Here is a 57,671-nt window from a genome sequence, read left to right as displayed (position 1 = left end):
TGAGCTGATAGCTGTTTTTTTAGGAATAATTAATGTTGAACCTTCCTTACTTTATCAAAAGTTAATACTCCACCCCATGGTGATAGCTTCACTATCTATTTCATCCAGAAACGTATCGCCCCCAATTTTTGAAAACTGTTCCCACTCTATCCGTAGGCTCCATTTGCCCCTATAGCTATAGTTAACACCAGCACCATATGCCCAGTGGAATCCATTGCTGCTATCGTTTAATTCACCTCTGACTGGAGTTAATTGTTCTACTAAACTGCCATCTTCAAGCTGGTATAGGATAAAAACTTCACCCTTCTGAATCTCATTGGTTTCCGCGTACCAGATGCCGGTGCCAAGCTTCCCGAATAAGCTAAATGACTCTCCCAGGGGAAGATACGCCAGGGAAAATATATTGAAAAGCTGGCTGTTAAAATCAGAGAAATAGTTTAAATATTCACCATCCCCATATGAGATATGGGTATCCAGCTGGTACTTATTGAAATTTTGATAGCTGGCTTCAATTGCCAGGTAAGGTGTCCATCGAATTCCTGCAAATAGTTTCCAGGCGTTATTTTTATCATCACACAGACTAAGATCCACTTGATCTAAGCTGGCGCTAATTTGTTGAACTCGCTTTTCTGCTTCGCTACACAAGTTATTGGCATGCTGGTTACCGAAAGAAATACCAGCATATTTGTGTGAGTAGAAATCGGCGCAAGCAAGGGCTGGTAAGGAAAGTAGAAAAATAATGAATAGGGGGCTAAAGCGGTTCATGGCTTGACCTTGTTTAGCTTATATGGGGGACCGCTGAAGCTGATTTTAGAATGAAATTTGATTAAGGCAACCACCAAAATAATAACGTCTTTTAGATTGGTCGAAGGTAGGACCTACTCTATTAACTGGATTTGGCGCCTAAAGGTAGAGTTCCCAGTAATAGTGCGCGGGAACTCTATTTAATTTGTATAAAGTTATAGGTGTCAATTAACAAAATTCAAAAAAGCCGCCCTAAACCCAGTGATAGTGTTTCTGCATTGAAGTCTACTCCAGTGGGATCCAGTTTCTCCCACTCCAGTCTCCAAATCCAGTGATTCCTATAGACATAATTCATACCGACCCCAACTCCCCAGTGAGGGCCTTTGTGGTTTTGGGACTTGTCTTTATCGAACGTCTGAAGTTGTGCCGTGAATTGTCCATTGGATAATTGCTGGGGGATATAAAATTGAGCGGATTGTTGCTCTGATAATTTCCCTCTCCAAGCTCCAGTCCCGACTCTGGCAAACATATTTATATTGGAGTTAACAGGATAAAAACCCAATAAAAAGGCGGTCAATAAATGTGTTTCAACCTGGTATGCAGCCTTTGCATACTCTCCATTTTCATTATTGGTATAAAAGCTGCTTTGCGCAGCTGAAGGTTTTAGATAGCTGATTTCAAGGGCGAGGTATCTGTTCCAGCGCAAGCCGCCATAAAACTTAATCGTACTGCCGCTACTGTTACAATGAAAGCGTCCGTCTGTAGATCCTTGAGGAATCTGTGATTTTATCCGGGGGTTTGCAGATGAGCAAAATTGAGGATAAGAGGTTTCACCGAGGGTAGCCCCAATATATTTCCTGTTGGCAAAGTCAGCGCTGGTATTTGTAGCGAAAGTGAATATAAGGCTGGAAAACAAACTTGTTTTTACGGTGGTCTTAAAATTATTCATGATCTGTCCTGTGCTTTGTTTATTTTTATTTCAAGCACAGTAAAGCTAGATCAGGGCTTTTACTTCACAAGTCATTGGCGTGAGGGCCTTTAGGTATCAGGCCCTGTATTCAAAGTCAGAGTAAGCAGTTGGCTGTTAATTTCTAAATACCAAGCTTTGCCCGCATCTCTGAGAGTCTTTTCGAATTTTCTTCCTTGGAAAGTGGAGAGCCTGGGTTTTCTTCCAGCTTTAATTGCTCTGGAGCGGTTAGTTTTTCTCCCCCCAGGACTCGTTCACATATTTTTCGATAGTGCTCAGCAAAGACCGGGTAGGCGATAGACTCGGGGTTATTGGCAAGAAAAAACCAGTTGGATTCCCGCCCTGCGTGATAGATCGCTAAGTGGCTCCAGTTGTAATTGGTTTTGGGGCTGGGGGCATTGCAGGCTTCGCGATAGGCGGCGCGTGCTTCCGGTAAACCATTCTCCCCAGCGGCGCACAGCTGCAGCATTTTATGTACGGTGGGCAGGTACTCGCTGTGCAGGATCGCTCGCTTGGCACCCTGCATAATATCCTGGGGAGCGAAAGCAAGCAGGGCCTCCAGCCAGAGGCGTTTGGCGTGGTGAAGGGTTTCAGTGTCTGGAAACGCTGCGCTGAACTGATTGTGATAATTCAGTTTAAACAGCGCAAATACTTCATTGATTGCGCGCTTCTTTTCGTTCAGCAGTTCCTGGCCCTGTTCACTACCAGTTTGTGTCTGTGAGTATGTCGCCGATTGACCGGTCGCGGGTGCGCTGGTTGGTGTTGTTGTGGGAGTCTTGTGGATTGCCATAAGAGTTTCCTATTGCCAGTTTATTGCGCTCCGCCCACTGGTGGCGCGCGTGACGCACAAATACGGCGTCCCAGCTTTTACGTGCGGCATTTTGACCGCGCCAGTAAATAATAAATTCCGGAACCAGGGATAGAGCAAAGTCGCGATCTATCTCGCATTGGTTCATCAAATGACTCAGGCAGTCACCACTGGGCTGCCAGTTGCGGGAGATGGGTTTGGCCACCGGGTTTTTCTCGATACCCTGGCAGTAATAGGCCCACTCTTCCCGCGCATACTCGATAAACAGTTCACCCCAGCGGGCACTGTGGCCACCGCGCTCGGTCCATTTATAAATGAATTCCGGCAGCAATTCGGCAGCAAAGCGCGGATTGATGGCCAGGCGCTGTAACTGCTCCCAGGTGTGCTCGCTGGGCTGCCAGTCGCGGGACATAGCAGTGGGCTTGCGCTTTTCGATAAATGGCGTGTCCTGCTTTTCCCAGTCTTCCATAATCCAGTCATTGAACTCCAAATCCCAGGAAATGGACTGCTTGCCACTGGAGCGGTGGTAATCGAGAAAGCGCTGTAGGCCGCGACCGACAAAAGTGCTGGGGACTCCCTCGTCCGCCAGCTTGCGCAGGGTCTCATCGCTGGGTTGCCAGCCGTTGGGCAGTGGCTGTTTGCGCTGAGCAGTTGCTCGAAAAGCCTCCCATTTGCTTTTAACCTGACGCAAGAACAGGGAGCCAAAGGAGTGGCGGGGCTCGGCGCGCTCGCGCCAGTAAGTGACAAACTCCGGCAATTGCTCCCTTACAAAGTGCTCGGGAATACCCAGTTGGGCGATACGCGCCATGGTTTCACTATCCGGCTGCCAACTGGGGGCAATAGTGTTGGCATTGCGGTTGGATGGGGTAGGGGGTGTTGCCACCGGGCGCTTGTACTCACCGGGCAGGGCGAACTTCAGAATCTCACTACTGCCGAATGGTGCCGCCCCCAGCAGAAGGGCACCCTGGTTGCGCAAGCTGGTGGCTACCCGCTGGATATCCGCTGCCTGCCAGAAGGGCAGCAGCAGATATAGCTGCTCCCCCTCGGCGGTATACCAATCCCGACCTCCGTAGGGCTCCAGGGGAAGGAATGGAGCCAAGTCGCCAAGTGCAGTGAGCAGCACAGCTTCCTCCAGGCCGACAGTGGCAGCCAGAGAAGGAGAGATACTCAGGGGTCTTTCGGGAAGCAGGGGATGTGTCATGGCGCGATAATAACATTCCGTCGCATCGCATGCGCGATCATTGGCGAATCCTCAGCCTTTTCCTGCCCCTGGTGCCAGCCACTAAGCTGAAGGATGAATTGACTGCGAAATTTCGGTAGACGGTGCGATGCGAACTGTTGCCTTCCCCTAGCGGTAAGGTTGTAACTTTGTCGCTGTAATTGGTGTTGCGGGAGAGCAAGATGACGAAGGAGCAACAATCTGCGCCAACGGTGTTCCGTTTGAGTGGAGTCAATTGTGCCGGTTGTATCAACAAAATTGAGACTGCGGTTAAGACCGTAGCCGGGGTGACTGATGCCCGGGTAAACCTGTCCGATAAAACCCTGTCAGTATACGGCCCGGCAGAGGCTGAATCCTGTATCGAAGCCGTTCGAAGCGCGGGCTACGGCGCTGAACTCCTGCGAAGTAGTGAACGAGAGCAGCGCGCGGAACAGCGGGAGCAGACACAGCGGCACTATCGCCAGCAGTTGTGGCGCTCGGCATTTGCTCTGGGCGTGGGCGTGCCAATGATGGCCTGGGGGCTGATCACCGACAAGGTATCGGTGAATACCCCGGCGGAGCAGCTGGCCTGGGGTGTCATGGGGCTGATTACCCTGGCGGTGCTGGTCTTCTGTGGCGGCAACTTCTTCAGTGGTGCCTGGAAGGCACTGCGTCACCACAATGCCACTATGGATACGCTGGTGGCCCTGGGCACGGGAACGGCCTGGCTCTTTTCCATGATCGTGGTACTGGTTCCCCATCTCTTACCGGAAGCGGCACGACATGTGTACTTCGAGGCCAGTGCCATGATTATTGGCCTGATCAGCCTCGGTCAGGCACTGGAGATTCGGGCGCGCGGGCGCACCAGTGCAGCAGTGGAGAAGTTGTTGGAGCTCCAGGATACATCCGCGCGGGTATTGAGAGACGGCCGAGAGGTGGATCTCCCTATCGAGCAGGTGCAGCAGGGAGACCAGCTGCGCGTCCGCCCCGGCGAGAAAATTCCGGTGGATGGCACTGTGCTTGAAGGGCGCAGCCTGGTAGATGAATCCATGCTCACTGGGGAACCAGTGCCGGTGAAAAAGGCGGAGGGTGACAGCCTCGCCGCCGGCACCCTGAATAAAAATGGCAGCCTGTTGTTTCGCGCAGATAAAGTGGGTTCCGACACCCGTCTCGCGCAGATTATCGAGATGGTAAAGAATGCCCAGAGCTCCCGGGTACCTATCGCGCGTTTGGCGGACAAGATTTCCGGCATCTTTGTGCCAGTGGTGATGATTATTGCCCTGGTGGCCGCACTGGTTTGGTTCAACTTGGGCCCCGATCCTCGGGTTGCCCATATGTTAGTAGTACTGACTTCGGTGCTGATTATCGCCTGTCCCTGTGCCTTGGGTTTGGCGACTCCCATGTCGGTTATGGTGGGGGTCGGCAAAGGTGCCGAGTACGGTGTACTGGTGCGCAACGGCAAGGCCCTGCAACAATCCTGCACTCTGGATGTCCTGGTTGTGGATAAAACCGGGACTCTCACCGAGGGTTCTCCGCGTCTAACGGATATTGATAGTGATGGCGACAGCGATGAACTGCTGCGCTTGGTGGCGAGCCTGGAGCAGGGCTCAGAGCACCCCTTGGCCGAAGCCATAGTGACGGCAGCTCACGATAAAAACCTTGAATTGCAGTCTCCAGCCAACTTTGAAGCCATCACAGCTCACGGTGTGAGTGGTGATATTGGTGGCAGTCGCGTGCTGTTGGGGAATACCAAGTTAATGCAAAAGGAAGCCATTTCCCTGGATGTCTGGAGTGAGCGGGCAGCCAAATTGGCCGAGGTGGGGCGCACGGTGATGTACGCCGCCGTGGACGGCAAGTTGCGGGGGATTATTGCTGTAGCCGATCCGATTCGCGCTGATGCGCAAGCTGCAATCGAGCGACTGAGCAAACTGGGTTTACGCATTGAAATGCTTACCGGGGACAATCACGGCAGTGCCGAAGCGGTTGCCCGGCAGCTGGGTATCGATCGAGTTCACGCAGAGCTATTGCCGGAAGATAAAGAGGGGATCGTCGCTGAATTGCAAAAAAAAGGTGAGCGAGTGGGTATGGTGGGTGACGGGATTAACGATGCCCCGGCCCTGGCGCGGGCCGATGTAGGCTTTGCGATAGGTGCCGGTACCGACGTTGCTATTGAGAGCGCCGATGTCACCCTGATGCGTTCCTCCCTGCACGGGGTTGCCAATGCCGTGGAGTTGTCCCGGGCCACTTTGCACAATATCAAGCAAAACCTGTTTGGCGCATTTATTTATAACACTCTGGGTATTCCCATCGCCGCCGGTGTCCTCTACCCGATTACGGGTATGTTACTGAGCCCCATTGTTGCCGGTGGTGCTATGGCGCTTTCCTCCCTGACGGTGGTCAGTAATGCCAACCGCCTGCGCTTCTTTAAACCATCGGAGGCTCGCTAAATGGCTGAAGTTCTCGTAAATATCGTCGGTGTGCTGATGATTCTGGCTGTTATCTGGTGGTTTTGGTTGGGGCCAAAAAGAAGTGCCAGCAAGGCGACGCCGAGTTCGGATAATTTACAAATTCTGGTTAAGGATGGAGTTTACGAACCGGATCTTATCCGTCTGTCCGCCGGTCGCACAGCGACTTTGCATTTTCACCGGGAGGACCCAAGTCCCTGCTCCGAGTGGGTATTGTTTCCAGACTTGGAAGTCAGCGCTCAGCTTGCCCTGAATCAGGATACCTTGGTGGAAATACCAAAAGCCGAGCCGGGTGAATACCCGTTCAACTGCCAGATGCAAATGTATCGGGGCACATTGATACTGGAGTAACAGTAAATGTGCATCTCTATGGGGGTGTAATAATTCCCCGGGCCAAGACGACATAGATTTAACCAATACTCCAAGCCGCCTCTCACCCGTATGGAGAGAGGTGGCTCTGGTCAGGCTGGTGACTAAGCTCTAATTTGTTAAGAGGTCGTCAACAAATGTCATTTTTCCTTCGAAAACTCCCCTTTGCCCTGGTGGCCATCGCCTTTGCGTTCATTGCGGTGGCACTTTTTTCCGGCCAATGGGGTGGTATCAAACGCGTATTTGAGTTCTACGGTGTCACTAATGAGGAGGTGCTTTCCTCTATACGTTTAATGACCGCCATTATTTTTTCAGCCGCTGCTATTTTGGGGGTGCTCGCCCTTCGCTTTGAGCGGGTTGTTAAGCCCCTGGCAATCCTTCTGATTTTAATATCACTAGTGCCCCTATTGAGCCTTCTTGGCAGCGGCCATTGGATCGACTCCCTGGGCGGTTTTCCGGCAATTGGCTCGGGACAGGGGATTATTAAGTACTTTGCCTTGTTAACCCTGGGGGTCACCTGGTTGTATCGGGATTCGCTGAGCCCACTAAAGCTTATATGGCTCAATTATTTCCCTGTCGGTTTAGTGTTACTCTGGATTGGTGGGATGAAATTCACAGCCCTTGAGGCTGAGGGGATTGAAGGCCTGGTAAGCACTTCGCCGCTGATGTCGTGGCTATACAGTTTATTTAGCGTGCAAATGGCCTCAAATCTTATCGGTATATATGACTTGATTGCGTTGGCTATCCTCGCCTTGGGTATTTATATCCGGCAGCTATTTTGGCCGGGGCTATTGCTTTGTGCTGCGGTATTTATAACAACCCAGACCTTCCTCTACTCCTACCCGGGTAGCTGGGTAGCCCCCTGGCAACTTAGCTCCAGCGGCATTTTTATTATTAAAGATCTGTGGTTTATCGCAAATCTGATATTAATCCTGGGCTTTAGAAACTCCATGATTAAATCTTAAAACTGATGGGGTCAAAGAGTTGCTCTGAGGCCCCCAAAATGCCAGCTTTGATACATTGGGAATACTATTTGTAAGTTATCGAAAGGTGGCATTTTCTGTGGACTCAGGGATATCTGGCCGGTATGAATTCAGTGAAGTGAAAGCTTTAAAAAACTAATATTTTTAATTTTCATTGGAAAACCCTCTGCCAGATTAGTTACAGAAGAAGTATTGGCCGTTGTTTTCTAGGTTTTTCCTGTTTCTATTTTGTCGTGGGTGCACCGTGTTTTTTTGCCGGTAAGTGATAGGTGGAGTTAGTTAGGGTTTCATATTGAGTTTCGGGAGGGCTTAAGTGTGAAATTCATAGTTCTTCCATATTTTGTTTTTATATTTTTATAAGCGGTATATTCGGATTTATACTTGACTGCCCTTGCTGGAATAAAATACCACTAAATGTCGCTTTTATTGATGTTATGTTGCATTAATTACCCGAAATTATGGTCTTATTTTTTGTTTTAGGTTGTCATTTTTCTATTTTGTAAGAAATTATTTTGTCATTATTTATGTTTTTATTTTTGTGTTTGTATGGAACTTTTAATGGGATGGTATTTATTAAAAATTAGACTTATCTTTCGGTGACACGCTGAAAGTTGTTTGTTTAAATTATAAAAATAATAGGAACCGTGCCAATTAGTGGTGGTCCATAACTCTGTCGCTAGCGTTGCAGGATTTACATCCTCTAAAAGTAAAAATTTGTGTTCAGCTGGGGAAGGAAGTTGAGCGCAAAGTAATAAATGAGCAGAGATATGATTCTACGTAAGAAAAAATTAGCATCCGTATTTAAACAACCGATAGTCAATCGCACATTAATGGCATTGGTATTAGCCGGTGCCAGTTCTAATGCTTTTAGTCATGGTTATGTTGAGGCCGCTGACGGTGGTGTAGCTTCTGCGCGTGGTACCCTGTGTAAATACGCATTAGATACCGGTGAAATGAACTTGAATTGCGGTGCAGTTCAGTGGGAACCACAGAGTATAGAAGGTCCTGAAGGCTTTCCCGATAGCGGCCCTGCCGATGGGCAAATTGCCAGTGGAGGAAGCAGTGCCTGGTCTGAGCTTAATGAACAGACATCTGATCGCTGGGTAAAAAATTATATTAGCTCCGGTTGGCAAACCTTCAAATGGTACTTCACCGCCAACCATGTAACTCGTGATTGGAAATACTATATTACTAAAGAAGATTGGAATCCGAATTCAGTCTTGACTCGCGATCAATTTGATCTCGACCCATTCTGTGAGATAGATGGCAATTATGAACAGCCAGATGTAAATACAACTCACGAGTGTCAGGTGCCAGATCGCGAGGGCTATCATGTAATTCTGGCTGTTTGGGATGTGGGTGATACGGTTAACGCTTTCTACAATGTTATCGATGTAGAATTCGATGGCGATAATGTCACTAATACCGAATGGAGCGCTGCAGGTACCATCAATCCGACGCAGGACTTGAACGTTGGCGATAAAGTATATACCCGCGTATTTGATGGCTCAGGTGAAAACTCGTCTTACAGCACTGTTTTGGAAATTGCCTCCGAAGAGCAGGGCATCGCTGAAAACTGGTCACACGATTTGGCTGAGTTGATTAATGCAGAGCAGACCGATATCCGCGCCGGTGATTTCGATGGTGATAACAGCTTTGAGCCTCTGTACGGTATCAACCGCATTTATCTAAAAGATGGCAGTGGCCTGGAAAATGTCGAGATCGGTTACGATTTGAGCGAAGAAGAGCCCAACTATGAAGTAACGGTAAGTGGCCTTGAAAGTGAATACACAATTACAGGCGGTGCTATTTCTCTAGACTTGGCTCTCAGTGCTACGGGAGATGTCAGCGTTGAGGTTACAGTGGTAAATCATGGCGGTGATACTCTAGCAAGCTATAGCAATAACATTGATGATGGTGATACTGCCAGTACTAGCTTGACTCTCTCAGAGACTGTAGCAGGGCACCATATGGTTGTAGTGGTGGTAAAAGATCGCGATGGCAACATGGTTGATCAAAATACCCTGAACTTCTATCTGGTTGAAGATACCTCAGATGATGATTCCTCTAATGGGGATGACGATACTTCCAATGGGGATGATGACTCCTCGAACGGCGATGACGATAGCTCCAACGGCGATGACGATAGCTCCAACGGCGATGACGACACCTCCAATGGAGACGATGATACTTCGAACGGAGATGATGATAACTCCAATGACGATGACCAATCTTCAAGTGATCAGGATTATGATTATGTCTTCCCTAGGGGTCATAGAAACTATGCCGCGGGCACCAAAGTCCTGGGTCGTGACGGTAATGTCTACGAGTGTAAGGACTCTGCTTACTCCCACTACTGTAAGGAAGTAAAAAGAGGTGCAATACAGTTCGAGCCAGGTGTTGGTGGGAACTGGGAGATACTTTGGGAAAGACTTTAATTTATTCCCGATAAAATAAAAAAGGCCCCTTTTGGGGCCTTTTTTGTTGGTAAATTAGTAGGTGAAAAATGGCCTCTTAGGGCAGCGATTCAAGCCTGGTAATAACTTAAAAACATCGCAGCGGTGCGCTCGGCCAGTGCCTCTTGCTCGGCGGAGCTCGGTGGGCCAGAGAGTTGAAGTAACTGAGGCCAGTAGCAACCGCCCTTAATCAGGTTGTGAATCTGCCCATTGGCGACCTCTATGTCGAGAGACTTTAGTCGCCCATCAGCTACGGCAGATTTGATCCAGCGCTGCACCCCGGTTTCATGGGCCTTATATTTTTCCATTTCCTTCTGTAGTGCATCCGGCTGGTGGAAGAAGTAGTCGAAGGCCATGCGGTTAAGCTCAATATACTGCGGGTTGCAGATCGTTTTTATTTCCTGCTCTAACAGTGTGCGGAGTTGTGATTGCATATCACTATCCGGGTTGTAGTCACAACCGGAGGGCTGGGTGGCCTGCTGCCAGAGTTCACCGATCAAATACATCACCAAGGCTTCTTTACTGGAGAAGTGGTTGTACACGGTGCGTTTTGATACCTGTGCTCGGGCTGCCAGCTCGTCCATACTCGTGCCCTGCACTCCCAGCTCCTGAAAAGCCTGCTTGGCGGCATCAATAATAGCTTGGCGTTTCAGCTCACTTCTGGTTGGTTTCTTTTCAGTCATGGGTATCTCTGTGAAATCTGGGCCGGAGGGTTCCTTTACCGGCGAGTTACTTCTTACGCAAATTTTACACTATATAGTTTACTTTTATATAGTTAGTTTATACACTGCACTGTATAGTTTACATGGTAAGTGAAATGAAGAAGCGCTGGTGGATTCTGGCAGGAGTGATTGTTATGTCGGTAAGTCTCTTTGGTAGCTGTGCAAATCAACCCGAGAAGTTCCGCAACAGTGATACGGACTACAAAGTCAGTAGTGGCGGTATAGTTGAGATGATCGGCGCCTACATCAAGGCGGATCGTGCAGCCCCAGCACCGGTGAAGCCAATTCCATTGCGGCAGATTCCCGCTGCAGAGCTGGCTGCCCCAGTCGCTGAGAGTGCCGTATATCGCCTCGGGCACTCCACAGTACTGATTCGAATGGATGATCAGTATGTTTTGACAGATCCGGTATTTAGCAAGCGGGCATCCCCGGTTCAGTGGATGGGCCCGAAGCGCTTTCATCCATTGCCCATAGAGATTCGAGACTTGCCTTCGATTAAAGCGGTCGTTATCAGCCATGATCACTACGATCATTTAGACAAAAATAGTATTCGCGCACTCAAGGATAAAGTAGAGCAATTTATCGTTCCTACCGGGGTGGGAAGTCGTTTGCGTAACTGGGGAATTCCGGCCGAAAAAATTGAGGAGTTGGCCTGGTGGGAATCGTTTGCCTTGGGCAGTTTGCACTTTACCGCAACCCCGGCTCAACATTTTTCCGGGCGTGGACTAACGGATAAAGACTCAACATTGTGGGCCAGCTGGGTAATTGAAGGGCGCGAGGGCCGTATATTCTTTAGCGGTGACAGTGGCTATTTTAGTGGCTTCCGTGAAATTGGTGAGCGATTTGGTCCGTTCGACCTGACACTGATGGAAACGGGTGCTTACAACAAGCTTTGGAGTTCAGTTCATATGATGCCCGAAGAGAGTGTACAGGCACATCTCGAACTCGGAGGGCGAGCAATGTTACCTATCCACAATAGTACTTTTGATCTTGCTCTACACGATTGGTATGAACCCCTGGAGCGCGCTCAGACGGCAGCCAAAGATCAGGGTGTCACTTTGGTGACGCCTATCATTGGAGAGGCTGTTCGCCTGCAATCTCCCACCACAACAAAGGCCTGGTGGAAAGATGAGATGGTTACGGATTTACGCCTGGTGAGTGAGTAGAGAGGTTCTGTGAATTTGCTATTAGTAGCTGGGTGCTGCTGGATTTAGATATCGATATGTTTTCTGTGGGCGAGCTGGAAATTAAAGCCGGCTCGCTTTAGTGCATAGCGTTTTTTATTCGGTAATAGCAGCTGCCATCCGTCTCTCAGGCTCAACTTCATGTAGAAAGCGGGTAAAAGTATCTTTTGGCCTTTCCAGGCCTTTCGAAGATAACGTTCGCGATGCCATTCCTCGATGATTGCTGCCATGGGTCAATAAATGCACGAAAATTTCGTAGATTGATAGTTGCCCAGGATCCCCGTCCGTAAAATGAAAATTAATTACTCTCTCAAGATCGGATAAAGTTGCTGTTTGAGAGAAGTTGATTAGCCAGGAATCATTGTTATTCATTCTATCTCTTAGTTCTGGAATCGTAGGTGTCTCAATGGTGTTATCTGAAGAAAACAGCTCCTGTGTTTCGGTAATGCGGCTTATAAATAGGCTGTCGACCACCGCAGTATGATTGAGTATACGGATAAAGAAGCTCGCATCTTCCTTGGGTAGAAGATGAAGTTGCTTTTCGCCAGCTGATAATAGCTCTAAGTTGGCCCATTTTTTATATTGAAAAGCATTGGTGAAATCCATATATATTTATCTCCTTTTATTTTTAGTAAATACAATTTTTAATTGTATGCTAGTTGAGCTTGAGTTCTGCTAGTTGCCGATTTATCGCCGCCGTTTTACTTTTATCCTGATTGCGAGAAATTTCTAGTGCTTTCTTCAAAACATCAGAAGCCTCTGAAATTTCATCATTCTTTTGTAACGCCTGGGCCAAACTTTGGTGGGCATCAATAGAGTTTGGCCGATATCCCACCCATCGCCTTGCGACATTGATGGCTTCTTGGAAGCGACCATCCTTTAGTAACAAATTGGTGATATAGCTTAATTTGTTAACATTTCTCCAACGTGTAGCCCTAGGTAAAATAGGAAAGCCATATTTCTGTGAGAGTGATTGGTAGAAATGATCGATATTTTGTAAGGCGTCACCAGGCTGGGATATCAACTCTCGATAATTTGCGGACCATTCTTCGTGGGGATAATTAAGCTCAATAGCCGATAACGCGGCTTTTATAAAGGCACCGTAATGGTTTTCATTGTTAATAATTTCTATTTTTAGTTTGAGGTTCTCTTTTGCGTAAGGAGAAAGTTTGGTGTTAATTTGACTTAATATTTTTTCATAGCGCTTATCTTTATGCATGTCACTGTCAGCCATGGCGAAATAAAAAGCACTGATCTTGTTTGATGAAGTCTACATACTTTTGGTTATTTCATCAATAAAAATACTCTCTGAAGTGGGCCCCATACCAAATATATCGGCTGCAGATAAAAAGAAGTAAGACTGAAACAATCCAGGTTTGTTAGTTAGGGCGTAGAGAGGAAAGATACTGCTAGTTGAGACACCAACAATCATCCTGTTGTTGAGGGCGCGGTAATTACTTTCTAAATATGGGAATAGTTCTTCAGTTAGAAATTTACTATAGGTCTCAGGGTTTCCCTGGGCGCTAAATTTCTCCTCACCGGTATGCTTCCACATTCCATGTAGGTAGGTTTCCGGCTCATCACCGCCATCATTAAGACTGATTACAATACTTTCCGGCATGCGTTCTACGCCACTTAGATGCTTTACTACCCCGGTTTAGGCATGGAAAAATTCTTTGCCGTGAGTGCCATTAATAAAGATAACCGGGTATCTATGCTGCTCTGATGCTTGGTGGAACGTTTGCGGTAAATATATGTTGATTGGTATTTCACGACTCAAGATTCTGGATGAGAAAAGAATTTCATCGCCATAACTCAGGTGTTTGGTCGTGTTAACAGAAGAGTGGCTCTGTGGGCTTTCAGCTTTTGCTGATAGGCCCACACACAGTAGGGAAACTGCGACTAACAGTATTCGGGGGAAAACCATATCACCGGCATCCTTGCTGAATTTAAATATTTTTTAAAAGGCGATTAAGATCTATTAGATGCTATGACAGATTGAGGAGGCGGTAAAGTTAGTTACAGCTGATGCGAAGTGGTACAACTTGTATAGGTATAAAAATTTGGATTTTTTTTAAAACCAAGCTCTAAACCCCAGTACCCATACGGTTGAGTCCACATCCTCACCTTCTTCACGGGCGAAATCAGCGGCATTGCCCACTTCCCGTTCATAGTGGATGCCAATATAGGGTGAGAATTTCCTGGTGACTTTATACATGAGTCGAAAGCCAACCTCTGCTTCTGACAGGCCGGAGCCACTGCCTCGGGCCTCATCGTTCTGTCCAAAAAAATTCAGCTCGATACGTGGAACCAGGTTCCAGTCCTGTGCCAACTTTATTTCATATTCACCTTCCAGGCGGAATGCAGTACTGCCATGTTCCCCATAGAAAAATACCGCATCCATTTCGAATTTGTAGGGAGACTCTCCAGTGATACCCACAGCAGCCCAATTTCGGCTGGTAGTTTCCAAATGGAAATCGTGGCGAATTCCAATTAGGAAATTCCAGTTTGCTGAAATTGCCCGGCTATAGAGTGCCCAGAGCTCATTTTTTTCAGTTTCCCCACTGCTACGCTCATAGTCGACTTCGGCAACAAACTTATTTTGCTCTCCGCCATAACTGAAGTCTCCCTCGATTTCTCCGCCGTTATCACCTCGCAGTTCCACATAGTCGAGGCTGACTTCAGCCATGGGTTCTTCACCGTTACCCTCGCCAGAGGACTGGTAGCTATGGTGTTGATTCTTAGGTTCTGACTGCCCGTAGCTGGCCTGGGCAGCAAGTATCCATAGTGCTGCTGTTATCCCTGAAACATTCTTAAACAATGCGCACCTCCCGATACATACCGGGCCTCTGGTAAAGCATTTGACTGTGTAGAGCCCAGCGGCCATAGGTGTCGGCGCTGACCAAGTAACTGATGCTTGATCCGGGCTGCGTGATCACCGTGTGCTTGCGGGGTAAATACTCTCCGTCGCCGGTTTCCAGCTCACTCCAAAAACCGTGTAAGTGCATGGGCTGGGGAAGCGTAGTGTCATTGACCAGGGTAATGCGCAGGCGCTCCTGGTGCCGAAATAATAATGGGCTGGCATCGCGAAAATTTTCACCATTTATTGACCAGAGATAGCGCTCATAATTGCCGGTCAGGTGTAACTGTAATTCCCGCTGTGGCTCCCGTTCATCCTGGGTGGGTTCACTGCTGCGCAAGTCGCTGTAAGTCAGTACACGGCGGTTATAACGATGTTTATGGTTTCTGAGTCCTACACCGGGGTCGGAGATGCCGTTTGCTGGCGTCAGCGCGCGGTGATCCACCCTGAATCCGGATTCACTTGGCTGGTGAATAATAGGGCTATTACTACCGAGCCCCGCTGCAGCGAGGTTTCCGTAAAACCATCCCCCCTCAGTTGCATCGGGCAAATCGGAATGTTTTTCGGTATGAGCAGTCTGGGTTGTTTTAAAGTGTGTGTCTGTCTCTTCGGTTTTTCTCGCCAGTCCCAGATCTTGCAGGGTGAGCACTGGGCGGTGATCCATCGCGGGAATCTCTGCACTCACACGTATATCACTTGTCAGTGTGCCTCGCGCATAGCCACTGCGGTCCATGGACTGCGCAAATATACTGTAGGCTTGTTCACTCTCTGGCTCGACAATTACGTCATAGGTTTCGCCGCTGACAATACGAATTTCATCGACGCTAACGGGCTCGACATTTTGTCCATCGGCCGCCACTACCTTCATTTTCAGGCCGGGGATACGCAGGTCGAATAAGGTCATCGAAGCTGCGTTAATTAATCGCAGGCGAATTCTCTCACCAGGTTTAAATAATGCAGTCCAATTGGTATCGGGTGTATGCCCGTTAATCAGGTAGGTGTAAGTCTCGCCTGTGACCTGGGAGATATTGCGGTCGGAAAGCTGTTTCCAGTTCCATTGATGCCGGTCCCGCCAGGTTCGTGCGACACCTTTTGTTCGCACTTCACGCCATAAATCTGTAGCCGTGCGCTGTTGCCGGTTGTAGTAGTCCGGGTCTTTTTTTAAATGGGCATAAATAGTTTGGGGAGATTCATCGCTCCAATCGGATAGGACAACAACATAATCCCGCTCGTAAGAAAATGGTTCTGGAGATATCGGATCAATGACTATTGCCCCAATTAGCCCCCGCTGTTGTTGAAACCCGGATTGGCTGTGATACCAATAAGTACCACTTTGGCGCACAGGGAATCGGTAGCGAAATGTTTGCCCAGGTCGAATGCCGCTAAAGCTCAACCCCGGTTCGCCGTCCATATCGCTGGGTACCCTAACACCGTGCCAGTGTAGGGAGGATTTGTCGGGTAATTGGTTATGGACCTTCAGGGTGACAGTTTCCCCTTCCCGCCAGCGCAAAATGGGGCCCGGTAGACTGCCATTAATGGTCAGGGCTTGTCGTTCGCGCCCGGTAAGATTTACCTGGCGGTAACCGATGGATAAATCAAAGTGGTTACCGCGCAGGGTTGTTGTCGAAGCTGTTGGCGAGTTTGGGCGCGAACTGTGGGGTAACCCCAGCAGCAGGGCTCCCGCTCCGAGACCTGTGACGAAAGTACGCCTTGATACGGCGTCGGTGCGGAAGCTCTCTGCCATCGATGTCCCTTTTAAAACTGCTCCTGTGCCGTATTGATTTCGGCGTAAATTTCGCTGCTGCCATCTTTGTTAAGCAGCATTACCTGATAGGGCGTAAAACGGTCGCCCACTTCCATACCGGGGCTGCCCAGGGGCATACCTGGCACTGCGAGGCCAATGGCATTTTGCGGTGGATTCTGCAAGAAACGCTGTATCAGCTTTGCCGGTACATGCCCTTCAAAAACATAGCCCTGTTCTGACACTGTGGTGTGGCAGGATTGGTAGCGCGGAGAGATATGGTGCTGCTTTTTCACGCCGTTAAGGTCTTCGACATCCTTTGCTACGACGTCAAAGCCACTTTGTTGGGCATGCTCAACCCAAATTTTACAGCAGCCGCAGGTGGCAGATTTGTAAGTAGTCAGGCTCACAGATTCCTTTTGGGGGTCTGGAGATTCGGCACAGGCACTTAATGCCAGGGTTGTGAGTAGCGCAGCAATAGCGATCAAAATTGAACGGTTCATATGAACTCCGATGATGAGATTTAGGACGCACACAGGCGTGCGAGTATTTATAAAAAATATTTGGAGTAAAACCGGGGAGTGCGCGTATGCCTAGGCATACGGGGCCCGTTAAGTGCGGAATATGGGTGGGCGTAGTGCCATTTCCGGATCTGGAGAGGAATTAAATTCCCGGTAGGCAGTTACAAGTAGATTGCGGTTGTATACAAGGATTTTATATTGAGTGTTTACCGCAGAGCTGGTGCCTGGCCCTGCACAGCAGCTGCATTCAGCCGTGCAACTGGAGGGATGGCTGTCGCTGCAGTTCTCAAGGGTTGCCTCGTCGCAGTGGGTTTTTTCTTCTGCGGGGATAGATGCCGCTGGGGATTCGTGTGTTTCCGCACAGGATGACGCAACTGCCTGGCCGCCGAAGGCCAGTAGCAGTGTGAGCAAAAATAGGCGGAAGATCCCAGTGTGCATGGCGGTATTCAGAAAACAAGCCAGCCCGCAGTGTATGGGCTGGCCTCTGCCGGTGCAACTTTCCCGCTTGCGGGATGGCGGGTTAAGAGCGGCTCAGGGGTAGGCGGAAGTCCTGATGTCGCAACAGGTCCGGCCCACATTCGAGGCGCTCGAGCCAGCCCAGGAAGCGCTCTTTGACATCGCCTGAGGCAAAGTAACCGCCGTGCTGGGGCACAATCATTGCGGGGTTGAGCTCCCGAATCATCTTGGCCCAGAGACGACAGGTCCAGTTCCCGCCCATATAGCGGCGGTGGAACCCTTCCATCGACGGCAGATGTTCATCGAAATCTTTGACTTCGCCCTCTTCTCCACCGAGTGAGGCACCGATATCGCCGGAAAATAATATGCGGCTGACCGGATCATAAAAACTGAAGTTGCCACAGGAGTGCATAAAGTGCGCTGGCAGCGCCCAGATCTCACTGTCGCTGAAGGGGATAATTTCTCCCTTATCGTCCAGAGGCATGATGCGTTCCTGCCAGCGCTCAGCACCGGCACGCGAGGCGACAAAGCCGGAAACCAGGTGTGGCAAAAACCGCGACCACAGTTTCGACACCGCTACCTTACAGCGCGAATGCAGCATCCAGCGCGGCAGCGAGGCGATAATATCCGGATCCTGGTGCGAGGCCAGGATCAGGTCCAGTTCGCTCAGGTTCAAATGGCGGCTGAGCTCAATGGTGAGGTGTGTGTAAGTCAGATCGCCGCCGGGATCGATAAGCGCCCCTTTGGTGCCGCGGCGAATAACAAATTGATTGGCCTGTACCCCATCGCTGCCATTCTGCTCTTTAACCAAATCGCCGAACCGCGCAACCAGGTGGTGACCTTTTTCAAATAGGATGTCCACGCCGCGACTCCTCTTATTGGACTTGGCCGAGGTACTGAGTGAGCCTCTCCTTATTCATGGCGATGGTGGCATTCATGCCTTCGGCATGCTTCTTGGCTTCTTCCAAGTTGGTTGCCTTACCTACCTGAATTACCCCAACCATACCCAGCGGCAGGTGTGGGTCGCACTGGTATACGTAGACACCTTCCTGATTCAAAGTGACAGTCACCTTTTCTCCCATGCTGCCATTCCAGGTAGCGCCCTCGGCAGGGGACAAAACTGAGTGAGTGTTGTGGGCCGCATCAGTGGGCAGGAAGGTGACAGAATCCCCCGGCGCTACCGCGAGAAATGCCGGTTCAAAAGTCATCATGCCGTCCTTGCCCTGGTTCAGCATCTTAACTTCGTGATCCGCAGCCAGGGCGGAGGTCGAGGCCATGGCGAGCGCCAGAATCGCGCCGCGAAGAGTAATAGACGACATACTTACTTCCTGTTCGATGGTTAGTCAGTGTTGTTCAGCGCCTCCCCATTAGTGGGTAGAGGCAGCGGCGGATGTTATCTCGGAGGGGGCTGGGTGAATTGATCTAGATCAATCGCGTAGATAGACCAATTAGAAGGAGAAGATGCCAATAGAAGGGATCCGTGTAGGAGAGTCATTTTAGACCGCTGAGCACCACCCGCCTCGGCCGGATAAGGGGTAAACTGTGCGCCGATCAATTCTGTGACTTTTCGGGAGAGTGCTTTGGCCACAAAACGTAAAACTGCCTACGTGTGTAATGAATGCGGCGCTGACTACACCAAATGGGCAGGGCAGTGTAGTGCTTGTGGCACTTGGAATAGCCTATCGGAAGTACGCCTGGGACCGGATCACAAAGACAGTCGCGCAGCGAATTTTACCGATGCACAAAGTGGTTACGCCGGTTCCGCCGGTGCTGGCAAAGTACAAAAACTATCGGAAATCGACCTCAGTGAATTGCCGCGTATTCCCACTACGGCCTCGGAACTGGATCGAGTGCTGGGCGGCGGGCTGGTGCCTGGCTCCGTCGTATTGATCGGCGGCCATCCCGGTGCGGGTAAATCCACTGTTTTACTCCAGACCTTGTGCCATCTCGCCACTTCAATGCCGGCGCTATATATCACCGGCGAGGAATCTCTCCAGCAGGTTGCTATGCGCGCTAAGCGCTTGGGGCTGCCCACGGATTCTCTGCAATTGCTCAGTGAAACCGATGTGGAGCGTATTTGCCTGGCGGCCAAGGAAGTGAATCCTCGGGTTATGGTAGTGGACTCGATTCAGGTGATGCACATGAGCGATGTTCAATCGGCACCCGGCTCTGTGGCACAGGTGCGCGAGAGTGCGGCCTACCTGACCCGCTTTGCCAAGCAGACCGGCACGGCGCTCATTCTGGTGGGGCATGTCACCAAAGATGGCAGCCTCGCAGGCCCCAAGGTGCTGGAACATATTATCGACTGCTCCATTCTCCTCGAAGGCACCCACGACTCCCGCTTCCGCACATTGCGGGCGCATAAAAATCGCTTTGGGGCCGTCAATGAACTCGGCGTGTTTGCCATGACAGAGCAGGGCCTGAAAGAAGTATCCAATCCCTCAGCCATTTTCCTGCAAAGGGCTGAGGAGATCGCAGCCGGTTCTGTGGTGACCTCGGTGTGGGAGGGCACCCGGCCGCTGTTAGTAGAGTTGCAGGCCCTGGTGGACGATAGCAGTCTTGGCAACCCCCGCCGGGTAGCGGTGGGCCTTGACCAGAACCGCTTGAACATGCTGCTCGCTGTGTTGCATCGCCACGGTGGGGTCTTGGTGGGGGACCAGGATGTCTTTATCAATGTGGTCGGTGGGGTAAAGGTGATGGAAACCAGCGCCGACCTGACACTGTTATTGGCGGTAGTCTCCAGTTTCCGCAACCGTGTCCTGCCACGGGATCTGGTGGTATTCGGGGAAGTGGGGCTGTCAGGCGAGATTCGCCCGGTGCCCTCGGGCCAGGAGCGTTTGCGTGAGGCGGCCAAACACGGTTTCCGCAAAGCCATTGTGCCTGCAGCCAACCGTCTTAAGAACGATATCGAGGGAATGGAAATGCACTCGGTCAAAACCCTGGCGGAAGCGCTGGCGGTAATTGATATGAGCTGACACTCCAGTTGGGGACAGCTGTTTTGACAGGGGAATACCTTGCGTATTCCCCTGGAGATGTGAGTTTTCAGAGCCTCCTGCGCTAGGGGCGCCTAGTTGCTCCCTTGCGCTGGTTGTTACCGGGGCCCCGACGAAAATCCTCTGATGGAGTGCCCTTGTAACAGCGCGGGATAATGGGCCAATCCTCTGTTAGAAAATAGGCATAGGTGCCCTTGGGGAATTCCGGGGTGCGAACCATTCTGCCGTTGCACTCATCCAATGTGCCGGAGCCAGCCACATAGTGGTAATCATCCACAAAGGTACCATCGTAGTAGCCACCGGGTTCTTTACTGCCCTTGGGGCGTTTCCCGGGTTTCACCTGATAACTTGAAGTCATTGCCGCAATCCCGGATTTCGGTTCCCAACCATCGGCATAGGCGTACAGGGCATAAATGGGGAATCCATCGGCAGCCCAGCCAATCAGTGGCGAATGCCTTTCCTTAGATACTCCCAGGCGCTGTAATAAACCGGTGGGAATGCCGTGATAGTGATAGGCACCATTGGGCTGAACATGGGCGTAGTTACCGTCTACACCCAGCTGAATCGCACCGGATAAGGCTTCGTAGCGCCAGCGTCCGCGATTGCCCAGGTACCATTCCGCAGCGCTGGGGTCGAAAGGCACTCCGTTCAGTCCGATACCAAAATTCTGCAACGGAACCGGTGTAGATTGAGCAGCAATTTGGGGGATAGCCGGAACTCGGAAACGGTAGCGCTGCACCTCGATTTCATGGGGATTGCCGCGATTGGGGAAGGTACCAGTCTTATGCTCGGAAATACCGTTGGCCTCAATAACGCGCCAGGGTCCCTGGATACTGATACTTACTTCACTAAAGGTAATGGGCGCTTCGGTAGCGGGAACAGTGTGCTGCAGACCATCGGATTGCACCACTGTGTGTTTGCGAGCGGTGTGGCGTCCACCAGTGGCGCCCCCTCCTGTAGAGCGCGCAGTCGGTTTGCGCTCGGGAACACAAGCTAGGCCATGTGATTGGGGGTGGTTGCGGCAGCGACCACTGACTCGGCCATTGGGCAGTTCCATTGAGCAGCTGGCGCCACTGGACAGGTTTCGACAAGCCTCCAGGGCGCTATCGGGTACGTGAGCCAGCGAGAGAGGCGCAATACTGCAAAGCCCCACAAATAACCACTTCTTCATAATGACATCTCAAGATTTACAGTACCGCTGGCCGGTTGCGATTTATTGGGAGTTACTGTTCTTCATCTTCCATGGGGCGAGGGCCGCCTTTACCCTTGCCGCCGGCAGGTACACAGACCAGCTGCTCAATCTGCGGGGGCATACGGCAGGTGCCCTCCAATGTGCCTCTGGGTGTCTCGACAGTGCAGGCGTCTCCTTCAGCCAAGCTGCTGCAGGCATCAATCGCTTCCTGCGGAGGCTGGCGCGGCTGTGCAGATACATTTGTGGCCAGTAAGAGGGCTGCTACTGGGATAAATATTTTTTTCATCGTGTTCTCCTGTCGTAGGCACTTTGAGGGGAGTCCCTGGAGCCTCAACTTTGCTCATTGGGTTTTGACAGAGGTTATTGCTGTCGCCCGAAACTATAGACTCGGGAAATGGCGATTACCGCTCAGCGAAGGGCTGGCTTCTCGAATTGGCCTGGGACTGCCATCGAAAGTAGTCGAGGAATGAGTAAGTAATGTGGATAACTTGTAAAGAAGTGTGGGGCTGGAGAGCTCACTTTGCGACTAATGATCCAGAGATCTGACAGGCTCTAATTGATCAGTGGTGGAGGTGGGAATTAGGGGGATGAGTAAGTAGGAAAGGCTGGGTATTTAATCAGTCGTGACACAAGCTAAAATCTGGCTTGTGTCACGACTGATTCTGTATTTTTCTGAAGGGGCTTTAACTTTCAGTTTCCAGTGCAGCTTTCGCCGCAGCTTCACTCAACAACTTGCGGCGAACTTTCATTGGAGTGGTACCAAACCAGCGGTCGCAGGCCCGGTTAAATGAACTCTGCTCCCGATACCCCAGCATATTGGAAATCTGGGCCATAGGTGGCAACTTTCTACTGAGGTAATGTTCTGCGCGTTCGCGGCGAATACGGTCGAGAATATCCTCAAACACCAATTCCCGATCTCGCAACCTGCGCTGCAGTGTGCGCTTGTGCATGCCCAGCTGATTGGCGACTTCCTGCAGACTGCAGCGCTTTAGCGGCATCAGGCAATAGATCAGCTGTTCTACTTGGTGAATCAGGTTTGATTCACCTTGTTCCAGTACTTTGTCGATATAAGACTTTAATAGAGGCCTTAAAACCGGGTTGCACTTCTCGGTCGGTTGGGCCAACTGGCCGCTACTTAGAATCAAGGTGTCGCTATTTTGTGAAAACTGTACATCTGTACCAAAAAAGTTTTCATATTGGTCGTGGAGCGGCTGTTTGGACTTTAAATGAACCGCCTCCAGATTGAACTTTTCACCACATAATATTTGTAGTGCGACAACAGAAACCCCAAGGAGAAATTCCCGGAATAGCTCGAGAGGTAATGGAGAGTCCGAAGGTATATAACTTTCTAAATCATTTAAACAATGAAAAGTTATAAACGTTTGGAGCCCTTTTACTTCCAATTCAACTCGCAGGTTATAAGGAGGGGCGGCGAATTGCTTTACGGCAGCATTGAGGAATTCCCCGAGGGTCAACGACTGCAATACTGCTGCTCCAAGAGAACTGAGGGCGGCAGCCCCCTGGCTTTTTGCCAGTCTCAATCCGAAATCCGCGCAATTGAGTTGTCGTGCGGCCTTTTCAACAAGGTCAGTCACTTTACTCAACGGGAGATACCCCTCGAGTTTTTCAACCTGCTCGGGGTTAATACCGGCGCTATTAAGCAGTGTTTCCGGGCAGCCGTTTAGCTGGGATACTTGGTCATAAAAGCCGGTTAACAGCTTAGCTCTTATTTGTTGGGTCAATTTCTTCCAAATCCTTCCAAGAACCCAGCCTGATTTAATTATTAGGCGTGCCGGGTCGCAACTTCTATTTGAGCGAAAATATTCAACTGATAGGCGCGCCCGATAATTTTAGGAATCTACAAATAAATGCAAATTCCAGGATTACACATTCCTGGGCATTGTCTGACGGATTTGCAAAACCGTCATATTGGCGAATGCCTGTTTTATTTCGAATTCCTGATATGTATTGTGCGCTATGGATAACTGTTACTGCACTAACTACCACAAAGTGCACACGACTCATCCTGAGAAAATAATATATGAGATTAAAACAAGGCAGCCGAAACTGGTGTAATCCGCCTATCAGTCTCCGCTAAGTATTATTTCAAGGCCTATATTACTTGTTTTTTTTTGTGGATTCGAAGGGCTTTTGGCTTTTGCTCATAATCAAAATGTCACCTAATGAAAAAAAATACCAATTAAAGTTAATACATTGAAACTTTATTCCCTTATGACAGCAAAAAAATTTTTTTGTTTTATGGTGACTCCATATCTGGGAATAATAATTTTTTCTTAATTTATCCACTTTTTTACCCTTGCCTAAAGCTATCTTGAATGACTGGTGATTTCAGGAACGCTTTAACACTTTTTGGGTAGTTACCAGCGGATATAAATGACCATTTCAAAGGTATGGTCATTTTGGGGAGACAAAAAAGCCCGCATAAGCGGGCTCTAGGATTACTGATTAATCAGTGGATTAGCCACCATAGTAAGTAGCTGCACCGGGGCCGACGGGCAGTCCCAGGGCAAAAACCCAGATGAAGAACAGGGCTGTCCATCCGATAAAGAAGAAGATGGAATAGGGAATCATAGTGGCGATCAATGTACCCATGCCCAAGTCTTTCTTATAGCGCGCAGCAAAAGTAATGATCAGGCCAAAGTAACTCATCATCGGCGTGATAACGTTGGTCACAGAGTCACCGATACGGTAGGCCGCCTGGATTACTTCGGGGGCGTAGCCCAGCAGCATCAGCATGGGTACAAAGATGGGAGCTGTCACCGCCCACTGAGCAGAGGCACTGCCCAACATCAAGTTCACAAAGCCACACATCATGATGAAGAACAGGAACAGTAGTGGTCCAGTGAGGCCGATGCTTTGTAGCGCATCAGCACCTAAAACGGCAAAAATGGTGCCCAGGTTGGTGATCTTAAAGAAGGCGACAAACTGTGCAGCAAAGAACACCAGGACAATGTACATCCCCATACTGTTCATGCTCTTGGCCATGGCATCAATGACATCTCGGTCATTCTTCATGGTGCCGACAACCTTACCGTAAACAAATCCCGGGATAGCGAAGAACACCAGGATCAGTGAGACGATACCCTTAAGGAACGGAGAGCCCGCGACCAAGCCTGTCTCTGGATTTCGTAAAACACCCCACTCAGGCACCACCGTCAAAGCGAGTACTGCAGATACGCCCAAAACAGCCAAACCTGCGTACTTAAGGCCGCGCTTCTCGGCGTCGGTCAAGGTGCCAACTTTGTCTTGAGTCAGGTCGACAGACGCTTCACTGGGATCATACTTGCCCAGCTTGGGTTCTACGATCTTCATGGTCACCCAGCTACCAACTCCGGTGATCAGGAAGGTACTGACAATCATAAAGAACCAGTTTACTTCCGGGCCCACGGAGTAGGTCGGGTCGATCATATGGGCTGCTGATTCTGTGATCCCCGATAGCAGCGGGTCCACCGTTCCCAGCAGCAAGTTAGCACTGTAGCCGCCAGAGACACCGGCAAACGCGGCGGCCAGGCCAGCGATAGGGTGTCGACCGAGAGAGTGGAAAATCATTGCGGCTAATGGGATCAGTACCACGTAGCCCAATTCAGAGGCGGTATTAGAGATGATGCCGGCAAAAACCACTATGACAGTGACTGTGCGTTTGGAGGCCTGGAGTACCAGACCGCGAACAGCGGCACTTAACAGGCCGGAGTGCTCGGCAATCGCAACCCCCAATAGGGCCACCAAAACTGTCCCCAGCGGAGCAAATCCGGTGAAATTTTTAACCAGACTGGTAACGATCATCCTGAGTCCATCGCCACTCATAAGGTTGAAGACCTCAATGACGCCATCTGGCGCTCGGCCAGCAGCGCCAACCGGGCGGGGGTCGGGGACAGACAGGCCAAAGTAAGAAGCGATACCACTAATGACTATCACGCTAACGGCGAATAGTGCGAACAGTGTGATTGGGTGGGGGAGAAGGTTGCCGAGCCATTCCACTGCATCTAAGAAGCGGATAAAGGCTGTCTTGCGCCCTGGGGGACTGTCCTGCCGATCGCTCGGGGAGGTTGTTGTGGTCATTGTTGGTCCTCAGTCGTTACTGCAAGCGACCCTAATTGCCTCTGGGCCGCCTTGTAGCCGAAGGGTTGGCTGAAAAATGTGCTAAAGCCGAGATCATACACAAAACTACTTCAGCTAAGAATGCCCAGAGAGAAATGTTGCTCCTAGGCAGTGGGCCAAAGAGCTATCAGGCGACCCGGATAGGTAAAAGATCTATGATGAAAGATGTGCTGTTATGGCGCTTGTTACAGTGGGGCAAATCTTTCTGATTGCGGTCTCTGATGACTGGATATGCCATAATCCCAATACTATGTAGTCAATTCAGCGGTGAAAATAATGAAGATTGGAATTTTAAAAACCGATGATGTGCGCAGAGAGCTTGTCGGCGAATTTGGGGAGTACCCGGAGATGTTTGCCGACTTGTTGCGCGACCAGGACTCCAATTTGGAGTTTAACACCTACGAAGTCCAGCACGGCCAGTATCCCGATCATATAGATGAAGTAGATGCTTACCTGATTACCGGTAGCAAGACAGGCGTTTATGACGACAAACCCTGGATTGCGCCCTTAATGGATTTTGTACGCAAGTTACATGGTGAGAAGAAGCCGACCATTGGTATTTGCTTTGGTCACCAGTTAATTGCCCAGGCACTGGGAGGCCGGGCTCGTAAGTCAGATAAGGGCTGGGGGCTGGGGGTGCACACCTACGAAATGCAGGAGACGCCTAGTTGGATGTCTGAACCCGCGCCCAACTTTAGTCTCTTAGTAACGCATCAGGATCAGGTGGATCAGCTGCCGCTTGGTGGGCGAGTACTGGCTTCCAGTGAGTTCTGCCCAATGGCAATGGTGCAGGTGGATGATCATATGCTTAGCTTCCAGGCGCACCCGGAATTTACTAAGCCCTACTCAAATAGCTTAATGGAGCTTCGACGGCAGGCTTTTGGTGAAGCTGTGGTTGATAAAGGGCAGGAGTCGCTCAAGAACGATATCCATGAAAATGCAGTTGCCAGATGGATGTTGGAGTTTTTGAGGCATTAAGCTCTCATTGTGACATAGTATAATGAAACTCCAACTAGCTCTTTGCTATGATCAGCTTCATTGAAAGGCGACGTAGTATTTAATATATCTGATTTTTCTCATCTCAAAAGTATCTGAGTTTTATAAGCCCTTTCAAAAGGAGGGGCTTATGTTCATGTATGTGATAAATTTCATTATTTTTCACCTTTATTCTATACGTATACTAAGATATGTAAGCTACTTTTTTGGAAATAAGTACAGATTTTTCTGGAGTTATCTTGGTTGGGGAGGATAGTTTGCTTTGGTGATATGCTAACAATTGAAGCTATTATTTTAAGTAAAAAAACACAAATATTTTTATAGATCAAGGTGTGACTTTAAAGGGGGTGGCGGCCTAGGTATTTGCTAATACTATTTGGAAGTTAAATAAACAATGCCAGTTATCTAAGTGTGTTTGTATTATATTGGATACAAGCGTACGTTTCTTGATTTAACTTTGACTGGTTGGAAATGTGAAGGCTATAATCCCAATGCCAGTAATTACACAAGTTTACATTTCCTGTTGGTTGAAGGGTTAATTGATCCCATATATGGAGTCTTCTTCAATCTGAATGATTCTTATCCTGATCGGGGCTTCAATCTGAAAATATCTCCTTGCGGTTTCATCAATCTTAATTGCTAAATTTTGAAGCTTTTGGTGTGTGAGGTCTGGTTTTTTTAGGCAGGATATTTCTATGTAGCATTCATCAGGTATGATTTTATGAGGTGTGATAATGGTTATGTTTGGATCTTCTTGCGCTTTAAGTTCTTTAATAATTAATTCTTGGAAAAACGCCGGTGCTGAATCTGGGGCTAATTTAAGTGAGCTTAAAAAAATTTTACAGCTGATCATATGTAGTCCAATTTGATTGTAGATGGTTGCACTTATTTCCATTTAAATTATGATGAGGTGTTGTGACTTTCTGGTTTCAGTTCATATTGTGGTAAGTCTGGCAGTTTTCCTGTCTAGCTCTGTGATAAGCATGTTTTAGATTGTAGTTCAGAAGTGTGGCTCTGTATGCTGAATATAAGCCTGTTATATTGTTTTTAGTGCTTGTAGTATATTCTATATTTCCTTAAGTTTTAATTTAATTTTTGTTATGTGTGTTTTGCTTGCTCTAAGAGTGTTAAGGAGTGGGCCTAAGTTAATTTAAAGTATTTTTAGATGTTCGGTATCTCTGTATTGGTTGGTTGAATGTTTATGCGCTGGTAAGTAAATTGACGTGGGCCAGGGTGGTGCTGGATTCATTATCTTGTTTCTGATAGAGAGTATTCTGGGTGGGTAATTATCTCGAAATATATATGATAGTTTGTGATTTTTTTGAGGAGTAGAGCATGTATTTTAGGCTGTGATTTTGTGCTGGATTATGTGGGCTAATAAAGGCAAGTTTTACGGTTGGAGTCAGTGAAACAGTAGTATGGAAGGTAATCAAGGGGTGTAATCAGACCATGTTTTGAATGTTGCATTTATATTCGGCGGTGAGGGTGCAGTTCGTAGTTTAATCAGTCAGGATATGAAGCAGTGTGGGCTTTGTTGAGTTCGTAAATTAATAAGGCGATGGGTGTTGGCTGTGAGGCTTAAAAGGTGCTATTTAGTGCTGTGGATGCTAATAGCGGGCAAATTTCGAGAGGAGTCTTATTCTCATCAATAACTATATTTGGGGCGCTAGCATCAAGTGTATTTTAACTTTTCATGTTGGCAGTTACCTATTTCAGATTGCTAATTTCAAACTCTATTAGTGGTTGATATCAGCAAGTCGCGTATTGATGGGTGTGCATGGTTGGCTTGGGGGGTAAGCGATTATAGCATATTTTGGGTAAGGGTAATTCGCACACTGGCTGTGCCTATCAAACTATCTATAAAAGGAAGTAAATGAATTGGTTGTGAAGGATAAATAACTCGATATTTATCACTTATGGAGCTATTGAAGGGGCTATTAATTATTATTTATCCAGTGAAGAATAAGGCGATAATAGGAGCTAGAGTCCGAGTTTCTAGCTATGAGTTGTGTATTTATATGTGTGATGCCGAGTTAGTGAAGTTCCATCGAACTTAAGGGGTGGGCTTCAAAGGGATTTTTTCGAGCTTGACCAAAATAAATTGACTCTTAGGTATGAAAAATTTAACTTTGTTTGCCTTAGCTTTTTTAAGGAAACTATAAAAGTAGTAGCAAAGTCATACTTTTCAGCTGTTTTGCTACGATAAATGTTAAATGGGTTTTTCACATTGTCAACGCCTTTTTTTCACACTACTCGTTCTATTACTTCAGACTCTATTCGTGCCTTGGTTGCCGCTACTGCTCTAGGTGTCTTACTTCTGGTGGCATGGGCTATATGGTTCTTCACGGTAGAAATTACAACTTATAGCGTAACTGAAGATGCGAGATTAGAGCAGGAACAAAATACTGTTCACGTGAGTACCCAGCGGGTTGGACGTGTTGTTCACATTGAAGCAGAGTTGGGAGATACATTAGAGAAAGATGATGTATTAATTAGACTTGATACTTCCGTACTTAATTTGAGCTTGCAGGGGGACAGTAAAATATCTGGAAGCCTGCGAGATCAACTGGAATCAGTTCGAAGGGAAAGAGAACTACTAGATAAGAAGTTCGTTGAAGATGAAAAGGCCCTTAGTGACCAATTGAATTTATTAGAGCAGCAGTACCAGCTTCAATTAGATAATCAAGAAATTCAAGCAGATGTCACCGATCGCTATGAGCGATTGTTGCAAAAACAACAAAGTTCCGAATTGGATTATCTGGCTGCAAAACGAACGTACCAGCAAATAGCAATGGCAACTCTAAAAGTGCAAGCAGATATCCATGCTTTAGAGGATCGCCGGGCACAACTGATTAGTGAATATCAGCTTGAAGTGAGTGCTTTAAAGCAGCGGCATCAGGATATTGATGGGAAGATTGCTGAAGTTGATACCCGCATTCAGCAAAGTCACCTTGCTGTGAGTGAACAGAACCTGCGTGCGCCCATTACTGGCGTGTTGGCTTCGCTAGCAAAAATTCGTGAGGGTGAAGTTCTAGTTGCAGGACAGCAAGTTGCAACTATTCAGGCAGAAGGTGTTATTTCTATCCAGGCATTTTTCCCTCCTGCGCTAGCATTGGGGCATATTCAGCCTGGGCAGAGAGCCCAAGTAAAACTGGATGGATTTTCCTGGGCTCGCTATGGGCAGTTGGAGGCTCGGGTAGAGCGGGTTGCTAGTGCCGTTCAGCAGGACAAAGTTCTTGTGCAACTCTCTTTGCGAGGCGAGCCACCACCTAACCTTCCTTTATTGCATGACTTACCCGCCAGAGTAGAAATTGCCACGGGTAAGAAAACTCCTTATCAGCTACTTCTACAAAGAACTGGTGAGTTACTTTCAGGTAAAGCTCCCGGGAAAACTGTCGAAGAGGGAGCGTAACAGTGGAAAGCAAAAGACGCTGGTTAGTTCCAGAGGTAGTTCAGACCTCTAATATGGACTGTGGTCCGGCTTCCCTAAAGTGCTTGCTTGAGGGTTTTGGTGTAAATACACACTACGGCCATTTACGCGATGCCTGCCAGACTGATGTAGATGGTACCTCGATAAATACCCTGGAAAAGATTGCGGTAGAGCTTGGGCTAGAAGCTGCCCAGATGGTGGTTCCCGTGGACCATCTCTTGTTGAGCTCCACCGGCTACTTGCCAGGATTGGTTGTGGTACGGTTACCAAACGGTAACACTCATTTTGTCGTGGCCTGGAAAAATCATCGCGGTATTGTGCAAGTGATGGACCCCGCCAGTGGTAGGCGCTGGCCCAGCTCATGTCGTTTTTTGAATGAGTTGCATGTTCACACCGCACGGGTGCCCCCTCAGGGCTGGAGAAACTGGGCAGGTGGTGATGATTTTATTGCCCCGCTGAAAGAGCGTATTGCACAGTTAAAGGTTGGCAATACAGTGGCCACCACACTCTGTGAAAAAGCGCTAAAGGATGAGAGTTGGCTCTCGCTGGCATTTCTCGATGCATCCGTTCGAATGCTCACCTCATTGGTTACGTCCGGGGCGATAAAGCGCGGTGCTGAAGTCAGTGGTATGTTGCAGCGGCTGTTTGTTGAATTTACTACAGATACCAGCCAAGCATTTTGTTTAGTACCAGAGAATTACTGGTGCGCTCGACCGTCCCGTCCCCGTGGAAGTGAGCCTGCAGGGACAATTGAACTGTCGCCGGAGCAGTTGGAGTTTAGTGGCGCGGTCATCGTGAGCGTAAAAGGGGTTCGCGATGTCAATGAAGTTAAACCGAAATCGGAAGCGCTATCCAGGGCTTTACGGGAGTCACCGGTTCAACCTCTCAGGCAGCTCTGGGGGTTGATGCGCGAAGATGGATTGATTGCGCCACTCACTATATTTATTGCTATGCTCGGAGCGGTATTGGGGCTGATGTTCGAAGCCTTGCTTTTCCGTGGCCTGATTGATATCCACAGCGAGTTAGCGACAGAGATACAGCGAGCAGGCACGATTGCATTGCTGTTGGTCTTTATGATCACATTAATGCTATTGCAGTTTCCCGCAGCAAAAGTCCAAATGGTGGTCGGGCGCCGTTTGGAAAATCGTTTCCGCATACGGTTTTTAGCGGCCCTACCCAAAATACCTGATCATTTCTTTCAGAGCCGTCCCACCTCTGATACAGCCGAACGCTCACATCGTATTGCCGCCTTGAGAGGTTTGCCTGTTCTCGGAACGAGTCTCATTTTTAAAATTTTCTCCCTGTTCGCTACTGCACTCGGAATAATCTGGCTTGCTCCAGCTGCCGCTCCTTTGGTGCTCGTCATGTCGGTATTGCAAGTTGCCGTACCCCTGATGTTCCACCCAGTACTCACTGATTACAGTATGAGAGTACAGACTCATGCGGGAGCTTTGGCTCGCTTCTATATGGATGCGCTGCTGGGAGTTATTCCAATCCGTACGCACGGCGCCGGTGAGTCTGTACGGCGTGAGCATGAAAACCTGCTCACTGAATGGATAAGGGCTGGATACTCATCACTGAGTTTTCAGCTCAATAGCCAGGCGGTACAGCTGTTGATTAATTGTACCCTCAGTAGTGTATTGGTGATTTATTGTGTTAATGCACGAGGGGCAAGTCCCGATCTACTTTTATTGATTTATTGGGTATTGGCACTGCCGCCGCTGGGTGAAGAAATTGCGGGGCTGATGCGAAGTTATCCACGGCAACGAAATTTTTTACTGAGAGCCCTCGAACCGCTGCAAGCAGTCACTGAAAGAGACACAGATAAAAGTTCCGCTGATAGTGTGGAATTTTCCCCGGCAAAACCGGTGGGTATCAAGTTTGAGAATGTCACCGTTAATGCTAGCGGTCGCACTATTCTCGACAGGGTAAATCTGGAAATCAGCCCCGGTGAGCAAATTGCTGTGGTCGGAGCATCCGGCGCTGGCAAATCGAGCCTTGCCGGATTATTGCTGGGGTGGCACAAACCCGCCAGTGGCCGTGTAATGCTCAACGGCGGAGAATTGAAGGGAGATTTACTGCATCGTTTTCGCCTTCACTGTGCCTGGGTTGATCCCGCAATTCAGCTGTGGAATAGCAGCCTTCTGGAAAACTTGAATTACGGCAATAAGCAGGGAGTTCCCCTTTACCCCATTTTGCAGCAAGCGGATTTACTCAAGCTGGTAGCAGCGCTACCGGAGGGGCTGCAAAGCCCGCTAGGCGAAAGTGGTGCCCTGGTCAGTGGTGGTGAAGGGCAGCGCGTACGTCTGGGGCGCGCCCTTGGCCGCGAGGAAACTGCTTGTGTGATTCTGGATGAACCGTTCAGGGGGCTTGATCGCCAACAACGGCAGCGCCTGATGAACCGGGTGAGGGAGGTTTGGCAAGGGGTCACCCTGATCTGTATTACCCACGATATCAGTGAAACCCGGGACTTTCCTCGTGTTTTGGTCGTGGACGAGGGTTGCATTATTGAAGATGGTAAGCCTATTGAGCTTCAAACCCAGGGCGACACGCGCTATGCGCAGCTACTGGCAGCTGAAAGCAGTCTCTGGCAAGAGTGTTGGCAGAGTAGCAGTTGGCGTCACTTGCGCATGGCCAGCGGTCAATTGACAGAAGTACAAGGAGTTCCTGGGGCGACACCGGCCTCCCGGTTTACGGAGGTTGCCAGTGAGCAGTAAAGAATTAATGCCCTATTGCTGGCCAGTGTCGCAGCTGGAGGCCGCCTTACAAGCGTTGGCAAAATACAGCGGCTTGGAGCCTGAAGTAGCGGAGCACAAATCCCTTGGAAGCACCCTGGAGTTGAATGCCAGGTTGCAGGCAGGTGCTGAAGCTTTGGACTTGCAAGTGGAGCAAGTGAGTTGTAGCTACCCAGAGCTGGAAACCATGCTGTTGGGAGCCGCCCCGGCACTGTTGCGGGTTCGCTTTCCCGAGGGGGAATATTTTATCGCACTGTGTGCTGGCAGGGGGCATAAGTTACAGCTGCTCACACCGGCACTGCACCTGGAGAAAGTTTGCCTAGAGCTGGTTATTCAGCAGCTGGCTCGCGAGCTTGAAGGGCCCCAGCGCGAGCGTATCGAACAGTTGCTGGATAGTGCACACATTCAGGGGCGCCGCCGCAAGAAAGCAATGACTGCCCTGCTGCGGGAAAATCTTGCCGGCGTACGCCTGGATGATTTCTGGTTGTTGCGTCAATCCTCTCACCGGTCTTTCCGCCTACAGCTTCGCCAGCGCGGATTGTATTGGCGCTTTGCCGCCATGCTTGCCTGCCACAGTGCCCAGATGGCCATTTTTCTGTGTAGCTGGTGGGTGATAGGTAGGGCTGTGCTCGAGGGCCATATTGATACGGGCTGGCTATCTGCCTGGGTATTGTTATTGGTGACTCAGGTTCCCCTATCCCTGCTCACAGCCCGGCTGCGAGGTGTGGTCTCCGTTGAGACCGGCGCACTCCTGAAACAGCGATTGCTCGCCAGCGCGCTGCGCGTTATTCCCAGTCGTATTCGCCATATGGGGTCGGGTCAGGTATTGGGCAGGGTTTACGATGCGGAGAATATAGAAGCCAGTGCATTACAGGGTGCCTTTTTATTATTGCTCGGCGTTGTTGAACTGTTAATTGCAGCCTCAATTTTGCTGATGGGAGCTGGTGGCCTTATCTATGCAGCAATTTTGCCCCTATTTTTAGCAGTTGCATTTTTCCTGGGGCGGGCACAGTACTACGGCCGCAAAGAGTGGACAGCACAGCGACTGTCAATGACCCACCGTTTAATTGAGAAAATGATCGGCCACCGCACCCGGCTCGCTCAGCAGGCACCCGGCGAGTGGCACCGGGGCGAAGACAGTGAGTTAAATGACTACCTGGAAAGTTCCTCTCACATGGATAACACCATGGCGCGTTTGCAGGCTTTTTTGCCGCGCCTGTGGTTACTTTTAGGGATCGTGGGGCTGGCCCCAATATTTATTAGCGACAGTGCCAGTAGTACCCAACTCGCAATTGCCTTTGGAGGCATGTTGTTGGGGTATCGCGCAGTTTTAAAGTGTATGAATGGTTTTACCAGCGCCTTAAGTGCGGCAATTTCCTGGGAAAAAGTACGTGAACTGTTTTCCCTTGAAGATCGCCACTTAAGGGGCAGTGCAGGTTTGGCAGTGGCCGCGTCGGCCGGCCAGCAGGATTCCTCGCAGCCGCTGTGTTATTTACGCGATATCCGTTTCACCTACGAGGGAAAAGATCAAGCAGTGTTGGCGGGATGCAACCTCAGCATTTATCCCGGCGACCGGCTTTTACTGCAGGGCACTTCTGGTTCAGGGAAATCCACATTGGCGAATGTTCTCACCGGCATCCAGAAACCAGATGATGGCCTGTTGCTGCTCAATGGCTACGACCGCGCAAGTATCGGTGCTGAACCTTGGCGCAGGATGGTCGCATCAGCTCCCCAGTTTCATGAAAATCATGTGTTGGGAGATTCATTTCTTTTTAATTTATTAATGGGGGACCAGTGGCCACCTCGCCAGGAGAGCCTGCGCAAGGCTTATGCAATTTGTGATGAGTTGGGGTTGACCCCGCTATTGGAAAAAATGCCGGCAGGGATTTTACAAACGGTTGGCGAGATGGGCTGGAGGTTGTCCCACGGTGAGATGAGCCGTTTATTTATCGCCCGTGCGCTTTTACAAAATGCTGAGTTAGTGGTGCTGGATGAGAGTTTTGCGGCACTCGATCCGGAGAACCTGCAGATGGCGGTAGCCTGTGTGCAAAAAAATGCAAAAACCCTGATGGTGATTGCTCATCCCTAGCAGGTTTTGAATTTGGTACTTATTTTTAAATTAGGCTGGTTTCTTAAGTTGGATGGAGAATAGAGTCGAGGGGCTAAAAAATAGGCCTGGATAGTAGGGCATCACTAAGCTTTGGGTACATGTAACTCTTCTTATTAGAGGGGAGTATTTGATGCCATACTATCAATTAGTTGTGACCATTCACCCAATATTAACGAATATCGATGGTGTAATACATTGTAATCGAGTTAAGATTAGGGCTATCTGAGGCCTTAGTAAAGCTTTGGATACTTTTAAAGATGAAAAATGCGAAAGGAGATGGTTATGCAATTAGAAACAGATATTACTGCGGGCCCTGAAGGTGCATACGAGCTCCCCCCACAATAATAAATGTTCTAAAGGGCGTGTTTAGGCACTTGTGAAAAGTGCTTTATTATAAAATTTGGTGAAAAATATTTGATTTCCTGTGGGTTATATTAAAATTTTCTCCAGGCAATTTGAATATTGCTCTTAAAATTCAGGTGCTATGTTTGCCTTGAAGGTAGTGCTAGTCAGTTTAATTGGCTAGCATTGCCTTTTAGAAGTTGGTTCAATTTGGCTGGGATTTTGATAGATGCCGTTTTTTTGCCGGTTTGTGTAGTTGGCTTCATTGATGTGTTGATCAATGTCTGGTTTATTTAATGAAGTTCCATTGCTAATAGTGCTCATGTCACTTTAGTTTTGGATGAAAGCTAATTTTTTGGGGATGGTTGAAAAGCCTTTAAGAACTCTATCAAAATAAACCTTTAGCCTTTCATTATGTTTCAGATAAGTAAAAATGGTTGCTTATTACTTGAAGTTTAGTTTCTTGTACATTGGTGCCTATTTTCATTGCTTTAACCCCGCATTTGGCGCAAGTGATATACGTCGGTCCTAGATTAGCAGATCCCCCCCCCATTTAAGAAACTGATAATTTTTTCAGTAAAGGCTGGCATTGGGTGTTTTCTCTACAGCTTGATAGCGTACAGCTCTATACTAGAGGCGTATTGTTTATATTCCGGAGCGGGCGTTCTACTTTCGTAACTCAGTACTGCCTTGGTGATGTTTCAAGCAGCTTACTTCTTTGGGGTGTGCTATCCAATACCTCTAAGCTTAATTTTTTCCAACTTTATATCTCTTAATTTCTGATAATAAATACAATTGGTTAATTGGGATTTAGTTGGTAGTGTCGGTGCTTCTTCCGGCCAAAAGAGAGGCAGAGATAAATTACTACTAACTGAGCGAGAACGAATGATACCAAAAGAGGTACAGCCAGAGAAAATCCTGTTAAAGAGATATACTAGTATATTGTTACACTTTGAAATGATCTATCAGTTGATTTATTCAGATCAGGCAAGTGGTGGAGACTTATACTAATACCTAAGATAATGCCTTATCGCAAGCGCTACAGTAAGCATGATTGATGCGGAAGATCAAAAACAGAGCGAGCAGAGAAAGTCGTCCAGCCGTTGTTTACTAGATTAATCGGGTATGTTGCTGGAAAGATGAGAGCGTCATAGGTAAGAAATATGGCGGGGATATTCTAGCTATGATGGAGCACAAGACGTTATTTGCTATTATTGTTAGCTTACCTAATAAAAACGATCAGCCTTGCAGCCTGAAGCAGTGATCAGTGATATGAAGAGCTTTAATGATAAAGTCGAAACAAATACCTTAGGCTAAAGGGTATTCGGAAAAGTGATTGTATTTAATGAAATAGGCAATATTTAATTTTTCTTGTTTAAACGCAAAAAGTTCCGGAGTTCTGACCAAGAGCTCCGGAACTTTTTGCTCTGTGAACAAAAGAGCTTAACCGGCTAGTATTTGCTTTTGTGCAAGTTAAGGGATCAGGTCTTAAGTTTCTTATAATGCATGCGATGGGGTGTTGCATCCTCACCTTTGCGTTGCACAAAGTCCTCGTGGTACTCGGTATAGTTACCCTCTAAGAATACCGCTTCACTCTCACCCTCATAGGCGAGGATATGGGTGGCAACGCGGTCCAGGAACCAGCGATCGTGCGAGATTACCAGGGCACAGCCGGGGAAGTTGAGCAGGGCTTCTTCCAGGGCGCGCAGGGTTTCGATATCCAGATCGTTGGAGGGTTCATCCAGCAGCAGTACGTTGGCGCCCTGCTTAAGGGTATAGGCCAGGTGCAGGCGTCCGCGTTCACCGCCGGAGAGTTCGCCTACGCGCTTCTGCTGGTCACTGCCCTTGAAGTTAAAGCGGCCAACATAGTTGCGCGAGCCCACTTCGTAGTTGTTGATCTTGAGCATATCGTGGCCGTCTGAGATGGCTTCCCATACGGTCTTGCTGTCATCCAGATTTTCACGGCCCTGCTCAACGTAGGCGACCTTAACGGTTTCACCCATCTTGATCTCGCCGGAGTCCGGCTGCTCGGTGCCGCTGATCATACGGAACAGGGTGGACTTACCGGCACCGTTACCGCCGACGATACCTACAATTGCGCCCTTGGGCACGCGGAAAGACAGGTTGTCGATCAGCAGGCGCTCGCCGAAGCCTTTGCTCACACCTTTAAACTCAATCACATTGTCACCGAGACGCTCGCCGGGCGGAATGTAGATTTCGTTGGTCTCGTTGCGGGCTTGGAAGTCCTGGGACTGCATTTCTTCCAGGCGGGACAAACGGGCTTTGTTCTTGGACTGACGGCCCTTGGGATTTTGGCGGGCCCACTCGAGTTCCTTTTGCATGGCTTTGGCGCGGGCCTGTTCGCCGCGCTGCTCTTGCTCCAGGCGCTTTTCTTTCTGTTCCAGCCAAGTGGTGTAGTTGCCTTCCCAGGGAATGCCGTGGCCGCGGTCCAGTTCCAGAATCCAGCCGGCAACATTGTCGAGGAAGTAGCGATCGTGGGTGATGGCTACCACAGTGCCGGTGAAATCGTGTAGGAAGCGCTCCAGCCAGAATACGGATTCCGCATCCAGGTGGTTGGTGGGTTCGTCGAGAAGCAGCATATCCGGGCGGGACAGCAGCAGGCGGCAAAGGGCCACACGGCGCTTCTCACCGCCGGACAGATTGTTTACGTCCGCATCCCAGGGGGGCAGGCGCAGGGCGTCTGCGGCAACTTCCAGGCGGTGCTCCAGATTGTGGGCGTCCCAGGCCTGGATAATGTCTTCGAACTGTTGCTGTTTCTTGGCCAGGGCATCGAAGTCCGCGTCGGGCTCGGCGTAATCGGCGTAGACCTGTTCCAGGCCGGCAAGGGCGTCGATGGCTTCGCGTACACCGTCCTCTACGTTGCCGCGCACGGTCTTGCTGGCATCGAGTTGCGGTTCCTGGGGCAGGTAGCCGACCTTGATGCCGGGCATTGCGCGGGCTTCGCCGTTAAAGTCCTGGTCGACCCCGGCCATGATGCGCAGCAGGGTGGATTTACCTGCGCCGTTTAGACCGAGTACGCCGATCTTGGCGCCGGGGAAGAAGGAGAGGGAGATGTCCTTGAGGATCTCGCGCTTGGGGGGCACTACTTTGCCCACCCGGTTCATGGTGTATACGTATTCGGCCATTTGGGGTTCCGTAATGGGTGTTGGAATCGGTCAGATTTTGCGCGCAACTTATCAGTTTGCGTAAAAAGTGCAACCGGGCATCTCTTAGGTAGCCCGCTGTACTCGCGTGTGGCTGACGTCAAATGTGATCTGTGTTTAACTGCGACACTATCTAGTACAAGAGCTATAAGACGAATAAAAATGGATCAGGATTCCCCGGTGTTGTTTTCCCGGCGCGGCGCCCTGGCGATCGCGACACTAAACCTCCCCAAGGCTCTCAATGCCTTAAATTCATCCATGATCGATCTGTTGTCGGCCCAGTTGGACCGCTGGGCTGAAGACACTGAAGTCGCAGCAGTCTGGATCGATGGCAGTGGCGACAAGGCGCTGTGCGCCGGCGGCGATGTGGTGGCGCTGTATCGGGAGTCTGCCGCCTATGGTGAGACACCGGACTACGGCTTCACCACCGATTTCTTCTCCCGCGAATATCGCCTGGACTACCAGATTCACACTTACGCCAAGCCCGTCGTGGTGTGGGGTGGTGGTTTCGTGATGGGAGGCGGTATCGGCATTATGGCGGGAGCCAGCCACCGGATTGTGACCGAAACCACTCGCATGGCAATGCCGGAGATTACGATTGGTTTGTTTCCCGATGTGGGGGGCAGCTGGTTCCTGAATCGTATGCCCGGGCGCCTTGGACTTTTCCTGGGGCTGACCGGTGCGCAGTTTAATGGCGCCGATGCCCTGTTTGCCGGTATGGCGGACCGCATGATAGGCCAGGACCAGCGGGAATCAGTCTTGTCTGCGTTAGCGGGGCTCAGTTTTGGTGAAAACCTGGAAGCCAATCACCAGTTAATTAGCAATTGCCTTAAATCCCAGGAGCTGCCTCTTCTGGAGCGGCCTGAGTCTGCTCTGCGAGAGCATTATGACCAAATCCAGCAGCTTACCGATTTTGCCACCTTGCCAGAGGTTTGTGCCGCCATCAGTGCATACCAGGGTGTGGATAAGTGGTTGCAGCGGGCAGCTGCCACTTTGGCAGGTGGCTCTCCGCTGACCCCCTGGATTGTGTGGGAGCAATTACAGCGGGCTCGACACCTGTCCCTGGCGGATATCTACCGCATGGAGTTGGCACTCGCGGTAAACCTCTGTGCCAGTGGCCACTTCAAGGAAGGGGTGCGCGCGCTGTTGATTGATAAAGACCGCGAACCCCAGTGGCAACCTGACAGCTTGGAACAGATTACACCTGCGCAGGTGGAAAGCTGCTTTGAGGGACCCTGGGGCGGTGAGCACCCGCTGGCCGACCTGTAGATATCGTATTTACCGAGCGTCCCGGGCTGTTAATCGCCAGGGATACCAACAACAAAATAGGGAGTGGCTTTTATGGAAAAGATAGCCTTTTTTGGTTTGGGTAATATGGGTGGCCCCATGGCTGCCAACTTGGCGAAGGCCGGCTATACCGTAGCGGCATTTGATTTGAGCCCTGTTGCTCTGGAGCAGGCACAGCGAGACGGCTGCCTGCCCTGTGACAGTGCCCAACAGGCTGTTGAGGGCGCGGATATCGTAATTTCCATGCTGCCCAGTGGCGACGCGGTGAAAGGGCTCTACCTGGGAGAGGCTGGGTTGTTGCAGCAACTCCCGGCCGATACCCTGATTATCGACTGTTCGACTATCTCCGCAGAGGATGCCTGCCTGGTCAACCAGGCTGCCGGGGAGCATGGGTTGAGAGCGATAGATGCCCCGGTATCCGGAGGTACAGCTGCGGCACAGGCGGGGACGCTTTGCTTTATGTGCGGCGGGGATGAAGCGGCATTCGATGCTGCGCGGGCCCCGCTGCAGGTGATGGGCAGCAAGATATTTCTCGCCGGTGCTGCAGGTGCCGGGCAGGTGGCAAAGATTTGCAACAATCTGCTGCTCGCGATCCATATGACCGGTACCGCAGAAGCTTTACAGCTGGGAGTGGATAAGGGGCTGGATGCCAAGGTACTGAGCGATATTATGAGGGAAAGTTCGGGTAATAATTGGTCCCTGGCTAACTACAATCCCTACCCGGGCACTATGGAGAGCGTGCCTTCGGCAAAGGGCTATGCCGGCGGTTTCAGTGTGGCATTGATGCTCAAGGACCTGGGGCTGGCTATGGATGCCGCCTCAACCAGTGCATCCTCTACTCCGATGGGAGCCCTGGCGAAAAATCTTTTCCAACTGCATGGCGCCAGTGAGGAAAACCAGCAACTGGATTTCTCCAGTATTCAGAATATGTTCCGGCGCCCGGCGGGTAGCCTTACTTAGCGCTTGTTTAAAGGCCTTGCACCACAGTCTGGCAATGTCGGCAGTGGTGCAGTTTTTGCCTGTTTTGTTTGCCCTCAATCTTGTCATCTAAAGAAAAAATTTGCGGTAGTTCTCAATTTGGCAAGATCGTATCAAATACAGTTGGGTGCTCGGTTCCCTCGGACTTTCTGAGCCGCTATCTTCCCCGCCCCTTCCCGGAAACGGGTCTCCCTTAAACAGCGCAATTATCTTGCTGCTGCACATTCCAATGGATTTTTTTCCAGGTAATTCGGCAGCTTGATTTGGATCAAGCAGTCTCAGGCAGTCAGCGAGTAACCTGTCCGCGACTTGTGATTGTGCCTGGAGGGGGGCCCTTCCTGAGTCGGGAAAAATGCCTAATCGCTTTATGGAGAAGTTAATGAATCGTATAACTGCTTGTGCGACAGCCGCTTTGACCGCCGTACTTTCTGCACCCGCACTGGCCTATGAACAAGGCAGTTTAATTCTGCGCGGTGGCATGGCCACTGTAGCACCCGATGCTAATTCCAGCGTACTTTCCTTGAATGGAACCGGCATCAACCAAACCGGTGTTGATGTGGATAACGGTTCCGCACTGGGCCTGACCGGCGTCTACATGTTCCGCGATCACTGGGGTTTGGAACTGGTTGCCGCAACGCCGTTCAGCCACGATATCGAAGTTGTTGGCGAGGGCCTGGGCAGCTTCGACCTGGGGGAAACCAAGCACCTGCCGCCGACTCTGTTGGTTCAATGGTATCCGATGGAGCCACAGTCCAACATTCAGCCGTATGTTGGCCTGGGTGTGAACTACACCGCTTTCTTTGATGAAGAAATCAGCAGCACCGCCGATAGCGCTTTCGAAGGCCTTGGCGCCACCGGTGATGCAGAACTGTCCCTGGACAATTCATTTGGCCTGGCAGCAGAAGCCGGTATCGATTTTACCTTCGGTGCCGATCAACGCTGGCTGTTCAATATGTCTGTGTTCTGGATGGACATCGAGACCGACGCCAAAGTCAAAGTACCTGGCCTGGGTGAAGTGACTGCCAATGTGGATATTGATCCGCTAGTTTACATGGCTGGTCTGGGCTACCGCTTCTAAAAGGTAGCAATAAATAGGTCTGGGGTAGAGCAGTCACTGTGGTTTTCTGGTCGAAGACCCGGTGGCTGCTTTTTTGTTTGTGTCGGATTTCCAAGCAAACTACCGAACGAGGTGTGAATGAATATGAAGCAAGAGATTAAAAGCCCCGTGGGAGGGTTGTCTGAAGAACTCTTATCCCGTTATAGCGGACCCTGCCCGCGCTACACCTCGTATCCTACCGCCGATCGTTTTCACACATTAAATGGAATTGAGCCCTGGGCAGCACTGCAGGATATTCGCAGCTTGTCCCTTTATGTTCATATTCCTTTTTGCCGTTCTCTCTGTTACTTCTGCGCTTGTAATAAAGTAATCACTCACCAGTATGGACTGGCTTCCAGTTATCTGGATCACTTGCTGCAGGAAGCCCAGTGGTACCGGGATAAGGTGGCTGATGTCCCCGTTACCCAATTGCACTTGGGCGGTGGTACGCCGACATTCTTGAGTGATAGTGATATGCGTCGCTTAATGGGAGGGCTGGCTGAAGTTTTTGATTTGCGCCCTGGCGACGGGGTTGAATACAGTATTGAGGCCGATCCACGTACCCTTGAGTTAGAGACCCTGGATACCCTGCGAGAACTGGGTTTTAACCGCTTGAGCCTGGGGGTGCAGGATTTCGATATCGAAGTTCAGCGTTCAATCAATCGTATCTGCAGTGCCGACCAAGTCACGGAGTTGACCGTAGCGGCGCGTGACCGCGGGTTTGAGTCCATTTCCTACGACCTGATTTACGGACTACCCAAGCAGGGGCTGAGCAGCCTGCACCGCACTTTGGATAAAGTGCTGGAGCTGCAACCGGACCGCATCGCTCTTTATCACTATGCACACCTGCCACACCGATTTAAGGCCCAGCGCCTGATTGATACGGATTTAATCCCTTCTGCCGCAGAAAAAGTGGCGATGCAGCTGGCGGCTGTAGAGCACCTGGGTAAGGCGGGGTATGAATTTTTGGGGATGGATCACTTTGCCCGTCCTGGGGATGAACTGGCTAAGGCAGCCCATGCCGGTATGCTGCAGCGCAATTTCCAGGGTTACACCCTAATGCCGGCAGATGCTTTGGTCGGTCTGGGGGCATCGGCGATCAGCTACAGTCGCGATGGCTACTGGCAAAATTTACATCGCTTAAAAGAATATACTCAGGCGATTGGAGAAGGGAAATCTGCAGCCTGCCGCGGCTGGTTAATGGATGATGAAGATCGTTTGCGCCAGTGGATTATTAGTGAATTAATGTGTCGTTTGCGCCTGGATAAAAACCTTGTTGAACAGCGTATAGGTGCTTCCTTTGAGGAGTATTTCTCTGAGGAATTAGCGCGCTTACAGCCTATGTTTGACGATGGTCTAATTTATCAGGATAACGAAAATATTATTGTTACCGAGGAAGGCCGCTGGTTCGTGAGAAATGTTGCCGCTGCATTTGATATGTATTTGCACAGTCAAGAAACAGATGCGAAATATTCACGTGTTCTATAGCTACCGGCAGGAGACTAACGGCTCGACAGCCGTTACAATTGCGGCAAATTAGTTTACCGACCGGTTTAGTATGATGGATTCCTCTACAGCTGTTAGTTGCGGCAACTGTTCAGTCAGGCGTTTGTGCTTGCCAGCTGGTTTGTGTCAGTCTGATATTGATCGGCTAGAGCAGATCACGCGTCGAAAGAAAATAATTAAAGCGGGGGAGACCCTTTACCGAGCTGGCGATCCATTTGCCAATCTCTATGCAATTCGCTCAGGTAGTTTTAAAACTGTGGTGATTGCCGCAGATGGTGACACTCAGGTCACCCACTTCGCTTTACCTGGGGAACTGCTCGGTCTGGATGCCTACAGTACTCGGGTACATCCGAGTTATGCGGAAGCATTGGAAGACAGCAGTGTTTGCCTGCTGCCTTTTACTCAACTGGAAATTTTGGCCCAGCAGGTGACAGCCCTGCAGCAGCAGATTTACAGCATTTTTTCTGAAGAGTTGCGCCAGGAAAACGATATTTTAATGTTGTTGGGCAAGCGCTCTGCCGATACTCGTTTGGCGGCTCTTCTGATTAATATTTCCAGCCGTTACGCTCGCCGTGGATACTCTCACAGTGCGTTTGTTTTATCGATGCCGCGCACTGATATCGCTAATTATCTGGGTTTGACAGCGGAAACTGTCAGCCGGCTTTTCTCGCGTTTTCAGCGAGAAAAATTAATTAAGGTGAGTGGCCGATCAGTTGAGATTATTAATTTAATTGAACTCAGTGAGCTAGCGGGTACTCACTGCGGATATGATGAAGACTGAATTTTGAAATAGTGTCCTGGCTTTATGATCAGTCAGGACACTATCCAATCCACTAAACTTCAGCAACCGTTTCGATTGCTGATATTGCCTCCGCCCACTTTTCTTTATCTGCCTCTGAAATGTAGCTCGCTTTAAAACTATTCAGGGCCAGTTTTTTCGCCTGCTCTTTAGTCATGCCCAGACTTTCGCTAAGGGCCAGATAATTTTTATTAACGTAACCGCCAAAGTAAGCGGGATCATCTGCATTAACAGTGACACACAGGCCGCGCTCGAGGAGTGACAAAATGGGGTGTTGGTTCATATTGTCGTACACACAGAGTGCGGTATTGGAGAGCGGGCAAACGGTCAGGGGGATATTTTCCGCTTTCAGGCGCTCAATTAGTGCTTCGTCCTCAACGCAGCGAACCCCATGGTCGATTCGGCTCACGTCCAGAAGATCGAGAGCCTCTACGATATAATCGGCAGGCCCCTCTTCACCAGCGTGGGCAACTCTCTCAAGCCCTAGCTCTTTGGCCATAGCAAATACTTTTTCAAATTTGCTGGGTGGATGACCCAGCTCAGAAGAGTCCAGCCCTACACCTTTTATCAAGTTGAGGTATGGTTTTGCCGCTTCCAAGGTGGCAATTGCTTCCTCTTCACTCAGGTGGCGTAAGAAGCACAAAATAAGGTGACTACTTATTCCCCACTCATTTCTTGCATCATCAAGAGCGCTGTTAATGCCCTTGATAACCACACCGATATTAATGCCCCTCTCTGTATGGGTTTGGGGGTCAAAGAAGATCTCTGTGTGGACAACATTGTCTTCACGACAGCGCTTGAGATAAGCCATGGTCAGATCATAAAAATCCTGCTCATGGATCAGGACCGAAGCGCCTTGATAATAAATATCGAGGAAGGACTGCAAATTATGAAATTTATAGGCTGCTTTAATTTCCTCAATACTGGAAAAGGGAATTTCAATATTGTTGCGCTTGCTCAACTCGAACATTAGCTCCGGTTCCAGTGAACCCTCGATATGGAGATGAAGCTCGGCTTTTGGCAGTGCTTTCAAAAAGTTCAAATCGGCAATGGACATAGAAATACCTTGTTGCGGGACTACCTGTGAACGTGAATGCGCCGGAGGCTATCCAACATTCCGACTCACAGAAACTGTCTGGGCTATAAAAGGGCGCTAATGGTATCAGGTTACGCCCTCTGAGAATAAAGCTGGCGGAGCTTATTTTACGGCTTATTCTGACTCGCCAGCCCTATTGTTTAGCTGCAGCCAGATTCATTGCCAGAAAATACACCGACCGGTTTACTTGCTGCTATTCATGTGTATACTGCACTGGATAGTTTACATTTTGAGATTGATTAACGGATACTGAGGAGAGAGCAATGAGTAAGGTTGCCTTGATTACCGGGACTTCCACAGGGCTGGGGCAGAGTCTGGCGCTGCAAATGGCCAAGCAGGGGTTTAGGGTCTTTGCCACCATGAGAGATCTCTCCAAGGCCGACCAGCTGATAAATGCGGCTCCTCAGGGGGCGGCTCTCGAAGTGATGGAATTGGATGTAACAGATTCTGACAGTATTCAGAACTGCGTAGATACCATTATCCGGGATGCTGGGCGTATCGATTTATTGATCAACAATGCTGGCGCTGGTTTTGTAAAGACCACTGAACACGCCAGCGAAGAAGAGGTACGTTGGGTGACGGATGTGAACTACCTCGGTGTAGTTCGCTGCACTAAAGCAGTTTTACCCCATATGCGCGAAGCTCGTAGTGGACACGTTATCAATATTTCGTCAGTGGGTGGGCTAGTTGGGCAGCCGTTCAATGAGCTGTATTGTGCGGCAAAGTTTGCTGTTGAGGGTTATACAGAGGCCCTGGCAAGTTATATAACCCCTGCCTTTAATATTAATTTTACCGCTGTCGAGCCCGGTGGTATCCACTCAGAGTTTGCCAATAATGTGCTTTCGCAGTTGGAGCGGAGCCAGGGGTATCCCGAAGATGAATACCAGGGGGTCTTCAATCAGTATATTGGTGGTATGAGGTCGCGAAGCCCAGAGCAGACAGCTGAGATATACCAGACATCTGACCAAGTAGCCGACGTGGTTTTACAAGTGGTACAGGCTGAGGAGCCACCTATTCGGGTCAGAACATCCAAGTGGGCCAATGAACTTTGCAATTTTAAGAGCGGCTTGGATCAGGATGGCAAAAAACAGCAACGAATGGTAATCGAAAGCTTTTTACCTGAGTTTTAATCTTTTAACTTTACGAATTTAGCACATAGGGCAAGTTACTAACTACCATGTGTGTTGCTTAGTATTATGGAGTGTATTTACCAGGACAAGCCGGTTATGAAAGAGTCAAAGCTGATTCATGGCCGGCAATAGTATTACTGTCAGTAAAAGAATTTGGTTGCCTAGCTATGACCAAGTCAGCGCAGGCCGTAAGTTGTAGTAACTGTTCAGTCAGGCGTTTGTGCTTGCCTGCAGGGCTGGTGCAGGCGGATATTGACCGGCTTGAACGTGTTACCCGCAAGAAAAAGGTAATTAAAGCGGGTGAAACCTTGTATCGAGCAGGTGACCCTTTCCAAAATCTCTATGCGATTCGCTCTGGAAGTGTCAAAACGGTAGTCATTGGTGCAGATGGGAATATCCAGGTAACACATTTCGCCCTTCCTGGTGAGCTGTTGGGGCTCGATGCTTATAGTAGTCGGGTTCACCCCAGTTATGCGGAGGCGCTGGAAGATAGCAGTGTGTGCTTGTTGCCATTTGACCAACTGGAAACCTTAGCTCAGGAAGTTCCAGCACTGCAGCAGCAAATCTATAGCATTTTTTCCGAAGAGTTGCGGCAGGAAAATGAAATCTTAATGTTGCTGGGAAAGCGTGCTGCTGATGCCCGCTTAGCGGCATTGTTGATTAATATTTCCAGTCGCTATGCATGTCGTGGTTACTCCCCCCGCGAATTTGTACTCTCTATGCCGAGGACGGACATCGCCAATTACTTGGGGTTAACAGCGGAGACGGTGAGCCGTTTATTTTCGCGTTTTCAGCGAGATGGACTGGTGAATGTTAGTGGTCGAATGGTTGAAATCCTTGACTTGTTGGCGTTGAGTGAACTGGCCGGAACCCATTGCGGCTACGACTGATATCGGTAAAAGTTTTTCACTTTTCCAATTGATTTTCTGGAACCTATCGCTTCTTTTTTATATCGGCTATTGAGCATGTTGGCGCATAAAGCCTCCTAATTTTAATTTTTATTCCTTGTCTATTTCGGCAGTATCTGGGTCATTTTAGCCAGAATAGCTGCGAATACTGCCGCCCCAAAAGGGTACGATGGTTCTAATTGAGTGCCGCTATTTTGGAAGTGTTTTCTTTTCTCCTTTGTTTAAGAGGGTTTGGCTGTATAGCTTGGATATTTGTAGTTCTCTTGCCTGGTATTTTTTGTATTTCACTCCTCTAGCAAATATCCAATAAGCCATAGTAGCCTTTGTCACAGAGCGCTAGTCAGTAAGCCTCAAAAAAATAAGAAGTGAGAGGAAGGGAAGTATGCCTGTCAGAGAATTTGATCTAGTTAAGGTTTTTGCAGCGGAAGGAACACAAGTGGGAGATGCTCCCAACCTGGTAATTTCTGCTCACGGTGCAACAACCAAGCAAATTTTTTATCCCAAAGGACACGGAGGGGATAACCTCTTTTTCTTTTCTCCCCATGGTTACTCTCTAAATGATCCAGGTATTGGTAGCGTCTTGAGTGGCAATGCCAAATATCATGAGTGGGTTGGTAGGGGGAAGGTTTGTCATAACTATACCCTGAGCAAATTTCAGGGGTATCACGGGTCAACAACCGGTCAGATTCTAGGCCGCGTTACTCGCCATTTTATTAAAGGTGAGAGCTATGCCGATGTGCAAAAGGCTGTAGATAATGCCCATGAGCACAATGAGATGGTGCGAAATCTGGATCCCAATAATCCCATGCATCAACCTTATATTAAGAAAGGGGTTAAGCCGGTAATGTCGGCGGATTTATTGACTATTCGCAATAGAGTAAAAATGGATAACCCCACCTTAGTGGATGTTCTAAATATTCTGCATAGAAATAATCTGCACTATGAAAATATCTACTGTTCTTTTTGTCGAAGCGAAGTGAGTTTTAGCAATATCCTTATTGGAACTCCATCCTGGGACAGCAAAATGCAGCGACCAACCACTTAATCGGTGTTTTTTAACTTCGTATTCAATTCTTAAGTAGAGAGAGGATGGTGCCCGTTAAGCTAGAAATGTGAATGCATTTTTATTATGGGTCACCATCTACTAATTTGTTACGGCTCACTTTTTTGAGCTTTGAGCTTGCCAGGCCTGTACTGCTTTCCTCAATTCCTCCTTATTTTTGTCATATTTATTTCATACCTCACTTATTTGACTAATATTTAGTCCAAAAAATTTTCCTCTTCGTGACTAATGTCAAAAATCATGCAATAAAACTTGAGTGTGGATGATTGGTCATAGTAGGTTGTTAGTACGGTTGTTTTGTTTGGAGGGGTGACCCTCTTATTTCTGTACTCGACGTTAGATAGGTGTCATATGCCTGTTCGTGAATTGGATTTAGTCAAAATTTTTGCACCGGAAGGTACCAATGTTGGGGATGCGCCGTCCCTGGTGATTTCTGCCCACGGTGCCGCAACCAAGCAGGTTTTTTATAATAAAGGTCACGGTGGCGATAACCTGCTTTTCTTTGCACCTCACGGTTACACGTTGGAAGATCCTGGCCTACAAGATGTTGTAGATGGGAAAGCAAAAGTTCATGAGCATATTGGCAAGGGTAAGATATGCCGTAACTATATGTTGAAAAAATTCCAGGGGTACCACGGCAGTACAGCCGGACAGATTTTTGGTCGCCTATCGCGCCGATTTATTAATGATGGTGAGAGTTACGCTCAGATTCAGAATGTTGTGGATGAAGCCCATAAACACAATGTGAAAGCTATTCGGAATCAGGCAAGACTGCAGCAATATGACTTAAATGATCCCTTTCAAAAGTCTCTGTATGACGCAAAGGTTGGTGCTTCTTTGTACACCACAAAGATGGAAACTAACTTCTTGACGATTCGAAATAGGCACAATCAAAAGAGTCCAACTCTGGCTGATGTGCTCAATATTCTGCATCGGAACAACTTACACTATGAGAATATTTACTGTTCTTTTTGCCGTAACGAGTTGAGCGTAGGTAATCTTATATTGGGAACGCCTTCCTGGGACAGTAAAAAGAGGAAGGTGAATACTTAGAAATAAGTAACTGAGTAATTTACGGGCAAAAAAAGGGGGGCGTAAACGCCCCCTTAATCCACTACTTATCAGGAGTGTGTGGAGAAAGCTAATTCCTTTTCAGATTCCTTGTGACCAATACCCGTCTTCCTTGTTTCCTGTAGCCAATCCATGGCCTCTTGTTGCTGCTTGAAATAGCGGACTTCACCGCTAACAAACCAGCTCCCGACTTTTGTGGCTATTTGCTGCCACTCCTCATCCCCAAGTACAGCGACATGCGAGAATTCATTGCCGTGCTTTAAGGCCAGCTTGAACTCATCCCAGATCGCGTGCATCCCCCAGCCCTCGAAATCCCGGAGATCAATCAGTAATTGAACCTGAGGTTTTTTTACCCCTTCCAGAGCATATTCTAATAGTGGTGTTATATGCTCATAATCCTCATGGGTTAACTCACCAATTGCCTTTATGTAAAGGAAAAATTCATCATTTATGCGTTCCATGCCAATGGATATGCCGTGGCGTTTAAACTGCATTAATATTTCCTCCCTGCTGTTTTGGTGACCTAAGCTAATGCCTGCGCGGGCATTTGATGTTGTGTCAGATCTTCGTGCAGGGACTCGTAAATTTTTCTGGTTGCCCTGTCGAAATATCTGCAGCTTAATTCACTGACCTGTTTCTGAATATAAATCCAGTCGGTAGTCCCCAGGTACTGTTCGATCTGTGGGAAAATAGATTTATTTTCCAAGTCCATATGCTTGCGTTGCAGCTTCAGGTAGGTGTTGCAAGCTCCTTGCAGCACTCTCCGTTCAACGGTTGCATCATTGGCAATAGCGTAAAATAAAGCGCACATGTGTTTTGTCGCTGCGGCTATATTTTCATGCTGCATTTGCGCTTCGTAAATTGATTCCCTGTCATGTACTGGCTTAGTCAACAGTCGGGAAAATATTAAGTCTTCAACTGGGTGGTGATACCTATCCGGGTATGCCGATAAATAATCCAAAGCATCAAGGATCAGGGACAAGGTGTTTGGATCGCGGTCGCCGCAGCCAAAAAGATCCAGGAGTAATTGCTCAAAGGCGTTGAGCAACTCTTGCATATGTTTATGGTCACAGCACAGTTGTCGGTAGATGGCATTCATCCCAGACCTCCGCGATTTGTCGATGGGTCTATTGTTGCCATATGTACCAATCCAAAGTTGATTTGGATCAAGTGAGGGGGACTTAGTGGGACTCAAGGTGGAATTTACCGCTACCTACTCAGGGTAGGGCTGGGGTTATCAATAGGTATGAGGCTGACCATGCCGCTAAATTCCTTGGGCCAACTCTTTTCTGTGCTTCGTTGTATTTGACCACAAGATAAATTAAACCTATTTTCGAGTAGCCCTTTCTTCAGTTTTTTCCACAAGTACGCTCTTCTGTCGGACCTAGATAAGGGTGTGTCTGATCCTTCATATTTTAATAATTTCTAATGACGTGTTGTTGCACATTTAAGCATGCTGCGATGTTTCCCGTTGTTCAATAAATTTATTGGTGCTGAAGTCGTAGGTTGTCATCGAATTATTCCGCAGCGCTCTATTTATGTGTCACGACAAAGTTAATGCAACAGGATGGGAGTGTTAATGAAAATAGTTAAGGCTGGTATAGGTGTGCTGGCACTCGTTGTTTCAACGGGCGCAATTGCCGAGGGCGCCTACTGGGGGGGCGTGGCCGGAATAACAGATTTTGATTTCAAAGGGGTCGATAATCCTCTGAATTTGGGACTGCGAGCAGGTTATGTGCGGGCCTCGGGTTTTGGGGTGGAAGGTGAATATACCAGTTCACTATTAAGTGGTGAGACTGAGGCTTATGGTCGGAATGTGGATGTAGACATACGCACTCTTGCTACTTATGCGACTTACAGAACAGAGGGGGACTGGTACCTGAAAGGACGCCTGGGCCTTCTCTATGAAGACGTTTCTGTTGGCAGTGCAAGTAGTGATGACTTGGGTGTCAGCTTAGGGGCTGGAATTGGTTATAGCCTGAATGAAATTTATCACCTGGAGCTTGAGTACACCGTATTAGAGAAGGATGTCAGTTATTGGTCAGGCGGGTTTAGCCTGAGATTTTAATTGTCCCTTTCCTAAATTTAACTAATGGAGACATCTCTTTTTAGAAGCTCCCAGGTTACATTCTGACTTGTCTAAGTGAACACTTGTGCCAATTGATCATGTCCCTATAATCCCTGCCCTTTGATCAGACTTCGAGATTTAAGGGGAAGATGGTGGGCTTTAATCTCAAGGCAATGGCTGCAGTTGCCGCTCTGTTGTGTTCCGCTACCGCTTATGGGCAGGGTGCGTATATCGGTGGCGTTTTCGGTGTTTTGGATGTTGATGCCAGGGGGGAGAGTCCTTTAAATGGGGGGATTCGAGCCGGTTATACCTGGGGTTCTGGCTGGGGATTCGAGGCAGAAGTCACCGACTCTGTCATTGATGGTGAGTTCGACTACTACTGGTACGATTACAACTACTCCCTGGCAACACAAGCTGTTTATGCCACCTACCGCAGCCCGGGCAACATTTATCTGAAAGGTCGTATCGGCTACCTCCATGAGGAGTTGGAGATAGATAATTGGGAGAAAGAGTACTCGGATAACGGGGCATCTGCCGGGCTCGGGGCTGGTTTCAAACTGACCGACGAGGCGACCCTGGAACTGGATTACACCATCATTGAGTCCGACGTGAATTACTGGTCTGGCTCTATGGTGTACAAATTCTGACCGTCTTTTCAAGGTGGACGGGTTGGTCCCACCCCGTCTCTGCATTTGCGCATTCATGCTGCCCTTGGTGTACAATGCGCGCCTTTCTAAAATGCCCAGAATGCATTGAGCAGTAGGGCCATCCCACGCTGGGAGCCTTTGGTCCTACTCATAAGTCTGGGCGCTGTGGTATCGAGTTTTACAAGCCTCTACTCAAGCCCGCTTTACCGAGGGAACACCATGTTTGATTCATCTGTCACTTTAGCTTCTTACGACCCGGAAATTTGGGAAGCCATCCAGGAGGAAGACTCTCGTCAGGAAGACCATATCGAGTTAATCGCCTCTGAGAACTACACCAGCCCAATGGTAATGGAAGCTCAGGGCAGCAGCCTGACTAACAAGTATGCCGAGGGCTATCCAGGCAAGCGTTATTACGGCGGTTGTGAGTACGTGGACAAAGTGGAAACCCTGGCCATTGAGCGCGCCAAGGAGCTGTTTGGTGCTGACTACGCCAATGTGCAGCCGCACTCAGGATCACAGGCTAATGCGGCTGTTTACCAGGCGCTCTGCGCCCCAGGTGACACTGTACTGGGCATGAGTCTGGCCCACGGTGGCCACCTTACCCACGGTGCCCGCGTTAACTTTTCCGGCAAGATCTACAATGCAGTGCAGTACGGTCTGAACCCGGAAACTGGCGAAGTGGATTACGAGGAAGTTGAGCGCCTGGCGCTTGAGCACAAGCCGAAGATGATCGTGGCTGGTTTCTCTGCCTATAGCCGAGTGATGGATTGGGCGCGTTTCCGCGAGATCGCTGACAAAGTGGGTGCTTACCTGTTTGTGGATATGGCTCACATTGCAGGTCTGGTTGCCGCTGGTGAGTATCCCTCCCCAATCTCCCACGCCGATGTTGTGACTTCTACTACTCACAAAACCCTGCGCGGCCCGCGCGGCGGTATCATCCTGGCGCGCGCCAACGAAGAAATTGAGAAGAAGCTCAACTCCGCCGTATTCCCCGGTGGCCAGGGTGGCCCGCTGATGCATGTGATCGCGGCGAAAGCGGTTTCTTTCAAAGAGGCCATGACCCCCGAATACAAGGCCTACCAGAAGAAGGTTGTGGAAAATGCCCGCGCAATGGCGGAGACCTTCCTCGATCGCGGTATCAACATTGTATCCGGTGGGACCGATGATCACCTGATGCTGGTTGACCTGATTGGTAAAGAGTACACCGGTAAGGATGCGGATGAAGCCCTGGGTAATGCCAACATCACCGTTAATAAGAACGCGGTACCTAACGACCCGCGCTCTCCTTTCATTACCAGCGGCCTGCGTGTTGGTACCCCGGCAATTACCACTCGCGGCTTTGGTGTAAAGGAAACCCAGCAGCTTACTCACTGGATCTGCGACGTGCTGGACGCACTGGAGAAAGGTGATGTTGAAGCCACTATCGCCGATGTGAAGCAGAAGGTTCTGGGTATTTGCGCAGAGTTTCCTGTGTATAAAAAAGGCTGATCAGCACTGCTGACAAAAAAGCGGCTCATAGAGCCGCTTTTTTTATGTGTCCCTGTTGAATTTGCGATGCACTGTGTCTGTGCGTGCCGCGGTCACACAGTGCAACGGCTGTGGTAAACTGCGGCCCATTTTCCATTCCGGGGATAATCCCACATGCACTGTCCGTTCTGCAGCGCAGAAGAAACAAAAGTAGTCGATTCCCGATTGGTGGCTGAGGGCGACCAAGTACGCCGCCGGCGCGAGTGCCTGGAGTGCCACGAGAGGTTTACCACATTTGAAACTGCGGAGCTGCTGCTGCCGCGAGTGATCAAGCAAAACGGCCAGCGCGAGCCGTTTAATGAAGACAAGTTGCGCGCGGGTATTCAGCGCGCTGTGGAAAAGCGCCCGGTGAGTATCGAGCGGGTGGAGTCGGCGGTATCTCAAATAAAACACGCCCTGCAGGCGACCGGAGAACGGGAGTTGCCGGCGCGTGCTATTGGTGAATTGGTGATGGAGCAGCTGCGTGAGCTGGACCAGGTGGCCTATGTGCGCTTTGCTTCTGTCTATCGCCGTTTTGAGGATGTTAGCGAGTTTAGAGAAGAGATTGAGCGACTGACCAGTAAGGGATCGAAGACAGAATGAGTCAAACGGTTGTACACAGTGCGGAAGCACTGATGGCCCGCGCTATTCAGTTGGCAGAGCGCGGTCTCTACACCACTATGCCAAATCCGCGAGTGGGCTGTGTGATTACTGACGGGGATGGCAATGTTGTCGGCGAAGGCTGGCACAAGCGGGCCGGCGAACCCCACGCTGAGATCGAAGCCTTGAGTGATGCCGGCGACCTGGCTCAGGGGGCTACGGTTTATGTCACTCTTGAGCCCTGCAGCCATACCGGCCGCACAGGTCCCTGTGCCGAGGCGTTGGTAAAGGCCGGCGTGGCCCGGGTTATTTACGGAATGCAGGATCCGAATCCGAATGTCAGCGGTGCCGGATTGCAAATATTGCGCGATGCTGGGATCGAAGTGGAAGGCCCCATCCTGGAAGAGAGGTGTCGCGCTCTAAACCCCGGCTTTATCAAGCGTATGACCCTGGGACTGCCCCTGGTGCGAAGCAAATCCGCCATGAGCCTGGATGGGCGCACCGCTATGGCCAGTGGGGAGTCAAAGTGGGTATCGGGCCCTGCGGCTCGCGCCGATGTACAGCGCCTGCGCGCTCGCAGTTGTGCAGTGATTACCGGGGTTGAGACGGTGCGCTTCGACAATCCCAATCTCAATGTGCGCGCCGATGAAATGGCACTGGAAATGCTGGCCGCAGAGCGAGCCGCCGAAGTGCAGCCGCTGCGGGTAATTGTTGACAGCCAGCTGCGTACCCCAGCGAGAGCCTTTATTTTGCAGGGGGATGCCCCCACATTGGTGTGCACGACAGAGCGCGCGGAGGCCGAGCGCCGCGAGCGTATTGAGAAAACGGGTGCGGAAGTCGTGGTTTTACCCCACGACAAAGAGGGCCGCGTAGACCTGCTCGCCCTGCTCAAGGAGTTGGCGCGACGCCAGTGCAATGAAGTTTTGGTAGAGAGCGGTGCGACCCTCTCTGGTGAATTCCTCTACCGGGGCCATGTCGACGAAATAATTGTTTATATGGCGCCAAAACTGCTGGGTAGCACCGGGCGACCGCTGTTTGAACTGCCTATCGAGCGTATGGGCTCGATGCTGCCGATTACGATTACCGATATGCGCGCAGTTGGTCACGACTGGCGCATTACTGCAACAACCGATATCGAGCGCTGATGTTTACCGGAATTATTGAAGCCTTAGGCGAGATTGCAGAGTTAAAACCCCAGGGCGGCGACCTGCGTGTGCGTGTGCGCAGCGGTAAGCTGGATCTGGGTGATGTGCAACTGGGGGACAGTATTGCCACCAATGGTGTTTGTCTCACGGTTGTTGACCTGCCCGGTGATGGTTACTGGGCGGATGTCTCTGCGGAAACCCTGGATGTGACAACGGTGGGCCGCTGGAAAAAAGGCGACCGGGTCAATCTGGAAAAAGCACTGACACCCCAGACCCGCCTGGGTGGACACATTGTCAGCGGCCATGTGGATGGTATTGGCGAGGTGGTATGGCGCAAGTCCGAGGCTCGCGCCGAGCGGTTCCGCCTGCGCGCACCGGAAAATCTGGCTCGCTATATTGCCCATAAAGGGTCTATCACCGTCGACGGCACCAGCCTCACGGTCAATGCCGTGGATGGGGCTGAGTTTGAACTCACCATAGTGCCACACACGTTGCAGGAAACGATTATGGCCGGCTATACCGCCGGTACTCGGGTCAACCTGGAAGTGGACCTGATTGCGCGCTACTTGGAGCGGCTACTCCTCGGTGATGAGGCAGCCAAGCCTAGTGGTGGGGGCATGACCCTCGAATTTTTGGCCCAGAACGGGTTTTACAAGCGCTAAAGATGGGCCGTGCACCACGGCGAAAACAGCAGCGATAGCCGCTCTATTTGCAATTGATAAATTTATCCAGAGTTAACCATGGAACTAAATACGGTTGAAGAACTGATCGACGATATCCGCCAGGGCAAAATGGTAATCCTGATGGATGATGAAGATCGCGAGAACGAGGGCGACCTGGTGATGGCTGCGGAGCAGATTCGCGCTGAAGACATCAACTTTATGGCCACTCATGCCCGTGGCCTGATTTGTATGCCCATGTCCAAAGAGCGCTGTGAGCAGTTGGACCTGCCGCTGATGTCGCGGGACAACGGAGCCCAGTTCAGCACCAACTTCACCGTATCCATTGAGGCGGCAGAGGGTGTCACCACCGGTATTTCCGCCGCCGATCGCGCGCGCACGGTTCGCGCCGCTGTGGCCAGAAATGCCAAGCCCAGCGATATTGTACAGCCCGGCCATATCTTCCCCATTATGGCCCAGCCCGGAGGTGTATTAAGCCGCGCAGGCCACACCGAAGCCGGTTGCGACCTGGCCCGCCTGGCGGGTTTTGAGGCGGCTGCGGTGATTGTTGAGATCATGAATGAAGACGGCACCATGTCCCGCCGCCCGGACCTGGAAAAGTTCGCGAAAGAGCACAACCTGAAGATCGGCACAATCGCCGACCTGATTACCTATCGCGCCCTGAATGAGAAAACCGTTGAGTGCGTTAATGAGCGCAAGGTGCGCACCGAGTTCGGTGAGTTCAAACTGCGCACTTATCTCGATAAGGCCCGCCGCGAACGCCACTTTGCCTTTGTTAAAGGCGACCCCACCCCAGAAGAACCGACCCTGGTTCGTGTGCATGTGGGAAATACTCTGCGCGATGTGCTTACGATTCAGCGCGGCGATGAAAAATTCACCCCGTGGACCTTCCGCCGCGCGATGCAGCGTATTGAAGAAGAGGGCAAGGGTGTTGTGGTACTGATCTGCCACAACGAAACCACCGAAGAAATCGAAGAGAGTATTGATTGGCTGATCAGCGGCAAGCAACAGCGCCCCAGCCAGGACCTGGTGTACAAACAGGTAGGTACCGGTTCGCAAATTCTGCGGGATCTCAAGGTGCGCAAAATGCGCCTGATGAGCGCACCGTTCAAATTCAGTGCTATTTCCGGGTTTGACCTGGAGGTAGAGGAATACCTGAACGTGGAAGCGCCGCAACCCTAGTAAAAGAGTAACAATACTGAAGCGCCGCTACTGTCCTGATAGCGGCGGCGATGGACAAGAAATACGGATTGAAAATTATGAGCAATATTCAAGTGATCGAAGGGGACTTTGTCGGCAGTACGGGCAAATACGCACTGTTGGTGAGCCGCTGGAACAGCTTTGTGGTTGAAAGCCTAAAGGATGGTGCACTGGACACCCTGCGCCGCAAGGGAATCAAGGATGAAGATATCACTATCTACTACGCCCCGGGCGCATTCGAATTTCCCCTGGCGGCACAGAAGTTGGCTGAGACTAAAAAGTTCGATGCCATTATTGCCCTGGGTGCGGTTATCCGTGGTGGCACCCCGCACTTTG

50 protein-coding genes (1 of these 50 cut by a window edge) are annotated in these 57,671 nt (G+C 49.7%); 27 read left to right on the top strand and 23 right to left on the bottom strand.

Annotated elements, in window-relative coordinates; all coding sequences use genetic code 11:
- Positions 1-54: 54 nt before the first annotated feature.
- The 4 genes from ACJJII_RS03305 to ACJJII_RS03290 form a co-directional block, all read right to left on the bottom strand.
- A complete protein-coding gene (locus ACJJII_RS03305) occupies positions 55-765 on the bottom strand; it encodes an outer membrane beta-barrel protein (RefSeq protein ID WP_444918270.1) in 711 nt (236 codons plus the stop codon).
- Between the two features lie 217 nt (positions 766-982).
- Entirely contained in the window at positions 983-1,693 is a 711-nt protein-coding gene (locus tag ACJJII_RS03300; RefSeq protein ID WP_444918269.1) for an outer membrane beta-barrel protein, read from the bottom strand.
- 142 nt (positions 1,694-1,835) lie between these two features.
- Positions 1,836-2,501 (bottom strand): replication protein P, encoded by a 666-nt coding sequence (locus ACJJII_RS03295; protein WP_444918268.1) that lies wholly within the window; start codon positions 2,499-2,501, stop codon positions 1,836-1,838.
- Positions 2,413-3,720: a DnaT-like ssDNA-binding domain-containing protein gene (locus ACJJII_RS03290; RefSeq protein WP_108734619.1), complete on the bottom strand. Its 1,308-nt coding sequence runs from the start codon at positions 3,718-3,720 to the stop codon at positions 2,413-2,415. The genes ACJJII_RS03295 and ACJJII_RS03290 overlap by 89 nt, the downstream gene beginning before the upstream one ends.
- 200 nt (positions 3,721-3,920) lie before the next feature.
- On the opposite strand from ACJJII_RS03290, the gene ACJJII_RS03285 reads away from it, so the two are divergent.
- The 4 genes from ACJJII_RS03285 (at position 3,921) to gbpA (ending at position 9,972) form a co-directional block, all read left to right on the top strand.
- Positions 3,921-6,164 (top strand): heavy metal translocating P-type ATPase, encoded by a 2,244-nt coding sequence (locus ACJJII_RS03285; protein WP_444918267.1) that lies wholly within the window; start codon positions 3,921-3,923, stop codon positions 6,162-6,164.
- Positions 6,165-6,533 carry a cupredoxin domain-containing protein gene (locus ACJJII_RS03280; RefSeq protein ID WP_444918266.1) on the top strand — a complete coding sequence of 123 codons (369 nt, stop codon included), beginning with the start codon at positions 6,165-6,167 and terminating at the stop codon, positions 6,531-6,533.
- A gap of 155 nt (positions 6,534-6,688) precedes the next feature.
- Entirely contained in the window at positions 6,689-7,516 is an 828-nt protein-coding gene (locus ACJJII_RS03275; RefSeq protein WP_444918265.1) for a DUF417 family protein, read from the top strand.
- A gap of 785 nt (positions 7,517-8,301) precedes the next feature.
- Positions 8,302-9,972, top strand: coding sequence for an N-acetylglucosamine-binding protein GbpA (gene gbpA / locus ACJJII_RS03270; protein WP_444918264.1), 1,671 nt, complete (start codon positions 8,302-8,304; stop codon positions 9,970-9,972).
- Positions 9,973-10,061: 89 nt separating this feature from the next.
- On the opposite strand, the gene ACJJII_RS03265 is transcribed toward gbpA, so the two are convergent.
- Positions 10,062-10,673, bottom strand: a complete 612-nt coding sequence (locus tag ACJJII_RS03265; RefSeq protein ID WP_444918263.1) for a TetR/AcrR family transcriptional regulator — start codon at positions 10,671-10,673, stop codon at positions 10,062-10,064.
- Between the two features lie 134 nt (positions 10,674-10,807).
- On the opposite strand from ACJJII_RS03265, the gene ACJJII_RS03260 reads away from it, so the two are divergent.
- On the top strand, positions 10,808-11,878 hold the full coding sequence (locus ACJJII_RS03260; RefSeq protein WP_444918262.1) for an MBL fold metallo-hydrolase: 1,071 nt from the start codon (positions 10,808-10,810) through the stop codon (positions 11,876-11,878).
- Positions 11,879-11,992: 114 nt separating this feature from the next.
- On the opposite strand, the gene ACJJII_RS03255 is transcribed toward ACJJII_RS03260, so the two are convergent.
- From ACJJII_RS03255 to ACJJII_RS03215, 9 genes are all read right to left on the bottom strand, one after another.
- On the bottom strand, positions 11,993-12,502 hold the full coding sequence (locus tag ACJJII_RS03255; protein WP_444918261.1) for a DinB family protein: 510 nt from the start codon (positions 12,500-12,502) through the stop codon (positions 11,993-11,995).
- 49 nt (positions 12,503-12,551) lie between these two features.
- Positions 12,552-13,115, bottom strand: a complete 564-nt coding sequence (locus tag ACJJII_RS03250; RefSeq protein ID WP_444918260.1) for a tetratricopeptide repeat protein — start codon at positions 13,113-13,115, stop codon at positions 12,552-12,554.
- 51 nt (positions 13,116-13,166) lie between these two features.
- The gene (locus ACJJII_RS03245; RefSeq protein ID WP_444918259.1) at positions 13,167-13,517 is read right to left on the bottom strand and encodes an alpha/beta hydrolase-fold protein; all 351 of its coding nucleotides are present in this window, start codon (positions 13,515-13,517) and stop codon (positions 13,167-13,169) included.
- Between the two features lie 453 nt (positions 13,518-13,970).
- Entirely contained in the window at positions 13,971-14,717 is a 747-nt protein-coding gene (locus ACJJII_RS03240; RefSeq protein ID WP_444918258.1) for a copper resistance protein B, read from the bottom strand.
- Positions 14,710-16,500: a copper resistance system multicopper oxidase gene (locus ACJJII_RS03235; RefSeq protein ID WP_444918257.1), complete on the bottom strand. Its 1,791-nt coding sequence runs from the start codon at positions 16,498-16,500 to the stop codon at positions 14,710-14,712. Before ACJJII_RS03235 ends, ACJJII_RS03240 begins: the two co-directional genes overlap by 8 nt.
- Positions 16,501-16,511: 11 nt before the next feature.
- Positions 16,512-17,000, bottom strand: a complete 489-nt coding sequence (locus ACJJII_RS03230; protein WP_444918256.1) for a DUF411 domain-containing protein — start codon at positions 16,998-17,000, stop codon at positions 16,512-16,514.
- 108 nt (positions 17,001-17,108) lie between these two features.
- Positions 17,109-17,456: a hypothetical protein gene (locus ACJJII_RS03225; protein ID WP_444918255.1), complete on the bottom strand. Its 348-nt coding sequence runs from the start codon at positions 17,454-17,456 to the stop codon at positions 17,109-17,111.
- An 82-nt stretch (positions 17,457-17,538) separates the two neighbouring features.
- On the bottom strand, positions 17,539-18,336 hold the full coding sequence (locus ACJJII_RS03220) for an oxygen-binding di-iron domain-containing protein (protein WP_282931167.1): 798 nt from the start codon (positions 18,334-18,336) through the stop codon (positions 17,539-17,541).
- A 13-nt stretch (positions 18,337-18,349) separates the two neighbouring features.
- Complete coding sequence (locus ACJJII_RS03215) at positions 18,350-18,793, bottom strand: pseudoazurin (protein WP_282931168.1); 444 nt, start codon at positions 18,791-18,793, stop codon at positions 18,350-18,352.
- 261 nt (positions 18,794-19,054) lie between these two features.
- On the opposite strand from ACJJII_RS03215, the gene radA reads away from it, so the two are divergent.
- Positions 19,055-20,449, top strand: coding sequence for a DNA repair protein RadA (radA, locus tag ACJJII_RS03210; RefSeq protein WP_444896030.1), 1,395 nt, complete (start codon positions 19,055-19,057; stop codon positions 20,447-20,449).
- Positions 20,450-20,531: 82 nt separating this feature from the next.
- Here the strand turns inward: radA and ACJJII_RS03205 are convergent, their stop codons facing one another.
- From ACJJII_RS03205 to ACJJII_RS03190, 4 genes are all read right to left on the bottom strand, one after another.
- A complete protein-coding gene (locus ACJJII_RS03205) occupies positions 20,532-21,638 on the bottom strand; it encodes a YHYH protein (protein ID WP_444918254.1) in 1,107 nt (368 codons plus the stop codon).
- 52 nt (positions 21,639-21,690) lie between these two features.
- Positions 21,691-21,945, bottom strand: a complete 255-nt coding sequence (locus tag ACJJII_RS03200; RefSeq protein WP_413663408.1) for a hypothetical protein — start codon at positions 21,943-21,945, stop codon at positions 21,691-21,693.
- 397 nt (positions 21,946-22,342) lie between these two features.
- The gene (locus tag ACJJII_RS03195) at positions 22,343-23,401 is read right to left on the bottom strand and encodes an AraC family transcriptional regulator (protein WP_444918253.1); all 1,059 of its coding nucleotides are present in this window, start codon (positions 23,399-23,401) and stop codon (positions 22,343-22,345) included.
- Between the two features lie 736 nt (positions 23,402-24,137).
- Entirely contained in the window at positions 24,138-25,739 is a 1,602-nt protein-coding gene (locus ACJJII_RS03190; RefSeq protein WP_444896033.1) for an AbgT family transporter, read from the bottom strand.
- A 315-nt stretch (positions 25,740-26,054) separates the two neighbouring features.
- On the opposite strand from ACJJII_RS03190, the gene ACJJII_RS03185 reads away from it, so the two are divergent.
- Complete coding sequence (locus ACJJII_RS03185) at positions 26,055-26,756, top strand: glutamine amidotransferase-related protein (RefSeq protein ID WP_444918252.1); 702 nt, start codon at positions 26,055-26,057, stop codon at positions 26,754-26,756.
- A 553-nt stretch (positions 26,757-27,309) separates the two neighbouring features.
- On the opposite strand, the gene ACJJII_RS03180 is transcribed toward ACJJII_RS03185, so the two are convergent.
- Positions 27,310-27,669, bottom strand: a complete 360-nt coding sequence (locus tag ACJJII_RS03180; protein ID WP_444918251.1) for a hypothetical protein — start codon at positions 27,667-27,669, stop codon at positions 27,310-27,312.
- A 1,332-nt stretch (positions 27,670-29,001) separates the two neighbouring features.
- Here ACJJII_RS03180 and ACJJII_RS03175 point away from each other — a divergent pair.
- From ACJJII_RS03175 to ACJJII_RS03165, 3 genes are read left to right on the top strand one after another with little or no spacing between them, the layout of a single operon-like run.
- Positions 29,002-30,186: an HlyD family secretion protein gene (locus ACJJII_RS03175; protein WP_444918250.1), complete on the top strand. Its 1,185-nt coding sequence runs from the start codon at positions 29,002-29,004 to the stop codon at positions 30,184-30,186.
- A gap of 2 nt (positions 30,187-30,188) precedes the next feature.
- Positions 30,189-32,921 carry an ATP-binding cassette domain-containing protein gene (locus ACJJII_RS03170; protein ID WP_444918249.1) on the top strand — a complete coding sequence of 911 codons (2,733 nt, stop codon included), beginning with the start codon at positions 30,189-30,191 and terminating at the stop codon, positions 32,919-32,921.
- Complete coding sequence (locus ACJJII_RS03165; protein WP_444918248.1) at positions 32,911-35,028, top strand: ATP-binding cassette domain-containing protein; 2,118 nt, start codon at positions 32,911-32,913, stop codon at positions 35,026-35,028. The genes ACJJII_RS03170 and ACJJII_RS03165 overlap by 11 nt, the downstream gene beginning before the upstream one ends.
- Positions 35,029-36,872: 1,844 nt before the next feature.
- Here the strand turns inward: ACJJII_RS03165 and ettA are convergent.
- On the bottom strand, positions 36,873-38,537 hold the full coding sequence (gene ettA, locus ACJJII_RS03160; protein WP_444918247.1) for an energy-dependent translational throttle protein EttA: 1,665 nt from the start codon (positions 38,535-38,537) through the stop codon (positions 36,873-36,875).
- A 180-nt stretch (positions 38,538-38,717) separates the two neighbouring features.
- On the opposite strand from ettA, the gene ACJJII_RS03155 reads away from it, so the two are divergent.
- The 5 genes from ACJJII_RS03155 to fnr (ACJJII_RS03135) all read left to right on the top strand — a co-directional run bounded on the left by ACJJII_RS03155 (position 38,718) and on the right by fnr (ACJJII_RS03135) (position 44,203).
- Positions 38,718-39,824 carry an enoyl-CoA hydratase/isomerase family protein gene (locus ACJJII_RS03155; RefSeq protein ID WP_444907209.1) on the top strand — a complete coding sequence of 369 codons (1,107 nt, stop codon included), beginning with the start codon at positions 38,718-38,720 and terminating at the stop codon, positions 39,822-39,824.
- A gap of 72 nt (positions 39,825-39,896) precedes the next feature.
- The gene (mmsB, locus tag ACJJII_RS03150) at positions 39,897-40,802 is read left to right on the top strand and encodes a 3-hydroxyisobutyrate dehydrogenase (protein WP_444918246.1); all 906 of its coding nucleotides are present in this window, start codon (positions 39,897-39,899) and stop codon (positions 40,800-40,802) included.
- A gap of 397 nt (positions 40,803-41,199) precedes the next feature.
- Positions 41,200-41,898, top strand: a complete 699-nt coding sequence (locus ACJJII_RS03145) for an OmpW/AlkL family protein (RefSeq protein ID WP_444918245.1) — start codon at positions 41,200-41,202, stop codon at positions 41,896-41,898.
- A gap of 123 nt (positions 41,899-42,021) precedes the next feature.
- The gene (gene hemN / locus ACJJII_RS03140; protein WP_444918244.1) at positions 42,022-43,404 is read left to right on the top strand and encodes an oxygen-independent coproporphyrinogen III oxidase; all 1,383 of its coding nucleotides are present in this window, start codon (positions 42,022-42,024) and stop codon (positions 43,402-43,404) included.
- Positions 43,405-43,474: 70 nt separating this feature from the next.
- The gene (gene fnr, locus ACJJII_RS03135; RefSeq protein WP_108734587.1) at positions 43,475-44,203 is read left to right on the top strand and encodes a fumarate/nitrate reduction transcriptional regulator Fnr; all 729 of its coding nucleotides are present in this window, start codon (positions 43,475-43,477) and stop codon (positions 44,201-44,203) included.
- 52 nt (positions 44,204-44,255) lie between these two features.
- Here the strand turns inward: fnr (ACJJII_RS03135) and ACJJII_RS03130 are convergent, their stop codons facing one another.
- Positions 44,256-45,278, bottom strand: a complete 1,023-nt coding sequence (locus ACJJII_RS03130) for an adenosine deaminase (RefSeq protein ID WP_444918243.1) — start codon at positions 45,276-45,278, stop codon at positions 44,256-44,258.
- Positions 45,279-45,580: 302 nt separating this feature from the next.
- Here ACJJII_RS03130 and ACJJII_RS03125 point away from each other — a divergent pair, with 302 nt between their 5' ends.
- The 4 genes from ACJJII_RS03125 to ACJJII_RS03110 all read left to right on the top strand — a co-directional run bounded on the left by ACJJII_RS03125 (position 45,581) and on the right by ACJJII_RS03110 (position 49,471).
- Entirely contained in the window at positions 45,581-46,447 is an 867-nt protein-coding gene (locus tag ACJJII_RS03125; RefSeq protein WP_444918242.1) for an SDR family oxidoreductase, read from the top strand.
- Between the two features lie 167 nt (positions 46,448-46,614).
- Positions 46,615-47,337, top strand: a complete 723-nt coding sequence (fnr, locus tag ACJJII_RS03120) for a fumarate/nitrate reduction transcriptional regulator Fnr (protein ID WP_444896046.1) — start codon at positions 46,615-46,617, stop codon at positions 47,335-47,337.
- A 400-nt stretch (positions 47,338-47,737) separates the two neighbouring features.
- The gene (locus ACJJII_RS03115) at positions 47,738-48,400 is read left to right on the top strand and encodes a putative adhesin (RefSeq protein ID WP_444918241.1); all 663 of its coding nucleotides are present in this window, start codon (positions 47,738-47,740) and stop codon (positions 48,398-48,400) included.
- Between the two features lie 369 nt (positions 48,401-48,769).
- Positions 48,770-49,471 (top strand): putative adhesin, encoded by a 702-nt coding sequence (locus tag ACJJII_RS03110; protein WP_444918240.1) that lies wholly within the window; start codon positions 48,770-48,772, stop codon positions 49,469-49,471.
- 68 nt (positions 49,472-49,539) lie between these two features.
- Here ACJJII_RS03110 and ACJJII_RS03105 read toward each other — a convergent pair whose 3' ends face one another.
- Together ACJJII_RS03105 and ACJJII_RS03100 are read right to left on the bottom strand one after the other, a co-directional pair.
- On the bottom strand, positions 49,540-49,983 hold the full coding sequence (locus ACJJII_RS03105; protein ID WP_282931190.1) for a SpoIIAA family protein: 444 nt from the start codon (positions 49,981-49,983) through the stop codon (positions 49,540-49,542).
- A 29-nt stretch (positions 49,984-50,012) separates the two neighbouring features.
- Positions 50,013-50,588 carry a hemerythrin domain-containing protein gene (locus tag ACJJII_RS03100; protein WP_444896049.1) on the bottom strand — a complete coding sequence of 192 codons (576 nt, stop codon included), beginning with the start codon at positions 50,586-50,588 and terminating at the stop codon, positions 50,013-50,015.
- Positions 50,589-51,068: 480 nt separating this feature from the next.
- On the opposite strand from ACJJII_RS03100, the gene ACJJII_RS03095 reads away from it, so the two are divergent.
- From ACJJII_RS03095 to ribH, 8 genes are all read left to right on the top strand, one after another.
- On the top strand, positions 51,069-51,557 hold the full coding sequence (locus ACJJII_RS03095; protein WP_444918239.1) for an outer membrane beta-barrel protein: 489 nt from the start codon (positions 51,069-51,071) through the stop codon (positions 51,555-51,557).
- A gap of 152 nt (positions 51,558-51,709) precedes the next feature.
- Positions 51,710-52,204 carry a porin family protein gene (locus ACJJII_RS03090; RefSeq protein ID WP_444918238.1) on the top strand — a complete coding sequence of 165 codons (495 nt, stop codon included), beginning with the start codon at positions 51,710-51,712 and terminating at the stop codon, positions 52,202-52,204.
- A 219-nt stretch (positions 52,205-52,423) separates the two neighbouring features.
- Positions 52,424-53,692, top strand: a complete 1,269-nt coding sequence (glyA, locus tag ACJJII_RS03085; protein ID WP_108734578.1) for a serine hydroxymethyltransferase — start codon at positions 52,424-52,426, stop codon at positions 53,690-53,692.
- 153 nt (positions 53,693-53,845) lie between these two features.
- Entirely contained in the window at positions 53,846-54,313 is a 468-nt protein-coding gene (nrdR, locus tag ACJJII_RS03080) for a transcriptional regulator NrdR (protein ID WP_108734577.1), read from the top strand.
- Positions 54,310-55,455: a bifunctional diaminohydroxyphosphoribosylaminopyrimidine deaminase/5-amino-6-(5-phosphoribosylamino)uracil reductase RibD gene (gene ribD / locus ACJJII_RS03075; RefSeq protein WP_444892065.1), complete on the top strand. Its 1,146-nt coding sequence runs from the start codon at positions 54,310-54,312 to the stop codon at positions 55,453-55,455. Before nrdR ends, ribD begins: the two co-directional genes overlap by 4 nt.
- Positions 55,455-56,117 carry a riboflavin synthase gene (locus tag ACJJII_RS03070; protein ID WP_108734575.1) on the top strand — a complete coding sequence of 221 codons (663 nt, stop codon included), beginning with the start codon at positions 55,455-55,457 and terminating at the stop codon, positions 56,115-56,117. The genes ribD and ACJJII_RS03070 overlap by 1 nt, the downstream gene beginning before the upstream one ends.
- A gap of 78 nt (positions 56,118-56,195) precedes the next feature.
- The gene (gene ribBA, locus ACJJII_RS03065) at positions 56,196-57,317 is read left to right on the top strand and encodes a bifunctional 3,4-dihydroxy-2-butanone-4-phosphate synthase/GTP cyclohydrolase II (RefSeq protein WP_413663385.1); all 1,122 of its coding nucleotides are present in this window, start codon (positions 56,196-56,198) and stop codon (positions 57,315-57,317) included.
- Between the two features lie 77 nt (positions 57,318-57,394).
- Positions 57,395-57,671 carry the 5' portion of a 6,7-dimethyl-8-ribityllumazine synthase gene (gene ribH / locus ACJJII_RS03060; RefSeq protein ID WP_108735355.1) on the top strand. The gene runs 194 nt beyond the window's last position, so 277 of the gene's 471 nt are visible here — the first part of the coding sequence; its start codon is at positions 57,395-57,397; the stop codon falls past the right edge of the window.

The organism is Microbulbifer maximicatervae (SeqCode), from assembly GCF_052467825.1.
This window is presented reverse-complemented; position numbering and strand designations above follow the sequence as displayed.

Coding starts and splice junctions, on each gene's coding strand:
- ACJJII_RS03305 (WP_444918270.1), bottom strand. CDS start 765: ATGAACCGCTTTAGCCCCCTATTCATTATTTTTCTACTTTCCTTACCA.
- ACJJII_RS03300 (WP_444918269.1), bottom strand. CDS start 1,693: ATGAATAATTTTAAGACCACCGTAAAAACAAGTTTGTTTTCCAGCCTT.
- ACJJII_RS03295 (WP_444918268.1), bottom strand. CDS start 2,501: ATGGCAATCCACAAGACTCCCACAACAACACCAACCAGCGCACCCGCG.
- ACJJII_RS03290 (WP_108734619.1), bottom strand. CDS start 3,720: ATGACACATCCCCTGCTTCCCGAAAGACCCCTGAGTATCTCTCCTTCT.
- ACJJII_RS03285 (WP_444918267.1), top strand. CDS start 3,921: ATGACGAAGGAGCAACAATCTGCGCCAACGGTGTTCCGTTTGAGTGGA.
- ACJJII_RS03280 (WP_444918266.1), top strand. CDS start 6,165: ATGGCTGAAGTTCTCGTAAATATCGTCGGTGTGCTGATGATTCTGGCT.
- ACJJII_RS03275 (WP_444918265.1), top strand. CDS start 6,689: ATGTCATTTTTCCTTCGAAAACTCCCCTTTGCCCTGGTGGCCATCGCC.
- gbpA (WP_444918264.1), top strand. CDS start 8,302: ATGATTCTACGTAAGAAAAAATTAGCATCCGTATTTAAACAACCGATA.
- ACJJII_RS03265 (WP_444918263.1), bottom strand. CDS start 10,673: ATGACTGAAAAGAAACCAACCAGAAGTGAGCTGAAACGCCAAGCTATT.
- ACJJII_RS03260 (WP_444918262.1), top strand. CDS start 10,808: ATGAAGAAGCGCTGGTGGATTCTGGCAGGAGTGATTGTTATGTCGGTA.
- ACJJII_RS03255 (WP_444918261.1), bottom strand. CDS start 12,502: ATGGATTTCACCAATGCTTTTCAATATAAAAAATGGGCCAACTTAGAG.
- ACJJII_RS03250 (WP_444918260.1), bottom strand. CDS start 13,115: ATGCATAAAGATAAGCGCTATGAAAAAATATTAAGTCAAATTAACACC.
- ACJJII_RS03245 (WP_444918259.1), bottom strand. CDS start 13,517: ATGCCGGAAAGTATTGTAATCAGTCTTAATGATGGCGGTGATGAGCCG.
- ACJJII_RS03235 (WP_444918257.1), bottom strand. CDS start 16,500: ATGGCAGAGAGCTTCCGCACCGACGCCGTATCAAGGCGTACTTTCGTC.
- ACJJII_RS03230 (WP_444918256.1), bottom strand. CDS start 17,000: ATGAACCGTTCAATTTTGATCGCTATTGCTGCGCTACTCACAACCCTG.
- ACJJII_RS03225 (WP_444918255.1), bottom strand. CDS start 17,456: ATGCACACTGGGATCTTCCGCCTATTTTTGCTCACACTGCTACTGGCC.
- ACJJII_RS03215 (WP_282931168.1), bottom strand. CDS start 18,793: ATGTCGTCTATTACTCTTCGCGGCGCGATTCTGGCGCTCGCCATGGCC.
- ACJJII_RS03205 (WP_444918254.1), bottom strand. CDS start 21,638: ATGAAGAAGTGGTTATTTGTGGGGCTTTGCAGTATTGCGCCTCTCTCG.
- ACJJII_RS03200 (WP_413663408.1), bottom strand. CDS start 21,945: ATGAAAAAAATATTTATCCCAGTAGCAGCCCTCTTACTGGCCACAAAT.
- ACJJII_RS03190 (WP_444896033.1), bottom strand. CDS start 25,739: ATGACCACAACAACCTCCCCGAGCGATCGGCAGGACAGTCCCCCAGGG.
- ACJJII_RS03185 (WP_444918252.1), top strand. CDS start 26,055: ATGAAGATTGGAATTTTAAAAACCGATGATGTGCGCAGAGAGCTTGTC.
- ACJJII_RS03180 (WP_444918251.1), bottom strand. CDS start 27,669: ATGGAAATAAGTGCAACCATCTACAATCAAATTGGACTACATATGATC.
- ettA (WP_444918247.1), bottom strand. CDS start 38,537: ATGGCCGAATACGTATACACCATGAACCGGGTGGGCAAAGTAGTGCCC.
- ACJJII_RS03155 (WP_444907209.1), top strand. CDS start 38,718: ATGGATCAGGATTCCCCGGTGTTGTTTTCCCGGCGCGGCGCCCTGGCG.
- mmsB (WP_444918246.1), top strand. CDS start 39,897: ATGGAAAAGATAGCCTTTTTTGGTTTGGGTAATATGGGTGGCCCCATG.
- ACJJII_RS03145 (WP_444918245.1), top strand. CDS start 41,200: ATGAATCGTATAACTGCTTGTGCGACAGCCGCTTTGACCGCCGTACTT.
- hemN (WP_444918244.1), top strand. CDS start 42,022: ATGAAGCAAGAGATTAAAAGCCCCGTGGGAGGGTTGTCTGAAGAACTC.
- fnr (WP_108734587.1), top strand. CDS start 43,475: ATGATGGATTCCTCTACAGCTGTTAGTTGCGGCAACTGTTCAGTCAGG.
- ACJJII_RS03130 (WP_444918243.1), bottom strand. CDS start 45,278: ATGTCCATTGCCGATTTGAACTTTTTGAAAGCACTGCCAAAAGCCGAG.
- ACJJII_RS03125 (WP_444918242.1), top strand. CDS start 45,581: ATGAGTAAGGTTGCCTTGATTACCGGGACTTCCACAGGGCTGGGGCAG.
- fnr (WP_444896046.1), top strand. CDS start 46,615: ATGACCAAGTCAGCGCAGGCCGTAAGTTGTAGTAACTGTTCAGTCAGG.
- ACJJII_RS03115 (WP_444918241.1), top strand. CDS start 47,738: ATGCCTGTCAGAGAATTTGATCTAGTTAAGGTTTTTGCAGCGGAAGGA.
- ACJJII_RS03110 (WP_444918240.1), top strand. CDS start 48,770: ATGCCTGTTCGTGAATTGGATTTAGTCAAAATTTTTGCACCGGAAGGT.
- ACJJII_RS03105 (WP_282931190.1), bottom strand. CDS start 49,983: ATGCAGTTTAAACGCCACGGCATATCCATTGGCATGGAACGCATAAAT.
- ACJJII_RS03100 (WP_444896049.1), bottom strand. CDS start 50,588: ATGAATGCCATCTACCGACAACTGTGCTGTGACCATAAACATATGCAA.
- ACJJII_RS03095 (WP_444918239.1), top strand. CDS start 51,069: ATGAAAATAGTTAAGGCTGGTATAGGTGTGCTGGCACTCGTTGTTTCA.
- glyA (WP_108734578.1), top strand. CDS start 52,424: ATGTTTGATTCATCTGTCACTTTAGCTTCTTACGACCCGGAAATTTGG.
- nrdR (WP_108734577.1), top strand. CDS start 53,846: ATGCACTGTCCGTTCTGCAGCGCAGAAGAAACAAAAGTAGTCGATTCC.
- ribD (WP_444892065.1), top strand. CDS start 54,310: ATGAGTCAAACGGTTGTACACAGTGCGGAAGCACTGATGGCCCGCGCT.
- ACJJII_RS03070 (WP_108734575.1), top strand. CDS start 55,455: ATGTTTACCGGAATTATTGAAGCCTTAGGCGAGATTGCAGAGTTAAAA.
- ribBA (WP_413663385.1), top strand. CDS start 56,196: ATGGAACTAAATACGGTTGAAGAACTGATCGACGATATCCGCCAGGGC.